Origin of the sequence: Pseudomonas sp. Leaf59, from assembly GCF_920984685.1 — a bacterium.
Lineage (GTDB): Bacteria > Pseudomonadota > Gammaproteobacteria > Pseudomonadales > Pseudomonadaceae > Aquipseudomonas.
Window position 1 is genome coordinate 339640 of record NZ_CAKLBR010000003.1, and the last position, 48181, is coordinate 387820.

Below are 48181 nucleotides of genomic sequence, written 5' to 3' on the forward strand. Positions count from 1 at the left end.
TGGCCAGTTCCACACTGTCGACCGTGAAAACCCGCGCGCCACCGCCGTCGCCATCCACCAGGGCCGCTTTGTCGCGGTGGGCACCGACGGCGAGGCCATGGCTCTGCGCGGCAGCGGCACCCAGGTCATCGACCTCAAGGGCCGCACGGTGATCCCGGGCCTCAACGACTCCCACCTGCACCTGATTCGCGGCGGGCTCAACTACAACCTCGAGCTGCGCTGGGAAGGCGTGCCGTCCCTGGCCGATGCCCTGCGCATGCTCAAGGACCAGGCCGACCGCACGCCCACCCCGCAGTGGGTGCGCGTGGTCGGTGGCTGGAACGAATTCCAGTTCGCCGAAAAACGCATGCCGACCCTGGACGAGTTGAACCAGGCCGCGCCGGACACGCCGGTGTTCGTGCTGCACCTGTACGACCGCGCCTTGCTCAACCGCGCGGCCCTGCGCGTGGCCGGCTACAGCAAAGACACGCCGAACCCGCCGGGCGGCGAGATCGTGCGCGACAGCCACGGCAACCCCACCGGCATGCTGGTGGCGCGGCCCAACGCGATGATTTTGTATGCGACCCTGGCCAAAGGCCCGAAGCTGCCCCTGGCGTACCAGGTCAACTCCACCCGCCAGTTCATGCGCGAACTCAATCGCCTGGGCCTCACCAGTGCCATCGACGCCGGCGGCGGTTTCCAGAACTACCCCGACGACTACGCGGTGATCGAGCAACTGGCCAGGGACGAGCAACTGACGGTGCGCATCGCCTACAACCTGTTCACCCAGAAGCCCAAGGAAGAGCTCAGCGACTTCAAACACTGGACCGGCAGCGTCACGCTGCACCAGGGCGATGACTACCTGCGCCACAACGGCGCCGGCGAAATGCTGGTGTTCTCGGCGGCTGACTTCGAAGACTTCCTCGAGGCACGCCCCGACCTGCCGCTGACCATGGAGCAGGAGTTGGAGCCGGTGGTGCGTCATCTGGTCGAGCAGCGCTGGCCGTTCCGCCTGCACGCCACCTATGACGAATCCATCTCGCGCATGCTCGACGTGTTCGAGAAGGTCAACCGCGATATCCCGTTCAACGGCTTGCCGTGGTTCTTCGACCACGCCGAAACCATCACCCCGCACAACATCGAGCGCGTGCGCGCCCTCGGCGGTGGCATCGCGATTCAGGACCGCGTGGCCTTTCAGGGCGAGTACTTCGTTGAACGCTACGGCGCCAAGGCCGCCGAAGCCACGCCGCCGATCCAGCGCATGCTCGCCGAAGGCGTGCCGGTGGGGGCGGGCACCGATGCCACGCGGGTGTCGAGCTACAACCCGTGGACCTCGCTGTACTGGATGGTCAGCGGCCGCACCGTGGGCGGCCTGGCGCTGCACGCCGAAGGCCTGCCGCGCCTCACCGCGCTTGAGCTGTTTACCCATGGCAGCGCCTGGTTTTCGTCGGAGCAGGGCAAGAAGGGCCAGATCAAGGTCGGCCAGTTGGCGGACGTCGCTGCGTTGTCGGCGGACTTTTTCAGTGTCGACGAAGAAGCCATCAAGTGGATCGAGTCGGTGCTCACCGTGGTTGGCGGCAAGGTGGTGTACGGCGCCGGCGACTTCGAGGATTTCGCGCCACCACGCGTGCCGGTGCTGCCGGACTGGTCGCCGGTGGTCAAGGTGCCCGGCCATTGGCGCCCCGGTGCACCGATGCAGGCTCAGGTTCACCAGTGCAGCGGCCCCTGTGGCGTGCATGCCCACCGCCATGAAACAGCGCGCCTTTCCAGCGTGCCGGTCAGCGACTTCCAGGGGTTCTGGGGTGCGTTTGGCTGCTCGTGCTTTGCCTTTTAACCCCCCCTGAAGGAGTTGACCCATGACCTACAAGCGCTTGAACAAAGATGATGCCGTGGTACTGCTGGTGGATCACCAGACTGGCCTGATCTCCCTGGTACAGGATTTTTCGCCCAACGAATTCAAGAACAACGTGCTGGCCCTGGCCGACGTCGCCAGGTTTTTCAACCTGCCGACCATCCTCACCACCAGCTTCGAAGGCGGTCCCAACGGCCCGCTGGTGCCGGAGCTCAAGGAACTGTTCCCGGACGCGCCGTACATCGCGCGTCCAGGCCAGATCAATGCGTGGGACAACGAGGATTTCGTCAAGGCCGTGAAGGCCACCGGGCGCAAGCAGATCATCATCGCGGGTGTGGTCACGGATGTGTGCGTAGCTTTCCCGACGCTGTGTGCCCTCGCTGAAGGCTTCGAAGTGTTTGTGGTCACCGACGCTTCCGGCACCTTCAACGAAACCGTGCAACAAGCGGCATGGGCCCGCATGACCGCCGCCGGTGCACAGCTGGTGAACTGGTTCTCCGTGGCCTGCGAACTGCAGGTTGACTGGCGCAACGACATGGAAGGCCTGGCCAACCTGTTGTCGCCGCGCATCCCCAACTACCGCAACCTGATGAACAGCTACTCGGCGTTTACTGCCAAGTAATCCGTTTAGAACAGGCCGATGCTGCCTGTGGGAGGGGGCCAGCCCCTTCCCACAATGTGTTTTGTGGTGTGCCTGGTTAACCGCTATAAACCTGCCAACTGTCTACCGAGAAGTGACAATGAACCCCTTCGAAGACATGCGCCTGTTCTGTCAGGTGATGGAGTCCGGCAGCTTCACCGCCGCTGCCGAGCAACTGGGCCTGTCCAAGCAATTTGTCAGCCGTCGGCTGATCCAGCTCGAAGACCGCCTCGGCGTGCGTCTGCTCAACCGCTCCACGCGGCGCCTGGACGTGACGCCACTGGGCCAGCGCTATTACGAATCCGCCCTGCGCCTGCTCAGCGATGTCGAGCAAATGGAGCAGGGCATCGCCGGCCAGAACAGCGAACCGCGCGGCACCCTGCGCCTGAGTGCGCCGTTGTCGTTTGCCATGGCGCACCTGGGCTGCCTGTTGCCGTTGTTTTTACAGCGCTACCCGCACGTCGCGGTGGAGGTCGACTTGAGCGATCGCCCCGTCGACCTGATCGGCGAAGGCTACGACCTGGTGCTGCGTATCGGCACCCTGGAAGATTCCACCCTGATCGCCCGCCGCATCGCCAGCATCTCCCGCGTGTATTGCGCCAGCCCCGACTACCTGGCCCTGCGCGGCACGCCGCAAAAACCTGACGACCTCGCCGAACACGACTGCCTGCCCTACGGCCACGGTCGCCAGGTGCAATGGCGGTTCAAAGGCAAGGTGCAGGCGCTGAATGTCAGCGGGCGCATGCGTGTGAACAACGGCGACCTGCTGCGTGATACGGCCATCGCAGGTCTGGGCATCACCTATTTGCCGACGTTCATCGTCGGCGAAGCGTTGAAGGACGGCCGTCTGGTGACGGTGCTGGACGATTTCGCACCCGAGGCCCTGACGTTGTCGGCGGTGTACCCGCAGCATCGGCAAAGCTCCAGGCCGGTGCAGACGCTGGTCGAGTTTTTGCGCGAGCGTTTGGCGGGTGGCTGCTGACAGGGGAGATGGACCCGTTATCCCTGTGGCAGCGGGCCTGTCGTGGCGAGCGGGCTTGTTGTGGCGAGCGGGCTTGCCCCGCGTTGGGGTGCGAAGCGCCCCCAATCAAGCAAAACGCGGGTGTACCTGATACGGCTCAGCGTCTGGTTTTGGGGCTGCTGCGCAGCCCAACGCAGGACAAGCCTGCTCGCCACAGAGGCTCCCGTTCGATCTTCGGTGCGCATGAGCGACCGGCCAATAAGCGTTAGTGGCTAATGGCCGTTACCCTGATAGACTCCAGGCATTCATCCAGGATCACACGCGACCATGGCTGCCCCAGGAGGAAACGGAGTTCCGCTCGCTACCCGTTTGTATAAATCCCGCGCGCTGGGGCTGACGCTCGGCTTTGTGTGCGTGTTGTTTGGCATGTACCCCCTCGATCCATCGCCGTGGGTGTGGGCGTGGATGCTGGTGAACGCGTTTGTCTGGCCCCATGTGGCGTTTCAATTGTCATTGCGGGCGGTGCACACCCTGCGCAGCGAGCGGCGCAATTTACTGTTCGATTCCTTCTGCGGCGGGTTCTGGGTCGGTGCCATGCACTTCAATCCGCTGCCCAGCGTCACCACACTGTCGATGATGACGATGAACAACGTCGCCATTGGTGGCCCGCGCTTCATGTGCGCAGGGTGGATCGCGCAGGGCTTGGGCGTTTGTGCAGCGCTGCTGGTGTTCGCCCCGGCGTTTGTCGCCGTGACCACCCAGGCCCAGCTGTATGGCTGCCTGCCAATCCTGATGCTGTACCCGCTGGCGCTGGGCTGGATCTGCTATCGACAGGCCCGGACCCTGGCCCGGCATAAGCGCGAACTGCTGGCCTTGAGCCGTACCGACAGCCTGTCCGGCTTGCTCAACCATGGCGCGTGGAAGGATCATCTGGAGATCGAGTTCCAACGCTGTCGCCGGGAGCAGCAGGGCGCGGTGATTGCGCTGATTGACATCGACCATTTCAAACTCATCAACGACACCTACGGCCACGTCACCGGTGATATCGTCCTGCGCCAGTTGGGCAAAGTGTTGCGCCAGAACTTGCGTATCACCGATCTGGCCGGGCGTTACGGGGGTGATGAGTTCTGCATCATCATGCCGGGCATGCCGCTCAATCGTGCCACCGACGTGATGGATACCCTGCGTGATCGCTTCAACGCGCTGGTCTATGACCAGGACCCGACCTTGCGCGCCAGCTTGAGCATCGGCCTGGCGCCGTATCAAGCGGAGCATGCCGATTGCACCCGGTGGCTCAACGATGCCGACCTCGCGCTGTACGAGGCCAAAAGCGGCGGGCGCAACCGCGTCAGTTGCGTACAAGGCAGTTGGTTGCGATCCGTCTAGTGGGGTAGGGTGTGACTTTTCCTACCAGCACTTAACAAGGATCGGTTTATGCTTTTCACCTTCCCGCGCACCCTTCTGGCCGTCACGCTGGCCTTGTCCTTCGCAGTCCCGGCCTACAGCGCCGAACCCCATAAACAGATTCAGGCGGGTGCCGAGCAATACAAAGGCCAGGCGCTGAAACTGCTGGAGCGCCTGGTGAACATCGATTCGGGCTCTGGCTATGGGCCAGGCCTGACACAAGTCAGCGACATCGCGGTCGATGAGCTCAAGCAACTCGGCTTCAGCATCGAACGCGTCCCGGATGCCGCCGCCAACAGCAGCCATGTGATCGCCACGCTCAAGGGCAGCGGCAAGGCCAACATCCTGCTGATGGCGCATATGGACACCGTATTCAAGGAAGGCTCGGCCGCCGAGCGCCCGTTTCACATCAAGGACGGACGCGCCTATGGCCCCGGCGTGATGGATGACAAGGGTGGCATCGTCGCTGGCATCTACGCGCTCAAAGTCCTCAAAGACCAGGGCTTCAAGGACTACGCAAAAATCACGTTTCTGCTCGACGCCAGCGAAGAAACCGGCTCCGATATCGCGTCCGACCTGATCCGCAAAACCGCCAAGGGCCACGACGTCACCCTCAACCTGGAACCCGGTCGCCCGGCCGACGGCCTGGTGGTGTGGCGCAAAGGCAGCGCCACCGCCGTGGTCGACGTCAAAGGCAAAGCCGCCCACGCCGGCGTCGCCCCGGAACTGGGACGCAACGCCGCCATGGAAGCTGCGCACCAGATCCTGCAACTGGGCAAGCTCGGCGACGAAGACAAGAAAACCACCATCAACTTCACCGTGATCAACGCCGGCGACCGCACCAACGTCATCCCCGACCACGCCACCGCCAAGGCTGACGTACGCGCAGCATTGCCGGAAGAGTTTGATCGGATCGAAAAGGACCTGGTGCGCGTATCCGCCAACAAGCTCATCCCGGAAACCGAAGTGACCACCACGCTCAAACGCGGCTTGCCGCCAATGCCGCAGACGGCAGAGTCCGACAAATTGGTGGCAATTGCCCAGGGCATTTATGGGGAGTTGGGCAAGCAGTTGACCATCGAAGGCAGCGGCGGTGCAGCGGATGCCAGTTTGTCGGCCGGAGTGGGCACGCCAACGCTGGATGGATTCGGGATTGTGGGGGGCAATATTCATACACCGGAGGAATATGCGGAGGTGGAGAGTGTGGTGCCGCGGGTGTATTTGTTGAGTCGGATGATTATGGAACTTTCGAAGCGGTGAGTGGGGGGGCTCACTCGGTGTTGAGTGAGCCTATTTTTGTTGCGGTAGCTTCTGCATCATAAGTGACTAGACAGTTGAGTAAAGTTAGCGTGAACTTCCTTTTGTTTAAGATTTCTTCTTCGAAGTATGTGTCAAATAGATAAAATACAGACTCAAAGTCATCTCCCTTTTCTAGGAAATGTTGAAGTGTATCGATATGCCAGCGCCTTTCATCTTGCTTGTATCTCATGAACTCTGGTTTTGTAAGGATTTCAAATAAGCTTATAAGTTCTTGTTCGTTGTTCACGTTTTTTGAAAAAATCAACTCTTCTCTTTCATAATCTCGTGAGTTTTCTATGCAGTAAGTGAATAGAAGACCTTTGATGATTTGTAAGTCTGGTTTAAATTTCATTCGAGGTCACCATAGGCAGTGATAGGCTGTCCATTTTCATTTAAGAAGACTCTTGCATTTCTTGTTTTTTCGTATTCGTAATTTTCTTTTTTATAACCTTCGCCAATAATTTTACCTATGTCCATTGGTCTTTTAGATACCGATAAATTTGTCTGCTTGAAGATGAGCTGTGCACGGTAGATAGCGTTTAACTGATCCCTGTGACTTAAAAAGTGAGTGGCTGCACTGGGCGGTCTAGGTTCTCCCGTATGGGGACCCCTTAGGTATCTTTCTATCTCACCAGTAGTTGGGTTTTTTGCTGTCATGACTCTCTCTAACTGAGACTCTAGCGACGTCTGAGCCCCATGTTTCTCTAAAAAATGTGCCCCCGGCGTTGCTTTTTCCAATTCATCTAACCGCCTGTAGGCGTTCGCCTCTGCGAGTTCGTCAATTCTTGCCTGCCGCTCAGCTCTTTTAGCTTGCGGTAGTGCAGGCTCTCCGTGATTTACGTTCTCTGCAGGATTTTGAGCTGTAGTGCTTGATTTACATCCATCTCCACCTGGGCATGTGCTTAGCCCCAGCGGATCCACCCAACCCGTAGGATTGGGCACATACCGGTACGCATTGATCCCACCCGCCAGCTTCATCGGGTCCGGCGTCAGATAGCGCCCAACATCCGGATTGTAGTAGCGATGACGGTTGTAGTGCAGGCCGCTTTCCTGATCGAAGTATTGGCCTTGAAAGCGCAGCGGGTTGTCGACTTTTCCGACGTCGAGGCGGCTGATGTGGCCGTAGGCGCGGTAGTGCGCGGACCAGACGATTTCGCCGTCTGCGGCGGTGAGTTCCTGTGGGGTGCCGAGGTGGTCGAGTTGGTAGTGGTAGGGCTGGGTGGCGTTGGGGCCGAAACCTTCCAGCAGGGCTAAAGGCCGGAAGCTGTCGGGTTCGTAGAGGTAGCTGCGGTGGCGGTCGGCGTGGTGTTCGGCGATCAGTTTGTCGCCTTGCCAGAAGAACTCCGTCGTTACGCCGTCAACGGTTTTGCTGATGCGGCGGCCAAAGGGGTCGTAGCGGTACTCGGCGGTTTGGCCGCTGGGTTGGGTGATGCTGGTTAAACGATGCTGGCAGTCGTAGCGGTATTCGGTGATCAGTGCGTGAGCTTTGCCACGGCGTTCGCGGATCAGGTTGCCGAAGGCGTCGTAGTCGTAATGCCGGTCGCCCTGGATCATCAGGCGATTGCCGGCGACGATGTCCGGGCCGGGCCGGTCGTGCATCAGCAGGTTGCCGGCTGGGTTGTGGCCGAAGCGTTCCTGTAAGTCCTGCGAGTGATCGGCGCGGATCAGGCGGTGGAGCGGGTCGTAGGCGTAGTGGTGTTCGCCTTTGCGGGTGTCGAGGATACGACTGAGGTTGCCGGATTTGTCGTAGTCGTATTGGCGGCGGTAGTGGCGGTTTTCCTGTTGCGTGATGGCGTGGGCGTGCAGGCGGTGTTGGTCGTCGTAGTGGTAATGGCTGATTAATTCGCCTTGCTGTCGTTGCTGCTCCTTGCCCGCTTTGAATAGATGCGAGGTGAGCACTTCACCGTTGAGCTGAACCGTCGCGAGGTGGCCACCTTTATCGTGGTTAAACGTGACGCGGTTGTTGTCCGGCAGGCGCAGGCGCTGCAGTTGACCGCAGGCGTCATAGCCATAACGCAAGGTGCCCCAGCCTTGATGCTCGGCGGTCAGGCGGTTTTGTCGATCGTATTCGTAGGCCAGCGCCCAGTGACCGTCTTCGACGCTGAGGAGATTGCCCTGGCGGTCGTAGGCATAGTCAACAAGGGCGCCATCGGGCAGGGTTTTTCTGACAAGGCGTCCGGCGTGGTCACGCGCGTAGCGGGTAACCAACTGACTGCCATCGTCGCCGTATTCAGTCTTTTCCTGCAGATTGCCGTTGAGGTCATAAACGTAGGCGGTACGCTGGCCGTCAAAGCCGATTTCCTGCTGGATCAGGCCGTTGGGGTGGTAGGTAATCAGGTAGGTCTCGCCCACCTCGTTTTCGATCTCGGTCAGCAGCAACCGAGTATTGTCGTAGCGGTACTGGACCTGCGAGCCATCGGCATTGAACCGTCGACTGATCAGGTGCAGCCCGTCGGCATACTCGTAGCGAGTGACGTGGCCCAGTTCATCGCGTTCGGCGGTGATTTTTCCGTAGGCGTTGTAGCTGTATTCGCGACACGCACCGCCCGGCAATACCAGACGAACCAACCGACCGACGCTGTCCCATTGGTATTGGGTCAGCGCCCCATGCTCATCCTCGCGGGCAACCTCCCGTCCCAGGTCGTCATAGCGGTAGCGCTTGATCCCGCCATTGGGCAACTGCTCCTCAAGCAGTTGCCCGCGCTCATTCCATACCAGCCGTTGGCAACTGTGATCGGGATACCAGACGCCAATCAGTTGCCCGTGTTTGTTGTAGCTGTAGTCGGTTACATGGCCGTCAGGATCGGTCTTACGCGTTACGTCGCCTTGTTCATTACGCTCGTACTTCCAAACCGCCTCGCCTCGACGCACCACCCGTACGAACCCGTTGTCATGCTCGTAGGACGTCGGCTCATCGTCCCCCGGAAACAGCGCCACCAAGCGCCCAGCGTCGTCGTACTGATACGCCGTCACCGCGCCGAGTGGGTCCTGCTCAACCGTCAGCCGGCCTTTTTCATCGTAGGATTTGAAGTGTTGAGCGCCGTCCGGATCAACCCGCTGCACCAGCCGCGCCCGCGGGTCATGCACATACACTTCCTGACTGCCATCGGCGTTATGCACGGTGACGCGTCCGTCATCACCCCACACATAGCGCGTGTCCATCTGCGCAAAACTGGCCCAGTGCCGTACACAGCGCGCCGCCTTGCCGGAACGTTCCCACGCCCAGAAGAAACTCGCCCCACCGGCCAGCCCACGTTCCAGAATCACGTGCTGCTCGTCGTACCGATAAACCTCGCATTCACCTACGGCATTGGTCGCCGACACCAGTCGGCCTGTGTCGTCGTAGGCGTAGGACACAACCGTCTGCTCAGTGACCCACTCGTAAGGCTCACGCCCCTTGGCGCGATGCACCTGATAGTCCACCGCGCCAATCCGGCCCTGCGCATAACGCAACCACAGCGAGCGCCCGGCGCCGTTGTCCAGCCGTTCAATGCGCCCCAGCACATCACGGGAAATGCGCAGCCGGTTGTCATACGCATCGCTGATCGACACCAGCACGCCATCACGAAAGTGGTAAAACCGCGACGCCTGGGCCAGCACCAGTTCATCCGGCAAATCGCCCAGGAAGATCGCCGCTTCGGCCAGGCTGTTGGTGATCGCCGGGCGCGAAGCGGTCGGCAAGGGCAGGGTGGTCGAGCGATTTTCATGGTCGGTCCACACCACCGAATCGCCGGACACGACCAGCCGCTGCGCCAGGGCGTGACTCCAGCCAAACCCCAGCCCAACGTCGATTTCCACCGCACTGGTGCGATACACCCGCGTCCACTCAAACGGTAAAATCCCGTCCAGCGTGCCGTCGGTGAGGGTGAGCAATTCCTCGCCGGTGACCATCGACACCGGGCAGCCGTTGGTCACGGTCTTGTCCGCAGACGCAGACGCATCCCCCGCCGGGTTTTTCGCCGAAACCGGCACGTCATCCACGGGCGATTCGTGCACGAGTGCGGTGCGCTGCTGCTTGCTGCGCACCGCCGGCACGGCGTTCGGCACCAGTTCCTCGCCCACCTTCAGCGGCGCCACCGTCTTGATCGGCGTGGCCGCGCTCCCCAGCAGCAACGGCTTGGCCGTCTCGACATGCTGCGCCAACCCCGGCGGCGCCAACTGCTCGGCGAGCATCTCCAGCCAGCGGCGTACCCGCCCGGACTTGATATGACCCACCACCTGCACGCCCAGGCGAATCTTCACGCCCATGCCCCGCGTGGCCCAGATCAGCAACAGATTGATCAGCACCTCGCCGGTGATTTCGCCCACCAGCTCAACCATCTGCGGTGGCGGCAGCAGGCGAATCCAGTTGGTCATCGCCGACAGGTAGATAAACAGCAGCGGCTCATCACTGAGCACCAGCAGGCCGTGGGCGATGGCGTCCTTGCCCAGTGTGAGCAGCTCATCCAGCTCGCTTTGGGAGACATAGCGCAATAACTGCTCGCTGTTGGCCTTGAGGTTGGCGATCAGGTCGTACAGCTGCGTGATGTTGTCCCACAGGTTGTAGAGGGCTTTGGCCAAACCGCCCGCGAAGGCGGCGCCCTGCAGGGCGCTGCGCTTTAAGGGTGGGACTTTGGCGAACTCAGTCCACTGCGCTTGGAAGGTGTCTTTCCATTGCTCGCGCAGGCGAATTTCCAGCCCGGCGGTCAGCGACTGATAAGACGCATACAGCGCCTTGATGTGGTCTTTGGAAACATTGGGGTAGAAGGTAATTTGATACGGCTGGCCGCGGGTGCATTCCGGGATTTCAAGCCTGCCGCTGGCATCTATCGTGCGATGGAGCGGGGCGCCCACAGCGCTGCCATCCGGGGCGATGGCCTGCACCATCACCGGCGTATCGCCGATGGGCACGAAGCGAGTGCTTTCGAACAGATGCACCAGGGTAAGCGAACCCTGGGCGGGGCAGGTCGCGACAACAGCGCTTGGCGTGCGCGAAGACAGCGGTGCACTCAGCGTGATGTCGTCGCCGACCTTGAAGATCTGTTCAAGCTCCAGCGCCGAGCCGCTCCAGAAGCTCTCGGCCCATGCGTCGAAGGTGTTCAGGCAATCGCGAAAATCACGAAAAACGCTTTCGACGTCCGGTGCCTTGGCATCCATTGGCGTCAGCACCAGCTTGGCAATGACCGGAATCATGAAGCAGCCCCGCAACCGGGGGCCTTAGCCAGCAACTCCATCTGCAATCCCTCGCACTGTGTGATCAGGCGAAGGACTTTGCAGAGGTCGGAGTAGGAGGGGAGTAGAGGTTATCCGGCGGCGCTGTGGGATGTTTCAGTAGAGCTTGTCTCCCATACGATGCTCCGCAACAGCGCGCACTGATGTATCGTTCCATACATGGAACGATCAACGCTGTTTTTACCGTCTAGCGCACAATTGCTATCGGTTTTAAGGTGTATGCACTTTGGAGGTACATCATGAAAAAGCTTATCGGTCTTTACACCAGCCCTCGTGGCCACTGGGTCGGCGACGGCTTCCCGGTGCGCACGCTGTTTTCCTACGACAACCTGGGCAAGCACATCAGCCCGTTCCTGCTGCTGGACCATGCCGGCCCGGCCGATTTCACGCCGACCGAGCAGCGGCGCGGCGTCGGCCAGCACCCTCATCGCGGCTTTGAAACCGTGACCATCGTGTACGACGGCGAAGTCGAACACCGCGACTCCACTGGCGCCGGTGGCAAAATCGGCCCCGGCGACGTTCAGTGGATGACGGCGGCCAAGGGCATTCTTCACGAGGAATTCCACTCCGATGCCTTCGCCCGCAGCGGCGGGGCGCTGGAGATGGTGCAACTGTGGGTCAACCTGCCGGCCAAGGACAAAATGGCCGACGCCGGTTACCAGACCATCGTCGACGGTGACATTCCCGTGCTGCCACTGGCCAACGACGCCGGCAAGCTGCGCCTGATCGCCGGAGAGTTCGCCGGCACCCAAGGCCCGGCGCGCACGTTCACGCCCATTGACGTGTGGGACCTGCGCCTGAATGCCGGCAAGGCCGTCACCCTGGACCTGCATGCCGGGCGCAATACCGCGCTGGTGATCCTGCGCGGGACGGTGCAGATCAATGGCGAAGAGGTGGCGCGCCAAGGGCAACTGGCGCTGTTCGAGCGTGACGGCCAGCAGCTTTCACTGGCGTCGGACGACGACGCCATGGTGCTGCTGCTCAGTGGCGAGCCGATCGACGAGCCTATCGTCGGGCACGGACCGTTCGTGATGAACACCGAGCAGGAGATTCATCAGGCGTTTGCCGATTTCCAGGCCGGCAAATTCGGCCAGATGGATGCCTGACCCTGTGGGCGGGGGGCCAGCCACATAGAAGGCAACCACCTCCCTCTGGTGAGCGGGCTTGTCGTGGCGAGCGGGCTTGCCCCGCGTTGGGCTGCGAAGCAGCCCCCTAATCAAGGAAAACGCAGTCTGCCTGGCACTGCGCAGAGCCTGGTTTTGGGGCTGCTGCGCAGCCCAACGCAGGACAAGCCTGCTCGCCACAGGGAATCTGCGCTTAACTGAACGGCATTAGGGCAAGCCCGCTCGCCACAGGTTTGGCGCAGCCTTCTACATTTTGTGCTGCGCTATACCCGCCATCTTGATTTCATGCGATCTTCCCGTCATTGCCACTGGAGTCGCCTGGATGCCCTCATTTATCGCCGATCACCCGATGCTCTGCGCACTGGTATTGATCCTGATCGACATCGCCGTGTGGCGGCTGATTTCCGCCAACCTGGCCAACTGGAAGCTGGCGGCGCGGTTGGTGATTTTTGCGGTGTTCAGCGCGGTGCTGTTCAACGATGGCATGAACCCGATGCTGGTGGCGCCCTATGCCGACGACACCGCGCTGCATATGGCCGCCACCGCTTTGCAGATCGGTTGGTGGCTGTTCGCGGCGCGCACGCTCACGGTGCTGCTCGGCGCGTTGATGATGCAGCGGGTCGGGCACACCGGGCGGTTGTTGCAGGACTTGATGGGCGCGGTGATTTTCCTGATCGCGATCATCGCCGCCATGGCCTATGTGCTCGACCTGCCGGTCAAGGGCGTGCTGGCCACCTCCGGCGCGGTGGCGATCATTGTCGGCCTGGCCTTGCAAAGCACCTTGAGCGATGTGTTTTCCGGGATCGTGCTCAACACCACCAAACCCTATCAACTGGATGACTGGATCTCCATCGACGGCACCGAAGGCCGTGTCACCGATATCGACTGGCGCGCCACACGGTTGCAGACTTCTCAGGGCAGCCTGGCAGTGATTCCCAACTCGCTGGCGGCCAAGGCCAAGATCATCAACTTCTCGCGCCCGGCGGACATGTTCGGCCTGACGGTCAGCCTGCAGGTCAGCCCCCATGCCCGTCCGCAAACCGTGATCGATGCGCTGGAGCGCGCCATGCAGGGCTGTCGACCGTTGCTGGCCAAACCCGCGCCGAGCGTGGCGTTCAAGGCGTCCGCCAGCGGCGGCGTGGAGTATGAAATCAGTGGTTTCGTGCCGGCCATGACCCTCAAGCGCGAAGTGCGCAACCAGCTTTACGACCTGGCGTTCCGGCATTTGCAGGCGGCGGGCGTGGGCCTGCTCTCGTCGACCGAGAGCAGCGCACCGGCCGAGATGTCCGGCGCGCGCGCGTTGCTGGAGCGCTCGTCGATTTTCTCTACGCTGCGCCAGGAAGAGAAAGAAACCTTCAGCCAGAACATGACCCTGCACACCTACCGTGCCGGCGAGATGATCCTGCCGGCAGGCGAGGTCAGCGATCATTTGTTTATCGTCGAGTCCGGCGTTGTGTCGGTGATGCTCACCAAGGCCGGGCACACCTTCGAAGCCGGACGCATGGGGCCGGGGGAGGTGATCGGCGAGGCGGGCATTCTGTCCGATCAGGCGGCGCTGGCGGACTTTACCGCGAAGACGTTTTGCACCCTGTACCGCATCGAAAACGAATACCTCAAACCGTGCCTGGATGCACGTCACGACATCGGCGAAGCCATGAAGGCGCTGCTGGATTTTCGTCTGCATGCCGCACAGGTGTTGACCGAGGACGCGCCGGTGGTGCCGGTGAAGAAGGGCTTTTTGCAGTGGTTGCGCACGCGCGGCCTGTAACGGCGCTGTCGCGATCCGACAGCGCCGCCGCGTTGCGTCAGAACGTCAAATAGACCGGGCTGGCAGTGGACAGCGAGGCTTTTACCCCCTGCGCCGTGTCACTGATCAGCGCTTCCTGGCGGTCTTCACTCAGGGCTTGCAGGGTGACCGCGACCACCTCGGCCGGCGTGCTTTTCGGCGCCTGCACATCGGCCACCATGTCGGTGTCGATGTAGGCCGGGTGCACGCCGATGACCAGCGTGTTCTGCCCACGCAGTTCGCCACGCAGGCCGTTGGTGAGGCCCCACTGGGCGGACTTGGAAGTGCTGTAGCCGCCGGAGCCGGGCGGGCTCAGCCAGCTCAGGACCGAGAGGATATTGATCAGGGCGCCGCCGCCTTGCCTGGCCAGGATCGGCGCAAACGCGCGGCTCATGCGCAGGGTGCCGAGGGTGTTTACTTCAAAGTGCTGTTGCAGGTTTTCGACGCTGTCTTCAGCGAGCAACGAACCGTACTTCAAGAAGCCCGCGTTATTGATCAGTACACTGACGTCGCCGCATTGCTCGGCGGCGCGCTGCACGCTGGCCGGGTCGGTAATGTCCAGAGTAATCGGCGTGCTGCCGGGAATCTCGACACTGCCCGGATCCCGCGCGCCGGCGTACACCTTGGCCGCGCCTGCGGCCAGCAGCGCAGTGACGAACGCCTTGCCCAGGCCACGATTGGCACCGGTCACCAGTACCACTTTTCCACGAATATCCATGAGATGCTCCACGCGCCAGTTGGGTTTAATGATGAAACCATTTTTATCCTGTGCGTTTGGGTCCTATAATGCAACCTTATTTTTCACGCAGGCGCAGGGATACGATGAAACGCAAATGCCTGGAAGGGAACGGCTGCCCGGTGGCGCGCGCGCTCGATGTGGTGGGCGACTGGTGGACGCTGCTGATCATTCGCGATGCATTCGCCGGCGTCACGCGCTTCGGTGATTTCCAGAAGCACCTGGGCGTGGCGAAAAATATCCTCGCCACGCGCCTTAAGGACATGGTCGAGCAAGGCCTGCTGGAAACCCGCGAAGTCGGCGCGCGCAGCGACTATCAACTCACGGACAAGGGCCGCGCGCTGATGCCGGTGCTGGTCACGTTGGCCCAGTGGGGAGAGGCGCATACCGAGCCCGAAGACGTCGGTACGCAGGTGCTGGATGCGCGTCTGCTCAAGCCGCTGCGCAAGGTCGAGATCGTGTCCGAAGACGGCCGGGTGCTGGGGCTTGGGGACATTGTCACCCAGGCCCCGTAGGCCTTGATAACGAGGGTTCAGCGCACCAGGCACGGGCGCTTGTTGTCGAAGCTCCAGCCGGGAATCAGGAACTGCATGGCGACGCTGTCATTGCGCGCGCCCAGGCCCATGCCTTGGTAGAGTTCGTGGGCATGCGCCACGGCGTCCATGTCGATCTCCACCCCCAGGCCCGGCTTGGCCGGTACTCGGATGTGGCCGTCGACAATCTGCAACGGCGCCTTGGTCAGGCGCTGGCCGTCCTGCCAGATCCAGTGGGTGTCGATTGCGGTAATGTCGCCCGGCGCCGCCGCCGCCACCTGGGTGAACATCGCCAGGGAAATATCAAAGTGGTTGTTGGAGTGCGAGCCCCAGGTGAGGCCCCACTCGTGGCACATCTGCGCCACGCGCACCGAGCCCTGCATGGTCCAGAAGTGCGGGTCGGCCAAGGGAATGTCCACCGATTGCAGCTGGATGGCATGGCCCATTTCGCGCCAGTCGGTGGCGATCATATTGGTGGCGGTCGGCAGGCCGGTGGCGCGACGGAATTCAGCCATGACTTCGCGACCTGAATAGCCGTTTTCCGCGCCGCACGGGTCTTCGGCGTAGGCCAGCACGTGGTGCTGATCGCGGCACAGGGCGATGGCTTCCTTGAGTGACCAGGCGCCATTCGGGTCCAGGGTGATGCGCGCGTCGGGGAAGCGTTCGGCCAGTGCGGTCACCGCTTCGATTTCCTCTGCGCCGCGCAGGACCCCGCCTTTGAGCTTGAAGTCGTTGAAACCGTATTTGGCCTTGGCGGCTTCGGCCAGACGCACGATGGCGTCCGGGGTCATGGCCTGCTCGTGACGCAGGCGGAACCAGTCGTCGGCGTCGGCTTCGCTGCGGTAGGCGAGGTCGGTGCGGCTGCGGTCGCCGATGTAGAACAGGTAGCCGAGCATCTTCACTGCGTCGCGCTGCTGGCCTTCACCGAGCAAGGCGGCCACCGGCACGTCGAGGAACTGGCCGAGCAGGTCGAGCAGCGCGGCTTCCATGGCGGTTACAGCGTGGATGGTGATGCGCAGGTCGAACGTCTGCAGGCCGCGTCCGCCGCTGTCGCGGGTGGCAAAGGTGCGGCGCATGGCATTGAGGATGCTCTGGTATTGGCCGATGGGTTTGCCGATCACAAGGCTGCGCGCGTCTTCCAGGGTCTCGCGGATACGCTCGCCGCCGGGCACTTCACCGACGCCGATATGCCCGGCGCTGTCCTGCAGGATCACGATATTGCGCGTAAAGAACGGCCCGTGGGCGCCGCTGAGGTTGAGCAGCATGCTGTCGTGGCCGGCCACCGGAATCACTTGCAGACTGGTGACCACCGGGGCGTTGCTGGCGTGGTGCTGATGTTCTGTGTTCATGAAGAAGCGTTCCTTATTTGCTCAGGGCGGGGGCAGGGTGCAGCACGCTGGCGGTGTGGGCGCCGGGGCGGGTCTTGGCGAAAAACACCAGGATGGCCGCGAGGATCGACGTCCCGGCCAGCCCGTACAGGCCGCCCTGGATCGACCCGGTGGTCTGCTCCAGAAAGCCGAAGGTGGTCGGCGCGACAAACCCGCCGAGGTTGCCGATGGAGTTGATCAGCGCAATCACCGCCGCTGCGATGCGCGCATCCAGGTAGCCCTGGGGAATCGGCCAGAACAGCGACGACGCCGACTTGAAACCGATGGCCGCAAAGCAGATGGCGATGAAGGCGAAGATCGGCCCGCCGGTGGTGGAAAAGAACATCCCCGCGGCGGCAATCAACAGCGCCGTGGCCACCCAGGCCTGCTGGTGCTTGTATTTGCCGGCCAACGCCGCGAACGAGTACATCGCGATGATCGAGATCAGCCACGGAATCGAGTTGTAGAAGCCCACCTGGATGTCGCTCAGGTCGCCCATCTTTTTGATGATGCTCGGCAGCCAGAAGGTGGCGGCGTAGATGGTCAGCTGGATGCAGAAATACAAGGCGCAGAACAGCATGATCTGACGGTCCTTGAGCAAGGTGCCCAGGGTTGGCTTGACCGTGTTGGCGGCATCGCGCTCGCGTTGCTCGCGGTCGATCTCGCCCACCAGCGCGTCCTGTTCCTCACGGCTGAGCCATTTGGCATCGTGGGGTTTGGAGTCGAGCCAGAACCACACGAAAAAGCACAGCAGCACCGACGCCATGCCCTCGATGATGTACATCCATTGCCAGCCGTGCAGGCCCAGGCCTGTAATCTGCAACAGCACGCCGGACAGCGGGCCGGAGATCAGCGAGGCCAGCGCCGAGCCGCTGAGAAAGATCGCAATCGCCTTGCCGCGCTCCACGCCGGGCAGCCAGCGCGTGAAGTAATAGATCACCCCCGGAAAGAACCCGGCCTCGGCCACCCCCAGCAGAAAGCGCAGGATGTAGAAGTGGGTTTCGTTCTGGATGAAGGCCATCAAGGTGGCGGTGATGCCCCAGGTGAACATGATGCGGGTCAGCCAGATACGCGCGCCGACCTTTTGCAGCAGCAGGTTGGAGGGCACTTCGAACAGCGCGTAGCCGATGAAGAACAGACCGGCACCCAGGCCGTAGGCCGCGGCGCCGATGCCCAGGTCATGTTCCATGTGGGTGCGCACGAAGCCGATATTGACGCGGTCGATGTAATTGACGATGAACATGATCACGAAAAGTGGCAGCACATGGCGCTTCACTTTCTTGATCGCGCGGGCCAGCACGGAGTCGTGGGCAGGCGCAGCTGTGGCGGGGCTGGAAGGGGTCACGAGGTAGAACTCCCACTGATTATTGTTGTGCGGGTTGGGTTCAGGGTCGTCGGACATGTCTGACAACTTGCCAGACATCATACAACTGAGATTTTTAAAGTGGCAACCCCTATCTCCAGACCTGTGATGACCCCGGCGGACGCTGGCTTGCCTGGGATAGCTTCACATTGCTGTACCTGACGCACCGCAGTGTCTGCATCGCAGGCAAGCCAGCTCCCACAAAAGACAGGTGCATTTCGGGGAAAATTTGTTTGTTGTCATACAAGTTGCTGCTCAAGCAGGGTGCTAGTATTGCGCGGTCTTTTCGATGGACCCGCCCATGCTCACCGACCTCCCACGCAAGCGCTCCCAGGGCCTGGCCCATGACATCGTCAGCGACCTGACCCAGCAAATTCTGCTGGGGCAGATGGCGCCTGGCGAGAAGCTGCCGTCCGAGTCCGCCATTGTTGGCGAGTACGGTGTCAGTCGCACGGTAGTGCGCGAGGCGCTGTCGAAATTGCAGGCGGCCGGGCTGGTGGAAACCCGGCATGGTGTCGGCACGTTTGTGCTGGCGCGCGACTCGCGCCAGGGCCTGCACCTGACACACGACACCGCCGTGAGTGTGCGCGGCATCCTCGAACTGCGCATGGGCCTGGAAACCCAGGCCGCCGCCCTGGCAGCGCTGCGCCGCACCGACGCGCAGTTGCAGCAGATGCGCCAGGCCCTGGATGACTATCAGGATTCGCTGGGCAGCCACGACAGCAGCGTCGAACCCGATGTGCGCTTTCATCAGTTGATCGCCCAGGCCACGGGCAATAGCTACTTCACCGACGTGATTCAGCACTTGGGCCATTCGGTGATTCCGCGTTCGCGCATCAACGCTCAGGAGCGGGGTGATGCGGACCTGGTGCAACTGGGGCAATTGGCCAATCTGGAACACGAGGCGATTCTCAAGGCTATCCGCCGCCAGGATCCGGATGCGGCGCGTGCGGCCATGTTGCTGCATTTGAGCAATAGCCTGGAGCGTATGACCGGGGAGTAAGAGCGCCCCAGATCAAAAGCAAAAGCGCGGTGGCCCCGGAGCCGACCGGGGTTGTCTGCCGAACGCTGTACAAACTGTGGGAGGGGGCTTGCTCCCGATGGCTGAGTGTCAGTCAGCTTATTGTTAGCTGACCCACTGCTATCGGGAGCAAGCCCCCTCCCACATGTGATCTCCATGCATCAGATACAACACCGTCTGCTTTTGATCTGCTTGGCTTTGGCTTTTGATCGTGATCTGAGGCGCCCCGTCAACCACGCTGGCCGCACGCAGGCTTGAATCCGTGGGTAACCCGGCAGGACGCCGGGTTAGCCGCACTGGGCCATGGATGGCCCATTGCGGCGGCCCACGGATTCAAGTCTGCGTGCGGGCACACCGAGCGTGAGCGAGGTGCCGAGTGGTGGGGCAAGAGCCCTTTTGGTTACTTTTGGGGCTCTTTTCCAAAAGTGACCCGCCGTAAGGGCGGAACCCATATCAGCCATCACCCAAACAACGGATAAGTACCCCCACCCCCACCCCCACCCCAAAACTCCAGGAATTCCCCGACAAGAACTTCATGACCGCGCGAAAGAGTATTCCCAAGCGCCACATGGGAATACTGCCCGAACGCAGCGCGCGCTATTCAGCCTTGCCCTGCATCGGCCAGATCCGCTCCCGCTGCGTCTGCCCCAGCCACACCATGCCGTGCATGAACGTCTCGCGCTCTTGCGGTGTGGTCAGCGGGAACTGCGCCAGATGGGTATGCGCCATTTCCCGCACTTGCTCGAACCACGCCCGTTTATCCTCCTCATTATCAAACGCCTGCCCCTCCAGGACATGGGCGGGCATCAGCTCGCTCGGCTCCAGCGGCAATGCATCGCGAGTGAAGAGGCGCGCGTTAATGTTTGCGCTGCAGATCTCCACGGTCAAACCGGTAATGCCCTTGGCCAGCAGCTTTTTAAGCGGCTTGATCTTCTTGTGGGTCTGGGCGGCAAAGTTGGTCGACTTGAGCAGCGTGTTGTACTGCGGCTTGAAGTGGTTGATCAGCGCCGCTTCCGCCAGGGTGACCACCTCGTCGCGATTGAGGCGCACCGCGCGCAGCCGTTCGAAGTGCGCGTGATCCTCTTGCTCGCAGGCCTGGGGATCAAGGTTGAGGTCGCCGCCATTGCTGATCACGGTGCGCCCGTGTTCGAAGCGATACAGCAGCAGCGAAATTTCCAGCTCCGGGGTGTGGGTCGAGGCTTCGGCCAGGATGCGTTGCAGGGTGGTGTGGTTGAGCAAACGGTCAACGGCGGTCAGTGCGTTGACCTTGCCCAGGCCCTGGCCGACATACAGCACGTTCATGTCCCGTTGCTCGGTGTGCAGCGCACTGCTGGCGTTGGCGACCACGATATGGGCGGCGGTGATGACCTGGCGTGTGGCGGTGGTGATCAGCAGATGGGTGCCGTTGGGGGCGACCTGCACCTGCTCGATGGCGTCGCGATCCCCCGGCGTGATCGGCGGTATCTCGTAGCTGAAGGGGATCGGCTGCTCGCCGGTCTCGTCCATCACCAGGAAAAAACTGCCGTGCACGGTGCGGCCCTGCAACTGCAGATCGTAAGGATTGATCAGCACCCGTCGGCGCGCAGTGATCAGGTAGATATTGCTGCCGGCGATCATCTCCCGATAAAGGGCGTCATCCTTGGCCCGGTAGAGGTCGGCGGGGGTCAATACCGAGGGCGGGCTGGAGTAGAGATGGGTGGCACCTTCGGCCGAAAACTGTCGAAGAATGGAGTCCATGCTGTTCATCGTCGTGTCCTTGTGTGGCTGCGCACAGTGGCAGGGTGGAGCGCCATTTTGCCAAACTCGCGACGCGTCGGGCACTGGCCGAACGGTCAGGTACTCCCACCTTCTCCCGTATCGCCTTCAGCCGATCCCACAGCCGTGCTTGCCGTGCATCACGGCGTGCACACCAACGCCTGGCGCTCATAATTCAATGCCTTGTTCTGCGCCGGCAGCGCATAGTCTGCCGTGCAGCGGTGTTCGCCCCACTTGATCACCAAGCTGCCCTGATCCTGCTCCACCAACGCCAGCGCGTTGCCATTGGGGTCGGCAATCGCCAATTGCTTGCCCGCCGCATCTTCCAGCGAGGCGCCGAATGACAGCGGCCGGTGCTGCGCATCAAACAACTCGAACAACACCCGCCGGCCGGTGGTGCCGCTGTAGCGCGCCACCACAATGGCGCCCCGGCGCGGCACCCGTTGCTGGGTGGCGTTGGTGACTTCGACATTGGCGCCCAGGTCGCGGGTGTCCAGGCTGATCCAGTTGACCCGGTAGGGTTGCACCGTGGGGATGACCGCATAACCGTTGTATCCGGTCTCCACGCCGCTGTAGCTGCTGATTTTCGCCCCTGAAATGCCCGGCACCTCGGCCAGGGCGAAGGTTTCGCTGAGGGTCTGCCCCAGGTTGATTCCACCCGCGTGAGCCACCACCGAGCCTGCCACGTTGAGGTTCTGCGAGGTGTAACCCTGGCCCTGGTTGAAGCCGAAGCCGACGTCGCCCATGGACGTGCGGCTGTTGAGCGTCACCGAGCCGGAGTCACCGCTGGTGTCGCTATGGCCCGCCTGCACCGAATAGGAGGTGTCGCTGGCGTCGGCGACATAGCCATTGATGCCCGCCTGGGTTGTGGTGTTGCCATGCTGTCGGCTGCTGGTCACGAATGCCCGTGGCGCGCGGGCCTGGCCGCCCAGCGGAAAGGAGATCGACAGGTTGAGTTGAGTGTCGCTGCCTGACTCGCCCCAGGTCACGATCTGCTCGGTACGCGTCACGTTGAGGTTGTAGTTCAGGTCGCCCCAGTTGTTGCTGTAGCCGGCGGTAAAGTTGCGCGAGCCGCCGCGGTTCCAGTAGCGTTGGTCGCTGGCCGTCACGTACAGGCTGCCCAGTTCGCGGTTGCGGCCGATGCTCTGGTTGATGGTCAGGTCGGTGCGGGTCTTCGAGTGGCCGCCACGCAAGCGCAGGTCATCGCTGTTGTCCTGCACGTGGTCGGTGAGGGTGCGGTAGCCCTCGGTGGAGTAGCGGTAGGCGGCCAGGGTGAAGTTGGTGTCAGTGCCGGTGAAGGTCTTGGCGTACAGCGCCCGCACGCTGCTGCCCTGGGTGGTTTGCCCGTGTGCCTTGCTCGAGGAGTGCGTGGCGTCCAGGGAGAAGGCGCCGAAGGCGGTATTGCGGCCGGCGCCGAGCGACAGCGCGCTGTAGTCCTCGCTGGCCTGTACGCCGAGGATGCCGCTCAGGTTGCTGGTCAGGCCGTACGCCAGGGTGCCGCTGAGAAAGCGCGGCGACGCCAGCCCGTCGGCATTGCTGCTGAAGGTGCCCGCCGAGACGCTGTACTTGAGCTGGCCCTCGCGCACCATGATCGGCAGGCTGGAAAACGCCTGGGTGGTCACGCGGCGGCTGCCGTCGGCTTCGATCACGGTGATCTGCAGGTCGCCGTTGGAACCACTGGGGTAGATGTCGTTGATCTCGAACGGCCCCGGCGCGACGTTGGCGGTATAGAGAATGTAGTCGTTCTGGCGGATTTCCACGGTGGCGTTGGTCTGCGCCACGCCGCGGATGACCGGCGCATAGCCGCGCTCGCTGTCGGCGCGCATGCCGTCGTCGGAGGCCAGCTTGACCCCGCGATAGCGCACGCTGTCGAACAGGTCGGTGTCGGAGAAGATTTCACCGGCGCTGAACTGGCCCTTGATCGCCGTGACGTCGTGCTGCGCGTAGGTGCGGTTGCTGGTGAAGGTGTTCGAGCGCCCCGTGCCGCTGCTCAGATTGGACTCGTTGCGCAGGCGCCAGCCCCCCAGGTTGATACCGTTGCGCAGGCCAAGGTTAGTGGTGGTGCGCGTGGCGTAGTCGCCGGCGGTGCGGCTGCTGTTGAGCTGATAATTGATAAAGGCGGCGGGCACGCCTGCATCCCATAGCTGCGGGTCGACATAGCCGCGCAAGCCGCGCTGCATCGCCACTTGCGGTATGCTCGCCAACAGGCGCAGGCGACTGCTGTCGTAGCGCACGCTGGCGGCGTCGATCAGGTCGGCCAGGGCATAGCAGTCCTGCGGGTGTTGCGGGTCGAGTTTGCCTTCGGCCTCAAGGCGGGCCAGGTCGACACCCAGTTGCTTGAGCAGCTCCAGGTTCAGGCAGGCTTCGACCCGCTCGGTGTGCCGGTTGCGCTTGAAGTCGATATCGCGCCGGCCTACCAGCACCTCGTTGCTGTACAGATCGACGCGGTAGTTGCCCGGCAACACGCTGTCGGCGGCGAGCAGTTGTTGCAGGTCCACCTGCGACTGCGCGCCTTGCAGGAAGGTCGTGTTGAAGCCTTGCGCAGCGTCATCGGCCAGCGCTGGGGCGGGCACGCAGGCGACCATCGCCAGCCACAGCGTCTTCAATTTCAGTGCGCCACGCGCGGGGCTGTTGCTGGAAAGAAAAGACATGCGAAGACCTGTGGCATCCCGGATTGGCAGACAGGCGCGCACGCACGCAGCTACGCACGTGAAGTGAGCCTGTGGGTGAGAGAAACGGCTTAGGGGTTGAGGCGTGATTCGGTCGCGGACACCGAGGTCGAAGCGTTACCCGACAGCGTTGCGCTGTAGTGATTCTGCGCGCCGTAGTCATTGATGCTGGAGAACGACAACAGCACCGGGCCAGGGTGGAGGGGCCCGCCGAGCGGGAAGGTGCGGACCTCGCCGGGCGCAATCATGGTGGAGTCGCTGGCCAGTTGCGTCTGCACTTTAAGATCGGCCATGGACACGTGGTACAGCGTCGGGTTCGTCACCTGCACACCCTGTTTGACCAGGCGCCACTCAAGTTGCGCCGGTGCCTGCAGCGCGCTGCCTGGCAGGCCCGCAGGCCGGTAGAAGATCTTGATGCGTTGGCGGATGGCCAACTGCAAGGTGTTTTCGGTTTCGCTGGCCCTGGGGATTTCCTGCACGTTGAGCCACACCACCGACTCACGGTCCGTGGGCATGCCGGCGCCTTCATAGAGAATGCGCAACAGTTGCTGCTCCTTGGCAAACACCCGCGCCAGCGGCGGGGTGACGGCGAAAGGCGCACGGCTGGCGCCGGCATCATTGTCGTCGACCCAGGACTGAATCAACACATCCTGATTGCCGTTGCGCACGGTGATATTGGCTTCCTTGTGGTCGCCATCGAACACGATGCGGGTGGCATTCAGGGAAATGCTGGCGGCGGCGTGGCTGGCCATAAGCATGCCCAGCAGCCCCAGGCATGCAGCGAAAGAACGAGGCAGCATGAGGGTTATCCTGTGGTATCAAAAAGGCTTGAACAATGGCGAGGCCGCAGGGCCTCGCACGTCGCGCGCGGGTTATTCGTATTGCAGGATGAACGGCAGGGTGGCATCACCGCGACCGGCGGTGGATGCACCGGCGGCGCCGGTGGTGACGTAGGCGGCTGCGAAGCTCAGGGTGGCATCGCCGCCGGTACCGCTGGCGCTGTGCATGCTGCTTTCGATGCGTGCGGTGGTTGGCGAGCTGAGGTTGATCAGGCTGCCTTTGCTGTCGAGCAGGGCAATACCGACGTTTTGTGCGGTGGCCGAGCCCGGGGTCAGGGCCAGCACGTTCTTGCCGGTGACCAGGCCCGAACCGCCGTTGTTGGCGTCAAAGATCATCGCGACCTTGGTGCCCTGGTTGCAGTTGACGTTCAGCTTGAAGTCCTTGGCAGTCACACGGCCTGCGGTCGGGTTTTCTGCAGTGCCCATGTCCTTGATCGAGACGTTGCCCATGTCCACCGAAATGGTACGGTCGGAGTTGGCACCGTCGACCGAACACGCATCATTGTTGATCACGCCGGTGAAGGTGATTTTGCCGCTGCCGCCCAGGATTGGCTTTGGTGTTTCGCCTTCGGCGAAGGCTGCGCCGCTGGTGCACAGCATGGCCGAGGCAAGAACAGCCAGGGAGAACTTCTTCATGATGATGTCCGTCAGTGTTAGTTGGAGAAAATGCGGTTGTTGAACTGCCGGGAAAGAATAGAAAGTTCGAGGCCTGGAGAAAATAAGACGATTCTTATAAGCCGCGAAAGTTGCTTTGCGGACCGCTGAAAACGCAGCGGGAGAGGGGCCAAGCCATTGGCGAGAATGGCTTGCCAGTGCGGGCTTAGTTGAAAATATTGCGCGCCAGGCAATAAGCGAGAAGGTCCTGATCGCTGCTTACTTCAAGTTTGCGCATGGCCGATATTTTTTGCGCGCTGATGGTTTTGGAACTTCGATTCTGATGACGGGCAATATCGCTCACGCTCAGGCCGGATATAAACAGGCGCAGAATTTCGAACTCTTTGGGCGACAGGCTGGTGAAGCGTTCGTCGATGGCCGTGATTGTCTCGATCACCGAGGTCCTGGGCGGTTCCAGGCTGCGGTACGGGCTGCGCTGCGCAATTGCCTGGAGTGCCAGTTCAATCTCGGTGTGCAACTGGCTTTTCTGGATGATGCCGACCACGCCCAGCTCCTGCAGGCGGGTGAGGATCAAGTGGTTGGAAATCATCGTCAGGATCAGCACCTGCACCTGTGGAAAGTGCCGTTTCAGGTATTCCACCAGCTTGAGGCCGTCGCCGTAGGGCGAGTCACCCGGCATGTTGTAGTCGGTAATCACGATGTCCGCGCCCTGGCGCTGCAACAGCTCGATCAAACCGGCCGAGCACACCGCCTCGCCGACCACTTGAAAGCGCGTGTCGCGCTCCACCAATTCGCGTACGCCCAGCAGCACGATCGGGTGATCGTCCGCGATAACCACGTTGAATGTTTTCATAAGGACCGTCCGTCATGCCGGTTCAGAGGGGGGAGCGTGCCCGGGCTGGAGTGTTTCCAGCACGGCCGACAGTCGTTGCATTACAGCGTTTATCTGGTCTTCCAGTACGGGGTCGAGCAGTCCATGGTCCAGTGCGGTTTCCAGTTCGATGCAGGCCTGGGCGAGGTCGAGCGCCTGCACGGCACCGAGGGCGCCGGCGGCCGCATGCAGTAATTGACCCAGGCTGCGCACATCGCGCTGCGCCAGTGCCGCGCCGATGCGTTGCAGGTCCTGGCGCATGCTGCTGATGAACAGCGCACGCATTGCGTCCGACAGCTGCACGCGGTCGACGAAGGCGGCGATGGGCACTTCCGGCGGCGGCTTGACCTGGCACAGCTTGATCAACTGGGCGCGCAGGGTTTGCAGGCTCAGCGGTTTGACGATCCAGGCGTTCATGCCCACCGCCAGGCAGCGCACGCCTTCCTCGCGCATCGCGTTGGCGGTGACGCCGATGATCGGCAGGTGCGGGTCGTGCTCGCGCAGGGTTCTGGCCAAGTCATAGCCATTCATCAGCGGCATGTTCACGTCGGTCAGCACCAGGTCAAAGGCCTGCGGTTGCCACAGTTGCAGCGCCTGCTCGCCGTTGTCGGCCAGGGTCGCCGAGCAACCGAGCGCCGCCAGTTGTTCCTTGATGATCGCCTGGTTGACCGGATTGTCCTCGGCCACCAGGATGCGCAGCCCCAATTGCCCGGCGCTTTGCCGGCGGGCGGCTGGCGGTTGCTCGTGCTTGCCGTGCTGTGCCAGCGACACCGTGGTGGCGAGGGCGCGCAGGTCGTGCAGGTCGACCACCCAGCCCTGGGCGGTATGCAATGGCGGGCTATGGGCGCCCGGCACGCATTGCACGCGCTGGCCGGGCCAGGGCTGCGCGGGCGTGTCCGGCAGCAGGTCGACCAGCACCCCCCCATGGCGCGGGTCAGGTTCCTGACCGGGGGCGGCAAGGTGGGCGGCGATGCCCAGGCGATTGAGCCAGTCGGTCACCGATTGGGCCAGCTCGCGCACCGGCGCCTGCACATACACCGCTGTGGTGCTGGGCTCGATCAGCGGCGGCTGGGTCAGCGCGCCGCCGCACAGCGGCAGGCGTATTTTTAAGGTAAAGCTGCTGCCCAGCCCCGGCTCGCTGACCACCCGGATCTCGCCGTCCATCATCTGCGCCAGCCACCGGCAAATCGGCAGGCCCAGGCCCGCGCCGCCTTCGCTGGCGGTGGCCGGCGCCTGGTAGAACAGGTCGAACAACTTGGCCTGCTGAGCCTCTGCAATGCCGGCGCCGGAGTCGGTGACCTGCCATTCCAGCTCGACATGGTCGCTGTCGCGCGCCGTGACCCTGGCGCGAATCACCACGCGCCCGATGTCGGTGAACTTGATCGCGTTGCTCACCAGGTTATTCAGAATCTGGCGGATGCGCATGGGGTCGCCCAGTACGGCGTCCGGCAACTGTGCGTCAATGCAGCTGTAGAGCTGCAAACCCTTGCGGCGGGCGAAGGCCGCGTAGGTGTGCAAGGTGTCTTCGAGCATGTCCAGCGGGCAGAACTCCACGGCTTCGATCGCCATTTGCCCGGACTCGATCTTCGACACGTCAAGCACGTCGCTGATCAACTGGAACAGGGTGGCCGATGAGCGCTGGATGGTCTGCAGGTAGGTTTGCTGGTGCGCGTCAAGATCGGTCAGGCCGAGCAGCTCCAGGGTGCCGAGCACGCCGTACAGCGGCGTGCGGATCTCATGGCTCATGGTCGCCAGGAACAGCGTCTTCGCCTCGTTGGCGGCATCGGCGGCGCGGCGTGCATCTTCCAGCGCCTGGGCATCGTCGATGTGCCGGGTGATGTCGTTGAACGCATACAGGCGCACGTCCTCGGCCTGATAGCGGGTCGACACGAAGCCGATCTGCAGGTGCCGGCCTTCGATCTCCAGGTGGATTTCGCCGCTGTCGGCACCGTCATGGGTGCCGGCCATGGCGGCCACCAGGCGTGCAGTGCCTGGCCATTGTTGGGCGCGCTGGTTTTCGATGAGTACCTTTCCATCGCTGCGCCGTACCACGCACAGACCGGTGGGCGCGGTGTCGATGATCACGCGGCTGAACGCCACGCTCTCGGCAATGCGCTCATGTGCCAGGCGCGCCGGGTTGATCACCTGGCGCCGATACCAGCGGCTGCCGCCCCAGCCCAGTGTGACCAGGCCGACGAGGAACAGCGCCAGGGTGCTCAACGGCCACAGCGCCGAGTGGAAGAAGTGCGAGTAGTTCAGGCCATACACCGCGCTCCAGGGTTGCTCGCCGGGCTGGGTGATCTTGAATTCAAAACCGTCGGCGGTGAAATGCACGCCATCGCCGAGCGGCGCCTGGGTCGCTGGCCCGACCAGCCGGCTGCCGTCCGGCGCAAACAGGGTAAGACGGTCAAACGCGGAGTGTTCGAGCACCCGTTGTACGTCGTCGACCCGGGACAGGTCGAGCAAGGTGCCGACCACCGACTGCTCCGGGCTGTCGAGCGGCAGGCCGATGTAGGCCAGCAGATCATCGGGCGCCGGGCCCGCTTGCCAGTACACGCGGTTGGGTTCCAGCGGCTGCGGCGTCTGCTCCAGGGCTTGCTGGACTGCGTTGACCTGTGCGACCAGATTGCCGGTGTCTTCGTTGTTTTCGCGACGCTGGTAGCCCACCGATGGAACCGTGATGGTGTAGCGGGTATGCCGATCGAGGAGGAAGGTTTGCGGCGCCTCGTACGGCGACGACGACCAGAAGGCGCTGTAGTAGCTGGTCAGGTGCGCGCCGAGGGCGAAGATCTGCGGTCTGGCGGCGGCGCCGACTTCCTGTTCGTCGAACTTGACGCCGAACGGCACTGAAAACGAATACTTCTGCCCTTCGTACAAGGTGCGCCGGGTGTCGACCATGCGGCTTTTGAGGCTGACCTGCACATGGGTGGCGCGCAGCAGCTCGGCCTGGATGCCGGGATGGGTGAGGCTGCGCAGGTAGGACTCCTGCTCCTGCAGGTTTTCCATCAGCCGCGCAAAGTGAAAGCGCGTGGCGCCGTAGCGGGTTTCGATGGCCCGTTGCAGCGACCAGTAATTGGTGAGCACCAGCAGCAACGCAATGCCGATCAGTACCATCAGGCCCTTGTTCAGGCGCAGGGAGCTACGGGTGAAGGCTTCGAGGACCGCGTTGTTGTGCTTCATCAAGGGTTTCCGCAGGCGCAGGAGAAATCGGCACTGGATGGAGCTTACTCCTTATAAAAGGGCAAATAATCCGGGGCCGTCTGCTAGTGAGATGTCGCAGGGCCATCATTGTTCAGTAGTTGCTGAAATTGCTCTGAAGACACGGCGTGGGAGATCAGGAAACCCTGCACCTGGTTGCAGTCGATCTTGCGCAGCAAGGCCAGTTGCTGGGGCGTTTCCACGCCTTCGGCGACCACCGTCAGGCCGAGCTTGCGGCCCAGGGCAATGATGCTTGCCAGGGCCTGGGCGATGCCTTCGTTGTCGTGGCTGCCCTGGACCAGCGCCTGGTCGATCTTCAATTCTGTAAAGGGCGTGGACACCAAGTTGAGGTACGAGCTGTAACCCTTGCCGAAATCATCCTGCGACAGGCCAAAGCCCTTGATGCGCAGGCGACAGGCACCGGCGTAGAAATTACTGATGTCCTGGGGCACCGAGCATTCCATCAATTCGAAGCAGATCAGCCCTGGGATGCCGTCGTGGTGCAGCACGAATTCCAGCAGGCGGTCGGCCAGGTCGTGGCTGTTGAGCAGGTGCGTGGGCAGGTTGATCGACACCGGAATTTCGTAGCCGCGCTGGCGCCAGCGCTCCTGGGCCTGGATCGCCTGCTTGAGCATCAGCCACAGCAGGCGTTCTTCCAGTTCGAACGCTTTGATCGCCGGCAGAAACGCGGCCGGCAGCATCACGCCTTGCTCGGGGTGCATCCAGCGCACCAGCGCTTCGGCGGCGACGATGCGCCCGTTGGCCAGGGATTTTTTCGGCTGGAACCACGCCTGCAACTGGCCGCTGCTCATGGCCTGCAGCAGCGCGTGACGGTCGATGTCCAGGTGCTCGGCCAGCGCCGGGCAGGGCTTGCGCACCTGGTTGTGCAATTGGTCCACCAGGCTGCGCAGGGCGTCGATGGCGACCGGTTTGGAGATCAGTCCGATCACCTCCACATCGAGGTTCTTCGCCACCAGGCTTGCGGCCATCAGCATGCGCCGCGACGCCGCGCTCATGATCGCCAGCGCCGGTTTGCAGCGCAGGCCGGCCAGGCACTGGATAAATTGCACGCCGTCCATGCCGGGCATCAGCAGGTCGGTCAGCACCAGGTCGAAATCCCTCTGGCGCAGGCGCTCCAGCGCTTGCTTGCCGTCCAGGGCCGCTTCGAGCCTGAAATCCCCCAACTCACCGAGCAGGTGCTGCAGGTAGATGTGCTGCAGGGGGTGATCCTCGACAATCAGAATACTAATGGGCTTCATGGGTGATCCGTGCATAAGGCGCCAGGGAGTTGAAGAGAGCCCGCAACGCAAAGGGTTTGACCAGGCAATGGTTCATGCCTGCGGCCAGGCACAGGTCGGCCTCGCCGCGCATGGCGTTGGCGGTGGCCCCGATGATCGGCAGCGGGCAGCCCTGGCGGCGCAGTTCGCGTGCCAGTGCGTAGCCGTTGAGGTGGGGCATGTTCACGTCGGTCAGCACCACATCGAAGTGGCCGGCGGCGTACAACTGCAAGGCTTCGCGGCCGTCGGCGGCCAGCTCCACGGTACAGCCGAGCTCCTCGAGTTGGTCGCGCAAGATCAGTTGATTGATGACGTTGTCTTCGGCCACCAGCAGGTGCAGGTTGAGTTGGCTCAGGTCGCGCGGGCGCGTCTGTGCATCGGTGCGGGCCACCCACAGGCCCTGTGCCTGGCTGACGGCCTGGTGAATTGCGCTGAGGTGATTGAGGTTGACGTGCCAGCCGCCGGCGTCGACCTCCAGCGCCGTGCACGCGCTGGCGCTCACGTGGATCACCGGGCCCGGCCAGTCGGGCACCAGCGAGGGATCGACACTGCCGGGGTGCACTTGCAGCAGCAGGTGATTGTCCGCCAGTGTCGGCAGGCCGGCCTGGGCCCGTGCGCCCCAGCGGCGCAACCAGCCGCTGATGGCGTGCGCCAGTTCCGGGATCGGCGAGACCACGTAGACGGTTTCGGCCAGCAGGGGGGGCATGGGGTCGGTGGGCGCTTCTTCCAGCGGCAGGATCAGGCTGAAACTGCTGCCCAGGCCCAGCTCGCTGACCATGCGGAGGTTGCCGTTCATCAACTCGGTGAGGCGCTGGCAGATCGGCAGGCCCAGGCCGGTGCCGGCAACCACGTTGGTGTTGCCTTCACTCTGGTAGAACGGCTCGAAGATCCGCGCCTGGTCTTCCTGGGCGATGCCTTTGCCGGTGTCCGACACCTGCCACAACAGGCTGGAGCGTTCGCCGTCGCGGCCCAGCACCTTGACCCGCAGCACCACGCGGCCGTAGTCGGTGAACTTCACCGCGTTGCTGAGCAGGTTGTTGAGAATCTGGCGCAGGCGCGTCACGTCGCCGATCAGCCGCTCGGGCAGTTGGGGGTCCAGGCACGCATACAGTTGCAGGCCTTTGCCCTGAGCCGCTGCGGCATAGCCCTGGATGATGTCGTGGACCACCTCCAGCGGCGAGAACTCGCTCAACTCCAGGGCCAGTTGCCCGGCTTCGATTTTCGAAACATCCAGCACGTCGCAGATCAGCTGCAACAGGGTCGAGGACGAGCCTTCGATGGCTTGCAGGTAGTCTCTCTGCTGTGCGTCCAGGTGCGTGCGCGCCAGCAGTTCGAGGGTGCCGAGCACGCCGTACAGCGGCGTGCGGATTTCATGGCTCATGGTTGCCAGGAACAGGGTCTTGGCTGCATTCGCCGCATCTGCCGACTGCCGCGCGTCTTCGAGCGCCGCCTCGACCTGCTTGCGCGTGCTGATGTCGCTGAAGGCGCAAAACAGCACATCTTCGCCGCGATAGCGGGTGGGGGCACTGCTCAGGTACAGGTGGCGACCGTCGACGGTTTCAAAGTAATCGCAGTGCTCGCTTGCCTGCGCGTCGAATGCCTGCTCGATCCAGCCGGCGCGCAGGGCCTCGCGCTCGGGGCCGTCGCCCAGCCATTGCTGGGCCAGGGTGTTTTCCAGCACCACCTGGCCATCGGTGCGGCGCAGCACACAGAGGGCGACGGGGGCGGTCTGGATCACGTCGCGGCCGAACGCTTCGCTTTCGATCAACGCCTGGATGCGATGGATCGAGGGAATGATGAAGCGCTGGTCGACGCGGCGCATCACCAGCCAGATCAGCGCCAGGCTGCACAGGCAGAACACCAGCGAGCCGAGCAATTGTTTCCACAGCCCGGTGACTACTGCGCGCAGGTCGATGGAGTACATCAGTTGCCAGTCCGAGGACTTCAGGTGTTTGCGAATCACCAGGTGATCGGGCAGCCAGCCGTTGCCGACGAAACCGAAGAAGCTGTCTTCCCGCGGTTTGAGAGGTTGCTGGCGCAGCTGCGCATCGGCGCGGTTGCTGAACACCAGCATGCCTTGGGAGTTGAGCATCATGAACTCACCGGCGCTGTGATCGCCCAGGGCCTGGGACACTCCGCGGCTTTCCATTTCCAGGCCCAGCCAGCCGGAGGCGGGGTCGCGGTCGTCGAGGCGAATGAAGATGTAGAGGTGCGAGTGTTGCTCGGTCTTGTCGCTGAGCCACAGTTCCTTGAGCGTGGCCGGGTCGCTGTGTTGCAGCGCTTTGAGGCGATTGTGCATGCACCTGGAAATCGGCAGCACCTGTGCGGTGGCGTCATACAGCCGTGTGACCTGCGGCACGGGGCTGGCGCTCACGTAGAGCAGGTTGACCTGTCTGGCCTTGAGGTAATCGCGCATGCGCGTGGTCAGCCAGAGGCTCCACTGGCTGCCCGGCGTGTCACCCAGTTGCAGGTGTTGTTCTTCTGCGGAGGCGGGGTAGATCGGCGAGCGCTTGCGTACCGCCGACAGGCTGAGGCTTTCGAGCAGGGCCTGGCGGTTGGTGAAAAAGGTGTGGGCTTGGGCGATGGCGCTGCTCATGTAGCCGCGCCGTTGCGAAATATCGTTGTTGAAGGTGGACAGCAGGAAGGTGTAGACCCCGCTGAGGATGCCGATCAGCAGCACGGCCGCGAAGATTCGCAACAGCCGCCTGGCGGCTTCGGGTCGGGAAAGGACGGGGTTGATCTGCAGCAGGTAACTTTTCAATCGCATCGGCGCACTGTAAGCAGGCGTGTGCGCCGGGGGCATAAGACGATCCTTAAAAGCCGGCTACTTGTAGTACATATCCACCACCACGGCGCCCTCGAACGGGCCGGGAATCGGCAGGGAGCGCCATTTCAGATCGGCGCGAAATTCATCGTGGCTCTGGCCCAGGCCCATCAACTGCTGCAGGGTGAACCAGGTATTGAACGCCAGCGGCTGCTGGCTCTCGGCGCGTGACAGCGAGATGCCCAACGAACGGTTGTTGTCCGGCACCAGCAGGCCGTTGATCACGCTGCCGCCGCCCGCCGTGCTGGCGAAGCGCGCGCTGACGGTGTAGGGGGTGTCGCAACCCTTGCGCAGGTTCAGGCTGAAGTTGGCGCTGCTGGCGACTTCGCCGATGGCCGCCTGGCGCGAGGGCGTGGGGAAGGTGACCACGCTGGGGGTGATGGTCAGGTCGGGGGTGCAGGGCACGAAGCGGATGTCGTTCATGCCGGTGACCACGTAGTTGAAGTTGCTGTTGGGCCGAGAGTTGAGCCCCTGCACGCCGTCCAGTTGAAACACGCGATAGGACGTGAGGGTGCTCGCCTGGCCGCTGGGGGGCGTGGGGTCGTATTTTTCGATGAACACGCTGAAGTTGAGGGTGAAGCGCGCCTTGTCCCAGCCGATGCAATTGGACGTGCAGCCACGGTCGGAATAGAACCCGGTGCTGACCTTGCCGCTGCTTTGGGTGATCGGCTGGTTGTTATAACGGATGCCCACGCGAATCCCCTTGCCGATGCTGACGTTTGCCGGGTTGACGTAGAAATACACCAGCTCGCGGCCAACGCGGTAATCGTCCTTGCAGATCACGTTGGTGGAACGTGGCCCGGACTCCCAGATAATGGTGCCGTTGGGCGCGTCGGCGGCCACCGCCAGCGCGGTGCCCAGCGCTTCCTGGGTGATGATCGAGTCGGTGCCGTCCTCGCGGCACGCCAGCGCATGGCTGGTGGCAGGCAATACGGCGCAGGCCCACAGCAGCAGCGGCAGGCAGCGTTTGATAAGTGACATGGGGGCCTCGTGTTGGTTACTTGAGCGCCGCGCTGTGGCGGGTCTGCAAGCCGATATCGTTGATGTTGGTGAAGTGCAGGGTGGCGCCTGCGGACAAGGGGCGCGGTGCGGCCAGGGTTTTGCTCTCGCGGGGTTTGAGCAGCAGGTAGTCGCTGAGCACCTGGGTGTCGGTGTGCACGTCCACCAGCGACAGGTGAAACGCGCTGGGGTTGCTCACCGTAACGCTTTGCCCGCCGTCACTGCGCCATATCAACTGTGGCAGCGCCTCGGCTGAACCGCCCTTGAGCGTGGGCGGCCGATAGAGCAGCTTGAGCCGCTGGCGAATCGCGAACTGCACGGCGTTGGGGCTTTCCGGTTTCCGAGGGATTTCCATGATGTTGAGCCACAGCAGCGATTCACGGTCGCTGGGCAGACCTTCGCCGGCGTACAGAATGCGCAGCTTGTGATGCTCGCCGGCGCCCAGCTTTACCAAAGGTTCGGTCGCGGCGAACAGCACCGTGCGGTCGTCGGGAGCGTCGCCGGTGATCCAGGTTTGCACCACCATTTCACGGTTGGCCTGGTTGACCACACTGATGCTGGCGTCCCTGTCCTGGCCGAAATAGATCAGGCGCGTGCCTTCGATTTTCAGCGCCGCATGCGCGGGCGGTGGCGCGAGGGCCAGCAGCGCACCGGCCAGAAGCAGCATTCTGAGTAGGAACATGAGCACGGGAACATCCATGGAAGCGTAGGGGAACGCAGGCCATGGTAAGGAGAGGGCGGCGCGATGGCTTTGAGGCGATTCTTAAAAGCACTTGCCTTGGGCGCGCCCGCGCTGTGCCGTTTCAGAATCGCCTTAAAGTCAGGTCTGACCCGTGACGGTTAACGTGGTCGACGTTGAATGATCGACGTTGATGCCCAACTGTCAGGTTTACCCTATGCCCAATAAAGCCTTACGCCTTGTGATTGCCGATGCCGAGCTGCTGCCTCGGATCAAGATCGAGAAAATGCTCAACCAGCTGGGCTATCACCGTATCGCCCCGCTGAGTTCGTTCGATGAGCTGCAGGCGTTGACGCGCGCGGGCGGTGTGGCGTTCGACCTGTTGATCATCAATACGGCGCTGGTGCATTCGCGGCAGATCAACCTGTTGAAGTACTGCCACGACAACCCCTTGATCCGCCACACGCTGATCTACGACGGGCAATGCGCACAGCCCTCGATGATGTCGGTGTCGGTGAGCCAGACCCTTCACCTCGCCCTGTCGCAATCGCCGGACTTCAACTCGCTGCGCTGTTGCATGGAGATTGTCGACCCGACGCACAGCCTGCCGCTTGTCGAGCGGCCAACCTTGCGCGCGGTTGACACACGGCCGAGCCCACCTGCTGCCTTGCCGCGCACACCGTTCAAGGGCGATGCGGCGGTGGTGGCGTGCGCGGTGGGGTTATCGCCCAAAGGCTGAGGGCAGCTATTTCAGGTAACCGCACTGTTGGGGGCCGCTATCCAGACCGTCACACGGTTGTGGCAAGCCCGCTCGCCACGACAGGTGTGGCGGCGCCTGGCGGGATTGATAGGCTTCGAAAGCGCTACTTGTCCTTGCGCGCGTCCATGGTCTTGCGATGCTCCGCCAGGAACGGCTGCTCGGCCGGGTCAAAGCGATCGATCCCGGCGGTGAAGCGGTGCCAGTACGGATACAACGGCTGGCGCCGCGTGACGGCCTCGATGCGCGATGACTGTTCCTCGGTGAGTTTCAGCTCGGTGGCGGCCAGGTTGTCGCGCAGGTGCTCCTCGGTGCGGGCGCCGATGATCAGCGAGGTGATCCCCGGACGGTCCTTGAGCCAGGCCAGGCAGGTGCGTGCCACCGATACGCCGTGCTCGTCACCGACGGCGGCGAGGGTCTCGATGATGTCCAGCGCGCGTTCCTGGTCATGCACGTAGGGTTCCGGCCAGTCGCTGCCCTGGCGCGTGTTGGCCGGCGGCTTTTGCCCGCGTCGGGTGGAACCGGTCAGCAGGCCTTCGCCCATCGGGCCCCACACCAGGGTGCCGATGTTCTGGTCCAGCGCGAGCGGCAGCAGTTCGTACTCGGCCTCGCGGGATTCCGGGGTGTAGTAGATCTGCTGGGTGATGGGCTTGAGCATGCCATGCAACTCGGCCTTGCCCAGGGCTTTCATCATTTGCCAGGCGGTGAAGTTGCTGGTGCCGAAGTAGCGGATCTTGCCCGAACCCACCAGCAGGCGCAGGGCTTCGAGGGTTTCCTCGATCGGCGTCAGGCCGTCCCAGTTGTGCAGTTGATACAGGTCGATGTGGTCGGTGCCCAGGCGCTTGAGGCTGGCTTCGCAGGCGCGAATCAGGTGGTAGCGCGAGGAGCCGGAGTTGTTCGGGTTGTCGTCCACGGGGCTGCGGCCCTTGGTGGCCAGCAGGATGTCGTGGCGCTTGTCGCCCAGGGCCTTGCCGACCACTTCCTCGGCCAGACCGTGGGAATACAGGTCGGCGGTGTCGACCATGTTCACGCCCGCTTCGAACGCGATATCAAACATGCGCCTGGCCTGGGGCACATCCACCGCGCCGCATTTTTCGAACTCGGCGCGCCCGCCGAAGGGCACGGTGCCCAGGACGATTTCGGATACCAACAAGCCCGAATGGCCCAGTTGTCGATACTGCATGTCGCCTCCTGTTTCACATTGAACGTAGGGTTGTGAACGACACAGGGCGCGATAGTTTGAATTTTTTTACCTGAAAAAACGCCGAGCTGTTGCTGGCTAGAACACCGCCTTGACCTGCAGCCCCAGCAGCAGGGCGTTGTCGATGTGTTCGCCGGTAAACGCGCCTGGCTCGATGATGTATTGCACATCCGGGCGCAGGCTCAGCCACGGCGTGGCCTGGTAGCCGTAGCTGAGTTCGATCAGTTGTTCGGCGCTGTCCAGTCCGTCAAAGCCGGCGCCGACCCGACTGCGCGGGTTTGGCACGGCGCGCCCGTAACCGAGGGCGAGGGTATCGCGCGGCCTGCCGGTGAACGGCTGGTACAGCACCACACCGGTGCCGTACCACTTGCTGAACGGCGAGGCCGCTTCGCTGGCCGCCGAGTACTGACCGAACACATGCAGGCTGCGGCCCTTGCTCACGTCGCTGGCCCACACCGCCTGATCCATCAACAGGTAGTGACCGCTGCGGCCGCTGACCTGCCGGTCGCTGCCGATGCGTTTCACCTCGGAGCTGTCGTGGTAGTAACCGAGCTTGTATTCGCCGGGCAGGGCGCCTGCGTGTTTGTACACCAGCTCGACCGGCACGACGGTGCCGGTGGTGCGTTTGGGCCCCAGGTGCCAGGCGCGGCTGGCGTTGCCGTTGCTGTCCGGGTCGACGTTGAACGCCGCCACCCGCAGTTGCCAGGCCGGGGAAAAGTCGTATTTGAGCCGCACGCCCAGACGCGCATTCGGGTAGTTGGTCCAGCCACTGCCGCCGGACATGTTCAGCGGGTGGCCGCAGAGTCCGGCGTTCATGAAGTTGCACAGGATGCCGCTGTCCAGGCCGCCGAGGTCGTTGCCCATGGCCATGTAGCCGAGCTTGACGTTCAGCGCCTGGGTGAACAGCGTGCGTTCGTAACTCAATTCGGTGAGCCGGGTGTAGAGGCCGCCGTAGTTTTCCTGGATCGGCAGGCGGTTGCCCACCAGGTCCTCGGAGGCGCTGTTGCCACGGCGGTCATTGACGGTCAGTTGAATACGGTCGTTGTTGCTCAGACCGTAGAGCTTGCCGAGATCGAACTGCACGCCGAGCTTGAGGTTTTGCGAGTAGCGCGCCGAACGGTGCGTGCCGCCCTTGGCGTTGTAGGCGGTCTCGCCGCTGTAGTCGCCGGTGAAGCGGATACCTTGCGCTTCCAGTTCACGGCGCAGGCCGCCCCAGTCGCCGGTGAGGGTGGTGTTGTCGGCGTATGCGGGCAGTGCGGTGGCAAATGTCAGGCCCAGCAGCAGGCCGCCGAGTCGGGGGTCGGAAAAAAATGCAGTCATGGGGGGACTTCCAGACAGAAGGCGCGGTGCCGCGAGGGACACCGCGCGCGCAGGGTTATGGCAGGGCGTAGGCGATCACGTAGTCGCCACGGTCGGTGGACTGGCGAGCGCCGCCAGCGGTGACCACGATGTACTGCTTGCCGGTTTTGGGCGAGACGTAGGTCATCGGGCCGCCCTGGCTGCCCACGGGCAGGCGGGCTTTCCACACTTCGTCACCGTTGCCGCTGTTGAAGGCGCGCAGGTAGAAGTCCTGGGTGCCGGCGATGAAGATCAGGCCGCCCTGGGTCGACAGGGTGCCGCCCAGGGTGGGCAGGCCGATCTTGATCGGCAGGTGCATGCGGATGCCCAGAGGGCCGGTGTCTTCCACCGTGCCGACCGGCACTTGCCAGGCGATTTTTTGCGTCTTCATGTCAATCGCGGTGAGGGTGCCGAACGGCGGCGCCTGGCACGGAATGCCGGCCACCGACAGGAAGCGGTTCTTGTTCACCGCATACGGCGTGCCCTTGAGCGGCACGGCGCCCATGCCGGTGTTCAGTGCTTCACCACCGGAGGCGGCCAGCGCCTTGTTCTGCGACGGCACCATCTGGATCCACAGGCCCAGGCGCATGTCGTTGACGAAGATAAAGCCGTGCACCGGGTCGGTGGAGAGACTGCCCCAGTTCATGCCGCCGAGCGAACCCGGGAAGCTCAGGGATTTGTCGGTGCCCGGTGCGGTGTAGAGGCCGTCGTAGCGCATGCCCTTGAAGTCGATGCGGCACAGCAACTGGTCGTACGGCGTGGCGCCCCACATGTCCGATTCGCTGAGGGTTTGCGCGCCGATCTGCGGCATGCCGACGGATTTAGGCTGGGTTTTCGCGTAGGGCTCGTTGGGAATGTTGGCGGCCTTGACCGGCACTTCCTGCACATCGGTGAGCGGTTTGCCGGTGGCGCGGTCAAGCACGTAGATCTGCCCGGCCTTGGTGCCGATCACGACTGCCGGCACGGCTTTGTCGCTGCCCGGTGGGGTGAAGTCGATCAGGCTCGGCTGCATTGGCAGGTCGAAGTCCCACAGGTCGTTATGGACGGTCTGGTACACCCATTTTTCCGCGCCGGTGGAGGCGTCCAGCGCCAGCACCGAGGCGCCGTACTTGTGATTGAGCGCAGTGCGCTCCACGCCGTAGATGTCGGTGGACGAGCTGCCCATGGGCAGGAAGACCGTGTTCATCAGCGGGTCGTAGGACATCGGCGCCCAGCTGTTGGGCGTGCTGCGCACGTAGGTGCTGCCAGCAGCCGGCGCCTGCTTGTCTTCGGGGTTGCCCGGGTCGAAGGCCCAGCGCATCTGGCCGCTGATCACATCAAAACCACGGATCACGCCGCCCGGCATGTCGGTCTGCACGTTGTCCGCCACGCGGCCGCCCACCACCACGGTGGTGCCAGCGATCAACGGCGCCGAGGACAGTTGGTAGTAGCTGTCCGGCACATTGCCCAGGCCCGCCTTGAGGTCGACCTGGCCATGGGTGCCGAAGTCTTCGCAGAACTGGCCGGTGTCGGCGTCCACGGCAATCAGGCGTGCGTCGATGGTGTTGGTCAGCAGACGGCGCTGGCACTGCGCACCGGCGGGTACGCTGGCGGCGATGACCGGCGAGCTGCCCGGTTGGGTGGGCTGCTTGAGCGGCGCGGTGGCGTCGAAATACGCCATGCCACGGCAACGCTGCCACACCGCCGACTGGGCGTTGACCTCGTTCTTCCACAATTCCTTGCCGGTGTCGGCATCCAGTGCGATCAGGTTGTTGTGCGGCGTGCAGATGAACACCTTGTTGCCGATCTGCAGCGGCGTGAGCTGGTCTTCGGCGCCGTTACCGTCGCTGATGGCCACGTCACCGGTGCGGTAGGTCCAGGCCACTTTGAGCTTGTCGACGCTGTCACGGTTGATCTGGTCCAGCGCGGCGAAGCGGCTGCCGCCTTCGGTGTTGCCGTAGTGGGCCCAGTCTTTCTGCGCATCGGCTGCAGTCACCGGCGTGACGCCAGGACCGGCGCCGGTAGGGGCAACGCTCGGATGGGCGACAAACATATTGCCCGCCGCCACAGCCACGCCCACCGCCAGCACAGCCGCCACGCCATACGCGCCACGCGCAGGCCGGCCGACCAGCAGCGGGTATACCAGCGCCACCACCAGGCCAATGGCTGCGAACATGAACAGCCGCGAGAACAGTGGCCAGAACACCAGGCCCACGTCCGCCACCGCCCAGATCGCCGTGCCGACGAGGAACGCGCCGAACAGCCACGCGCCCGCCGCTTTGCGTTTGGCGATCAACAGCCCGGCAATCGCCATGGCCACGCCGCCGATCAGGAAGTACCAGGAGCCACCCAGGCTGACCAGTTTGGCGCCGCCGACGGCAAGCGCAAGGCCGAGCAGGGCGATGATCACGCCCAGGCCCAGCAGGAAGAATCTAGAGACGCCAGCGGCGCGCGGTGCTCGTTTCATGTCGAAAGGACTCGATTGAGAGAGGGCAAAGACCGGATTTTAGCAACATAAGTAACCGGTTAGTACATTACAGTCTCGCAATAGACTGTTACCGAGACTGCCACAGTCAATTGAGAGGGGGGGGTGAGGCCATCACTGTGGCAAGCCCCAATGCCAGTCAGTTAAGCGCAGCTCCCCTGTGGGAGCGGCGGTGCGACGATTTTCCTGGCCTTTGCCGGCAGCGCCTCGCGGCTGAGCCGCATCATTGTGCTGGGCACCGTGGTGTGTGCGGTGTCGCTGTGCGCGATGGCGGCCAACCCGCCGCTGGGGTTCACCCTGGCGGCACTCGCCGGGCTGGGGTTCGGCATCACGGTGAGCAATGTCAGCAGCAATATGACCCTGCAAGGCGCCGCGCCGGAAGCGCTGCGGGGCAGGGTCATTGCGTTTTATATCGCCATGCGTTTCGGCTTTGAAGCGATTGGCGGTTTGCTGGCCGGCCTGCTGGCGGCAGCCCTGAACGTGCAATGGACCCTGTTGGTGGCGGGGGTGTTGCTCGGGGCCTACCAGATATGCAGTGGGTTGCTGCACAAAAGGGCCGAGAAAGGGCGGCGCTAAAACGCTTGCCGCCGCCCTGGCTGGCTAGAACTTGAAGCGCCCCACCAGCCCCTTGAGCTGCGCGGAAATATCCGTCAAGCGCCCCGAACCGGTCTGCGCCGAATGCGCGAAGCCTTCGACCAACTGCGCATCGGCATGGATCTGCGCGATATGGCGGTTGATCTCCTCGGCCACCTGGTGCTGTTCCTCGGCGGCGGTGGCGATCTGGGTGTTCTGGTCGCGGATCGAATCCACCGAGCCACGGATCTTGTCGAAGCTGTCGCGGGCCTGCTGGATGCGCTCCACGCTGGTGTGTGACACCTGCAGGCTGCCCTGCATCTGCTGGGTCACTTCCTGGGTGCGGCGGGCGAGGTTGCCGAGCAGGCTGTCGATTTCGCCGGTGGAGTCGGCCGTGCGGCGCGCGAGGGCGCGGACTTCGTCGGCGACCACCGCAAAGCCACGGCCCTGGTCACCGGCGCGCGCGGCTTCGATGGCGGCGTTGAGCGCCAGCAGGTTGGTCTGTTCGGCAATCGAGCGGATGGTGTCGAGGATGGTGTTGATGTTGTGGCTGTCCTGCTCCAGCAACTGCATGGTATGGGTCGACTTCTGCAGGTCTTCGCTGAGCTTGAGCACGCTGCCGGTGGCTTCGCCGATATGCTGCTCGCCGGTGTGCACGTCGCGGTAGCCCTGGTCGGCGCTCGCGGCGGCGGCGCTGCAGGAGCGTGCGACTTCGTTGGCGGTGGCCACCATTTCGTTGAACGCGGTGCTCACCAGTTCCACCGCTTCACGCTGGCGACCGGCGGCCTGGTTCAGGTTGTTGGCCACATCGCTGGTGTCGGCGGCGGCGGTTTGCAGGTCGGCGGACGCATTGCCGATGCGCTGCACCAACTGCGCGATCATGCCCAGGAACTGGTTGAACCAGCCGGCGAGAATGGCGGTTTCGTCCTTGCCCTGCACCTTGAGCTGGCGCGTGAGGTCGCCTTCACCTTCGGCAATTTCCTGCAGGCCATCGGCCACGCCGCGAATCGGGCGCACGATCACCCGGGCGAAACTGGCGCCGACGATGGCGAAGACAATCGCGAGGGCGGCAGCAATGGCGGCGATCAACCAGGTGAGACGGGTGGCGTCGGCCATCACCTCGTCACGTTTGATCAGGCCGATAAAGCGCCAGCCCAGGTCTTTGGAGCTGACCACGTTGGCCATGTAGGGCACGCCGTCGATCTCGACCTGAGTCACGCCGTCGCCGCGCTTGGACAGCTGCGCGTAGTTGGGGCCCAGTTCGGCCAGGGGCTTGAAGTTGTGCTTGGCATCGCTGGGGTCGACCAGCACGTTGCCATTGGCTTCCACCAGCATCAGGTAGCCGCTGTCGCCCAGCTTGATGTTGCGCACCAGTTCGGTGAGCTGCTTGAGCGACACATCCAGGCCAACCACGCCGACGATCTTGCCGGCGGCATCGGCGACGGTGTGCACGGTGCCGATCAGCGTCACATCGTCGGCCGCCCAGTAATAGGCGCCCGTGCGCACGGTGGTGCCTGGCGCGGCGACGGCGGCCTGGTACCAGGGGCGCAGGCGCGGGTCGTAGTTGCTGATCTTGGGGTCATCCGGCCAACTGGCGTAGCCGCCGTCGCTCAAGCCCAGAGACAGGTAGGCGGTGCTGGCATGGCTTTTGGCGAACTGGTCGAAAATCGCCAGCAGTTCCTGATTGGTCGGGGTCAGCGGGATTTTCGCCGCGTCGGCGCCCACGTAGCTCTTGAGATCCTTGGCCGCGACCATGCGTGGGTCCTTGGCCAGGTAGTCGACGTTCTGACTGATGCCGTCGAAAAACTGCTTCATGCCATTGTCGATCTGACGGATTTCGCGGCCACTGCTGTCGAGGAAATTGGCCTTGGCCCCCTCGCGCACATTGAGCACGACCAACACCGCGACGAGGATCACCGGCACGCACGCGATAGCCGCGAACGCCCAGGTCAGCTTCTGCTTGATATTCATGACTTCACCCGCGGATATTTATAGTTTTGGCAAGGGGAAACGCTAGCGCTGAATGTCGCATGGTTTGTTTTGAGGGGAGATTGCCATGCGTACCCCCGGTTTATCGACCGAGGGAGCATTCACTTGAGAGGAGTGGTGGATCAGCCGGGGGTGGAGTCGGCGAGGGTGTCACGGCGCATCGATTGCAGGTTTTTCTCGATGGTTTCGCAGATGGCTTCCATCTGGATCTGGTGTTCGCTGGAGCGGAACGGGCTTTGCAGGTCGGTGCCGATGCGCTCGATGGCCAGCAGCATGAAGCCCACCACGGTGGACGCCAGCGGTGTGAACCAACCCAGGGATTCCACCAGGCCCACCGGCACGATCAGGCAGAACAGCGAGATGAACAACCGTGGAAAGTACACATAGGGGTAGGGCAGTGGCGTATTGGCGATGCGCTCCATGCCGCCCTGGGCGTTGGACAGATCGACCATCGTCGATTCGATCCGCGCCAGGCGAATGCTGTCCAGGTGCCCGGCCTTGTATTCGCGCGACAGTATCGCTGCGGAGCCGGTGAGAATGTCATTGGCAAAGTTGTTGGTGGCGCCATTGCGCGCGAATTCTTCGGCGGGAATAAACGCACGGACCTCATCCGGGCATGGCTTGCCCCGCAGGTGAGCGGCCAGGCAGTTCACATAGGCCACATGCCGGCGCAGCAAGGTGGACTTGATCGGGTTCACGTCACTGCCGGGGTCGTCAAGCAGGGTCAGCACCTGGCGCGCGAAACTGCGCGAATTGTTGACCATCGCCCCCCACAGCGTGCGCGCTTCCCACCAGCGGTTGTAGGCGCTGCTGTTGCGAAAGCTGATCAGCACGATCAACGCCGAACCCAGCAGCGTGAGCGGCATCAGCGGCAGGTTGACCTTGGCGTTGAGGAACAGCATGAAGTCCACCGTCACGGCGATATCCCACAACAGCAGCCAGAACAGGGACCAGCCCACGTAGCCCATGGTCTTGATGATCAGGCGGTATTTTTTGAGGATGGCGGCTTTCAAATGAGGACCTCGCGGCGGGGCGGTGAGCGACTATGCTCTAGCTCGGACGCCAGCGTGCGGGGAAGGTTCGGCGCGGGACTGAATCGGTTAAGCCACTTAGGCAGTTTCGGAACAATTTTGGTAACGACGCGGTCCGCTTGTTTAATCACTATAGATTGCGCTCAAGGCAAAACGCCATTATCGGTACTGCAATTGAGATCAGTGCATCCAAGTTGTTTGATCAGGGCTTTTTCTCATGTGTGGCAGTTCGTTGAAGTTGGCGATGGAAGAATCGGTGCAAGCGTTTGAGCAGCATGTTGAGTTTGACGCTTGCATGCGTATTCATTACAAGATGTTACTGGAGACCTATGCAAAAAGAGCATTTTTTTATAAGACGGCTTTGAAGTTCAACCGTTTGATGGTGTCGTTTACGTTGCTCGGCACCTATTTTTCCAAACCGGTGCCGTTACTGTCCGAGGTCAAAGAGTTTTGTGTGGCGCGCGGTTTTTCTTCCCGGAACAGTCTTGAGTCGATATTCCTGCTGTTTCGCGCATTGGGGTTCATGAAGGTGGCGGGGCACCCGGATGACAGCCGCCTGCGGGTATTCGGCCCGTCGCCCCAGGCCTGTCAGGAGGTCAGGTTACTGCTCAGGTCGGTGGTGGAACCGACGCAGCTGATGTGCGCCGGACAGGACATTTTTGCGGGTGTGGAGCAGTTGGATGATCACGCTTACCTGTCCCGTTATTTCAAGGGTTATGCGACCCTGCTCGGCAATGACCTGTCGATTGATCTGTTGTTGCCTGACTGTTATTGGCTGGTCAAGCGCGATGCCGGGCATATGTTGATGCTGGCGATTTATAACGATGCCTGTGCACCGGATAATTCGGGGGCAAGTTTCCGCGTGTCCTCCTATTTGTCTATCGCCGAACAACTGTCCGTGTCCAAGACCCATGTTATTCGCCTCGTGCAGGAAGGCGCTGATCGGGGGTATTTCAAGGTGCATTCGAAAACCCAATTGGAAGTACTGCCGTCCTTTATAAACCTGGTCCGAAGATTCATGGCGTATTCATTTGCCACTTGCTTGCACAGTCTTAAACTGAGTCATGTCAGCCGCACATAGACCGCCAGCGCACGGAGAGTCAAGGGATGCCGAATAACGTGAAACTCAGGCCGCGCATGCAACGTCTGTTGTCTCCGGCGGTGACTCAAGCCGAACTGATCGGCATCATCGCCTGGCTGGGCGTGTTGCTGGCCGGGCCGCTGAAGACAGCCGGCATGGCGGAAGGGCTGGTCACGCTGGGGCTGCTGCTGGTGTGCGGCTACCACCGTGTGGCCACCAACTTTTTCGTCTGGCGTGTGCTGGGTGTGGTGTACATGGTGTTGCTGTGCGTCGGTTTCTTCCATGTGATCGGCGCCAACCTGGAGCTGCGCGTGTTTGCCTTGCCGCTGGCGGTGACCCTGGTGGTCAGCAGCGCGCTGCTGTTTATCTCGGTACAGGACTTTTTGCTCTGCGCGGCGCTGGTGTGGGCGGTGATGTGGCCGATCCTCTCCGAGTCGTTCTACGAGGGCGCGCAGGTTTATCTGTTCATCTTCTGCGCGGCGTCGGTGTCGATCGGGTTCATCCTGAGTTTTTCCTACCTGAAGAACCTGCGTTCCGTGCTGCTGGTGGAAAGCGAGTTTCGTGTGTTGGCGCAGACGGACTACCTCACCTCCATTCTCAACCGGCGCGCACTCATGGAGAGTTTCGCCAAGTTGATCGCTGCGGGGCAGAGCGGCTATTTCCTGATGCTGGACATTGACAGTTTCAAGCTCAAGAACGACCAGTTCGGCCACGATGTCGGCGACCGGATTTTGTGCGCCATGGCCGATTGCCTCAAGGCCACGCCCGGCAGCCACAGTTTCGGCCGCATCGGCGGTGAGGAATTCGGCGTATTGCTGGTGGGGGACGACCCTTCAGTGGCCAGTGCGTTTGCGTTGCGCCTGCTGCACAACATTCGCTGCAGTGTTGCGCCGCCCCATCATTACACCTGCAGCGCGGGCATGACCGGCTTCGCGGCGGGAGCGGACATGTCGACGGTGCTCAAGAATGCCGACCGCAACCTGTATATGGCCAAGCGCAACGGCAAGGACTGTGTCTATCTGGACGGCGCGCCGGTGCGGGAGCAGTGCGGTGACGCGGACACTCGCGTCACCACCAGGGTCTGAATCAGCCCTGGGCCAGGATGCTCGCCAGCAGCCCGGGAAAGCGCGTCTCCAGTTCCTCGCGGCGCAGCGAGTTCATGTGAGTGGTGCCGACGCTGCGGGTGTGCACCAGCCCGGCGTCACGCAGCACGCGGAAATGGTGGGACATGCTCGACTTGGGGCGCCCACCGTCCAGTTCGCCGCAGGAGGCCTCCGGCACGCCGGCCAGGCAGCGCACGATATCCAGGCGCACGGGATCACTCAGGGCATACAGCAGGCGCTCGAGTGTGAGGTCTTGCAGGGCTGGGTGTTTGAAGGCTCGCATGGCGGCGGATGATAACAGGGGGGTAGCGCCGAATACCATAGTTCGATTACCATCGAACTATCGAATTACCCACTTCACTTCTGGAGTTTCCCGATGACTGCACTGTTCGAACCGTTCACGCTCAAGGATGTGACACTGCGCAACCGCATTGCGATCCCTCCAATGTGCCAATACAGCGCCGATGACGGCATGGTTAATGATTGGCACCTCGTGCACCTGGCCAGCATGGCCCGTGGCGGCGCCGGGTTGCTGGTGGTCGAGGCCACCGCAGTGTCACCGGAAGGGCGCATCACGCCAGGCTGCGCCGGTATCTGGAGCGATGCCCACGCCCAGGCTTTCGTGCCGATGGTCAAGGCGATTAAGGCCGCCGGTGCCGTGCCGGGCATCCAGATCGCCCACGCCGGCCGCAAGGCCAGTGCCAACCGCCCGTGGGAAGGCGATGACCACATGCCACCCTCCGACCCGCGTAGCTGGGAAACCATCGCGCCTTCGGCGATTGCCTTCGGTGCCAACCTGCCCAACGTTCCGCGCGCCATGACCCTGGACGACATTGCCCGCGTCAAGCAGGACTTCGTCGACGCCGCGCGCCGCGCCCGTGACGCCGGCTTTGAGTGGATCGAGCTGCACTTCGCCCATGGCTATCTGGGCCAGAGCTTCTTCTCCGAGCATTCCAACCAGCGTACCGACGCCTACGGCGGCAGCTTCGACAACCGCAGCCGTTTCCTCCTTGAAACCCTGGCCGCCGTGCGTGAAGTCTGGCCGGAAAACCTGCCGCTGACCGCGCGTTTCGGCGTGATCGAATACGACGGCCGCGACGAGCAGACCCTCACCGAATCCATCGAGCTGGCCCGCCGCTTCAAGGCCGGTGGCCTGGATTTGCTCAGCGTCAGCGTGAGTTTCACCATTCCTGACACCAACATCCCATGGGGCCCGGCGTTCCTTGGGCCGGTGGCCGAGCGCGTACGCCGCGAAGCCGGTATTCCAGTGACCTCGGCCTGGGGCTTCGGCACGCCGGACCTGGCTGAAGCTGCGTTGCAAAATGGCCAGCTGGACCTCGTCTCGGTAGGCCGCGCGCACCTGGCCGACCCGCACTGGGCGTATTTTGCCGCCAAGGAACTGGGTGTGGAAAAAGCCTCGTGGACCTTGCCCGCGCCTTACGCGCATTGGCTGGAGCGCTATCGCTAAGGCGAGCTGTACCGCTGCATGAGCCACTCGATCGAGTGGCTTTTTTTTGGTGCGCCAGGCATGGCGCGTTGCGCGAAGCGCAACCAGTTTGGCTGTGGTGGCCACGCTGGTGACTTGGAGGTGAAAGTCCTCTACACACCCGGCAAGGGGAAGTGTTAGCCAGAGGCAAGGGTG

General features: G+C 62.7%; 35 protein-coding genes and 1 pseudogene (1 of these 36 cut by a window edge). 14 read left to right on the top strand and 22 right to left on the bottom strand.

Features of this window, described 5'->3' with window-relative positions; genetic code table 11:
* From LUB09_RS05035 to LUB09_RS05055, 5 genes are all read left to right on the top strand, one after another.
* Positions 1–1813, top strand: the 3' portion of a protein-coding gene (locus LUB09_RS05035; protein WP_231421827.1) for an amidohydrolase. Its footprint begins 26 nt before the window's first position; the window shows 1813 of its 1839 coding nt (coding positions 27–1839); the start codon falls outside the window, past its left edge; its stop codon occupies positions 1811–1813.
* A 22-nt stretch (positions 1814–1835) separates the two neighbouring features.
* Entirely contained in the window at positions 1836–2453 is a 618-nt protein-coding gene (gene ycaC / locus LUB09_RS05040) for an isochorismate family cysteine hydrolase YcaC (protein ID WP_209981292.1), read from the top strand.
* A 118-nt stretch (positions 2454–2571) separates the two neighbouring features.
* Complete coding sequence (locus tag LUB09_RS05045; RefSeq protein WP_231421828.1) at positions 2572–3453, top strand: LysR family transcriptional regulator; 882 nt, start codon at positions 2572–2574, stop codon at positions 3451–3453.
* A 306-nt stretch (positions 3454–3759) separates the two neighbouring features.
* On the top strand, positions 3760–4818 hold the full coding sequence (locus tag LUB09_RS05050) for a diguanylate cyclase (protein WP_231421829.1): 1059 nt from the start codon (positions 3760–3762) through the stop codon (positions 4816–4818).
* 48 nt (positions 4819–4866) lie between these two features.
* The gene (locus LUB09_RS05055) at positions 4867–6096 is read left to right on the top strand and encodes a M20/M25/M40 family metallo-hydrolase (RefSeq protein ID WP_231421830.1); all 1230 of its coding nucleotides are present in this window, start codon (positions 4867–4869) and stop codon (positions 6094–6096) included.
* 10 nt (positions 6097–6106) lie between these two features.
* Here LUB09_RS05055 and LUB09_RS05060 read toward each other — a convergent pair whose 3' ends face one another.
* Together LUB09_RS05060 and LUB09_RS05065 are read right to left on the bottom strand one after the other, a co-directional pair.
* Positions 6107–6487 carry a hypothetical protein gene (locus LUB09_RS05060; protein WP_231421831.1) on the bottom strand — a complete coding sequence of 127 codons (381 nt, stop codon included), beginning with the start codon at positions 6485–6487 and terminating at the stop codon, positions 6107–6109.
* Positions 6484–11307 carry an RHS repeat-associated core domain-containing protein gene (locus LUB09_RS05065; RefSeq protein WP_231421832.1) on the bottom strand — a complete coding sequence of 1608 codons (4824 nt, stop codon included), beginning with the start codon at positions 11305–11307 and terminating at the stop codon, positions 6484–6486. Before LUB09_RS05065 ends, LUB09_RS05060 begins: the two co-directional genes overlap by 4 nt.
* Positions 11308–11585: 278 nt before the next feature.
* Here LUB09_RS05065 and LUB09_RS05070 point away from each other — a divergent pair, with 278 nt between their 5' ends.
* Positions 11586–12452 carry a pirin family protein gene (locus LUB09_RS05070; RefSeq protein ID WP_231421833.1) on the top strand — a complete coding sequence of 289 codons (867 nt, stop codon included), beginning with the start codon at positions 11586–11588 and terminating at the stop codon, positions 12450–12452.
* A 340-nt stretch (positions 12453–12792) separates the two neighbouring features.
* Complete coding sequence (locus tag LUB09_RS05075; protein WP_209981306.1) at positions 12793–14238, top strand: mechanosensitive ion channel domain-containing protein; 1446 nt, start codon at positions 12793–12795, stop codon at positions 14236–14238.
* 37 nt (positions 14239–14275) lie between these two features.
* Here the strand turns inward: LUB09_RS05075 and LUB09_RS05080 are convergent, their stop codons facing one another.
* Positions 14276–14974 (bottom strand): SDR family oxidoreductase, encoded by a 699-nt coding sequence (locus LUB09_RS05080; protein WP_231421834.1) that lies wholly within the window; start codon positions 14972–14974, stop codon positions 14276–14278.
* Positions 14975–15078: 104 nt separating this feature from the next.
* Between LUB09_RS05080 and LUB09_RS05085 the strand changes: the two genes are divergently transcribed.
* The gene (locus tag LUB09_RS05085) at positions 15079–15507 is read left to right on the top strand and encodes a winged helix-turn-helix transcriptional regulator (RefSeq protein WP_209981311.1); all 429 of its coding nucleotides are present in this window, start codon (positions 15079–15081) and stop codon (positions 15505–15507) included.
* 17 nt (positions 15508–15524) lie between these two features.
* Here LUB09_RS05085 and gudD read toward each other — a convergent pair whose 3' ends face one another.
* Entirely contained in the window at positions 15525–16874 is a 1350-nt protein-coding gene (gudD, locus tag LUB09_RS05090) for a glucarate dehydratase (protein WP_231421835.1), read from the bottom strand.
* Between the two features lie 13 nt (positions 16875–16887).
* Entirely contained in the window at positions 16888–18237 is a 1350-nt protein-coding gene (locus tag LUB09_RS05095; protein ID WP_231421856.1) for an MFS transporter, read from the bottom strand.
* 319 nt (positions 18238–18556) lie between these two features.
* Between LUB09_RS05095 and LUB09_RS05100 the strand changes: the two genes are divergently transcribed.
* Positions 18557–19258: a FadR/GntR family transcriptional regulator gene (locus LUB09_RS05100; protein ID WP_209981316.1), complete on the top strand. Its 702-nt coding sequence runs from the start codon at positions 18557–18559 to the stop codon at positions 19256–19258.
* Positions 19259–19873: 615 nt separating this feature from the next.
* On the opposite strand, the gene LUB09_RS05105 is transcribed toward LUB09_RS05100, so the two are convergent.
* From LUB09_RS05105 to LUB09_RS05150, 10 genes are all read right to left on the bottom strand, one after another.
* The gene (locus LUB09_RS05105) at positions 19874–21022 is read right to left on the bottom strand and encodes a hypothetical protein (RefSeq protein ID WP_209981318.1); all 1149 of its coding nucleotides are present in this window, start codon (positions 21020–21022) and stop codon (positions 19874–19876) included.
* 149 nt (positions 21023–21171) lie between these two features.
* Positions 21172–23682, bottom strand: coding sequence for a fimbria/pilus outer membrane usher protein (locus LUB09_RS05110; RefSeq protein WP_231421836.1), 2511 nt, complete (start codon positions 23680–23682; stop codon positions 21172–21174).
* A gap of 89 nt (positions 23683–23771) precedes the next feature.
* The gene (locus LUB09_RS05115; protein ID WP_231421837.1) at positions 23772–24500 is read right to left on the bottom strand and encodes a fimbrial biogenesis chaperone; all 729 of its coding nucleotides are present in this window, start codon (positions 24498–24500) and stop codon (positions 23772–23774) included.
* 72 nt (positions 24501–24572) lie between these two features.
* Entirely contained in the window at positions 24573–25175 is a 603-nt protein-coding gene (locus LUB09_RS05120; protein WP_209981324.1) for a fimbrial protein, read from the bottom strand.
* Positions 25176–25359: 184 nt separating this feature from the next.
* Entirely contained in the window at positions 25360–26007 is a 648-nt protein-coding gene (locus tag LUB09_RS05125; protein WP_231421838.1) for a response regulator, read from the bottom strand.
* Between the two features lie 12 nt (positions 26008–26019).
* Positions 26020–29205, bottom strand: coding sequence for a hybrid sensor histidine kinase/response regulator (locus LUB09_RS05130; protein WP_231421839.1), 3186 nt, complete (start codon positions 29203–29205; stop codon positions 26020–26022).
* 83 nt (positions 29206–29288) lie between these two features.
* Positions 29289–30482, bottom strand: coding sequence for an EAL domain-containing response regulator (locus tag LUB09_RS05135; protein WP_209981330.1), 1194 nt, complete (start codon positions 30480–30482; stop codon positions 29289–29291).
* On the bottom strand, positions 30469–33267 hold the full coding sequence (locus LUB09_RS05140) for an ATP-binding protein (protein WP_231421857.1): 2799 nt from the start codon (positions 33265–33267) through the stop codon (positions 30469–30471). Before LUB09_RS05140 ends, LUB09_RS05135 begins: the two co-directional genes overlap by 14 nt.
* A 57-nt stretch (positions 33268–33324) precedes the next feature.
* Positions 33325–34305: a fimbrial protein gene (locus tag LUB09_RS05145; RefSeq protein WP_231421840.1), complete on the bottom strand. Its 981-nt coding sequence runs from the start codon at positions 34303–34305 to the stop codon at positions 33325–33327.
* Between the two features lie 16 nt (positions 34306–34321).
* The gene (locus LUB09_RS05150; RefSeq protein ID WP_231421841.1) at positions 34322–35005 is read right to left on the bottom strand and encodes a fimbrial biogenesis chaperone; all 684 of its coding nucleotides are present in this window, start codon (positions 35003–35005) and stop codon (positions 34322–34324) included.
* A gap of 214 nt (positions 35006–35219) precedes the next feature.
* Here LUB09_RS05150 and LUB09_RS05155 point away from each other — a divergent pair, with 214 nt between their 5' ends.
* Positions 35220–35741: a chemotaxis protein CheY gene (locus LUB09_RS05155; RefSeq protein ID WP_209981336.1), complete on the top strand. Its 522-nt coding sequence runs from the start codon at positions 35220–35222 to the stop codon at positions 35739–35741.
* 124 nt (positions 35742–35865) lie between these two features.
* Here LUB09_RS05155 and LUB09_RS05160 read toward each other — a convergent pair whose 3' ends face one another.
* The 3 genes from LUB09_RS05160 to LUB09_RS05170 all read right to left on the bottom strand — a co-directional run bounded on the left by LUB09_RS05160 (position 35866) and on the right by LUB09_RS05170 (position 40744).
* Complete coding sequence (locus LUB09_RS05160) at positions 35866–36942, bottom strand: aldo/keto reductase (RefSeq protein ID WP_209981338.1); 1077 nt, start codon at positions 36940–36942, stop codon at positions 35866–35868.
* A 96-nt stretch (positions 36943–37038) separates the two neighbouring features.
* Positions 37039–38280, bottom strand: a complete 1242-nt coding sequence (locus tag LUB09_RS05165) for a carbohydrate porin (RefSeq protein ID WP_231421842.1) — start codon at positions 38278–38280, stop codon at positions 37039–37041.
* A 55-nt stretch (positions 38281–38335) separates the two neighbouring features.
* Positions 38336–40744 carry a glucose/quinate/shikimate family membrane-bound PQQ-dependent dehydrogenase gene (locus LUB09_RS05170; RefSeq protein WP_209981342.1) on the bottom strand — a complete coding sequence of 803 codons (2409 nt, stop codon included), beginning with the start codon at positions 40742–40744 and terminating at the stop codon, positions 38336–38338.
* 204 nt (positions 40745–40948) lie between these two features.
* On the opposite strand from LUB09_RS05170, the gene LUB09_RS05175 reads away from it, so the two are divergent.
* The gene (locus LUB09_RS05175) at positions 40949–41338 is read left to right on the top strand and encodes an MFS transporter (RefSeq protein ID WP_331282153.1); all 390 of its coding nucleotides are present in this window, start codon (positions 40949–40951) and stop codon (positions 41336–41338) included.
* A gap of 24 nt (positions 41339–41362) precedes the next feature.
* On the opposite strand, the gene LUB09_RS24005 is transcribed toward LUB09_RS05175, so the two are convergent.
* From LUB09_RS24005 to LUB09_RS05185, 3 genes and pseudogenes are all read right to left on the bottom strand, one after another.
* Positions 41363–42217, bottom strand: a complete 855-nt coding sequence (locus LUB09_RS24005) for a methyl-accepting chemotaxis protein (RefSeq protein WP_373460615.1) — start codon at positions 42215–42217, stop codon at positions 41363–41365.
* Positions 42218–42223: 6 nt separating this feature from the next.
* Positions 42224–43306, bottom strand: a pseudogene (locus LUB09_RS24010) (HAMP domain-containing protein); the annotation flags it as partial.
* Between the two features lie 140 nt (positions 43307–43446).
* Positions 43447–44337: a bestrophin family protein gene (locus LUB09_RS05185; RefSeq protein WP_209981346.1), complete on the bottom strand. Its 891-nt coding sequence runs from the start codon at positions 44335–44337 to the stop codon at positions 43447–43449.
* Positions 44338–44599: 262 nt separating this feature from the next.
* On the opposite strand from LUB09_RS05185, the gene LUB09_RS05190 reads away from it, so the two are divergent.
* The gene (locus LUB09_RS05190; protein ID WP_231421845.1) at positions 44600–45436 is read left to right on the top strand and encodes a hypothetical protein; all 837 of its coding nucleotides are present in this window, start codon (positions 44600–44602) and stop codon (positions 45434–45436) included.
* A 26-nt stretch (positions 45437–45462) separates the two neighbouring features.
* Entirely contained in the window at positions 45463–46521 is a 1059-nt protein-coding gene (locus tag LUB09_RS05195) for a GGDEF domain-containing protein (RefSeq protein WP_231421846.1), read from the top strand.
* A gap of 1 nt (position 46522) precedes the next feature.
* Here LUB09_RS05195 and LUB09_RS05200 read toward each other — a convergent pair whose 3' ends face one another.
* Positions 46523–46822 carry an ArsR/SmtB family transcription factor gene (locus LUB09_RS05200; RefSeq protein WP_209981353.1) on the bottom strand — a complete coding sequence of 100 codons (300 nt, stop codon included), beginning with the start codon at positions 46820–46822 and terminating at the stop codon, positions 46523–46525.
* A 93-nt stretch (positions 46823–46915) separates the two neighbouring features.
* On the opposite strand from LUB09_RS05200, the gene LUB09_RS05205 reads away from it, so the two are divergent.
* A complete protein-coding gene (locus LUB09_RS05205) occupies positions 46916–48007 on the top strand; it encodes an NADH:flavin oxidoreductase/NADH oxidase (protein ID WP_231421847.1) in 1092 nt (363 codons plus the stop codon).
* The last annotated feature ends 174 nt before the right edge of the window (positions 48008–48181 follow it).

What these genes read in the sequence shown, in the direction of transcription:
- LUB09_RS05190 (WP_231421845.1), top strand. Translation starts at nt 44,600, where the DNA reads ATGGAAGAATCGGTGCAAGCGTTTGAGCAGCATGTTGAGTTTGACGCT.
- LUB09_RS05060 (WP_231421831.1), bottom strand. Translation starts at nt 6,487, where the DNA reads ATGAAATTTAAACCAGACTTACAAATCATCAAAGGTCTTCTATTCACT.
- LUB09_RS05145 (WP_231421840.1), bottom strand. Translation starts at nt 34,305, where the DNA reads ATGTCACTTATCAAACGCTGCCTGCCGCTGCTGCTGTGGGCCTGCGCC.
- LUB09_RS05170 (WP_209981342.1), bottom strand. Translation starts at nt 40,744, where the DNA reads ATGAAACGAGCACCGCGCGCCGCTGGCGTCTCTAGATTCTTCCTGCTG.
- LUB09_RS05165 (WP_231421842.1), bottom strand. Translation starts at nt 38,280, where the DNA reads ATGACTGCATTTTTTTCCGACCCCCGACTCGGCGGCCTGCTGCTGGGC.
- LUB09_RS05100 (WP_209981316.1), top strand. Translation starts at nt 18,557, where the DNA reads ATGCTCACCGACCTCCCACGCAAGCGCTCCCAGGGCCTGGCCCATGAC.
- ycaC (WP_209981292.1), top strand. Translation starts at nt 1,836, where the DNA reads ATGACCTACAAGCGCTTGAACAAAGATGATGCCGTGGTACTGCTGGTG.
- LUB09_RS05205 (WP_231421847.1), top strand. Translation starts at nt 46,916, where the DNA reads ATGACTGCACTGTTCGAACCGTTCACGCTCAAGGATGTGACACTGCGC.
- LUB09_RS05120 (WP_209981324.1), bottom strand. Translation starts at nt 25,175, where the DNA reads ATGAAGAAGTTCTCCCTGGCTGTTCTTGCCTCGGCCATGCTGTGCACC.
- LUB09_RS05115 (WP_231421837.1), bottom strand. Translation starts at nt 24,500, where the DNA reads ATGCTGCCTCGTTCTTTCGCTGCATGCCTGGGGCTGCTGGGCATGCTT.
- LUB09_RS05195 (WP_231421846.1), top strand. Translation starts at nt 45,463, where the DNA reads ATGCCGAATAACGTGAAACTCAGGCCGCGCATGCAACGTCTGTTGTCT.
- LUB09_RS05130 (WP_231421839.1), bottom strand. Translation starts at nt 29,205, where the DNA reads ATGAAGCACAACAACGCGGTCCTCGAAGCCTTCACCCGTAGCTCCCTG.
- LUB09_RS05150 (WP_231421841.1), bottom strand. Translation starts at nt 35,005, where the DNA reads ATGTTCCTACTCAGAATGCTGCTTCTGGCCGGTGCGCTGCTGGCCCTC.
- LUB09_RS05050 (WP_231421829.1), top strand. Translation starts at nt 3,760, where the DNA reads ATGGCTGCCCCAGGAGGAAACGGAGTTCCGCTCGCTACCCGTTTGTAT.
- LUB09_RS05065 (WP_231421832.1), bottom strand. Translation starts at nt 11,307, where the DNA reads ATGATTCCGGTCATTGCCAAGCTGGTGCTGACGCCAATGGATGCCAAG.
- LUB09_RS05140 (WP_231421857.1), bottom strand. Translation starts at nt 33,267, where the DNA reads ATGCGATTGAAAAGTTACCTGCTGCAGATCAACCCCGTCCTTTCCCGA.
- LUB09_RS05055 (WP_231421830.1), top strand. Translation starts at nt 4,867, where the DNA reads ATGCTTTTCACCTTCCCGCGCACCCTTCTGGCCGTCACGCTGGCCTTG.
- LUB09_RS24005 (WP_373460615.1), bottom strand. Translation starts at nt 42,217, where the DNA reads ATGATCGCGCAGTTGGTGCAGCGCATCGGCAATGCGTCCGCCGACCTG.
- LUB09_RS05085 (WP_209981311.1), top strand. Translation starts at nt 15,079, where the DNA reads ATGAAACGCAAATGCCTGGAAGGGAACGGCTGCCCGGTGGCGCGCGCG.
- LUB09_RS05135 (WP_209981330.1), bottom strand. Translation starts at nt 30,482, where the DNA reads ATGAAGCCCATTAGTATTCTGATTGTCGAGGATCACCCCCTGCAGCAC.
- LUB09_RS05080 (WP_231421834.1), bottom strand. Translation starts at nt 14,974, where the DNA reads ATGGATATTCGTGGAAAAGTGGTACTGGTGACCGGTGCCAATCGTGGC.
- LUB09_RS05125 (WP_231421838.1), bottom strand. Translation starts at nt 26,007, where the DNA reads ATGAAAACATTCAACGTGGTTATCGCGGACGATCACCCGATCGTGCTG.
- LUB09_RS05160 (WP_209981338.1), bottom strand. Translation starts at nt 36,942, where the DNA reads ATGCAGTATCGACAACTGGGCCATTCGGGCTTGTTGGTATCCGAAATC.
- LUB09_RS05045 (WP_231421828.1), top strand. Translation starts at nt 2,572, where the DNA reads ATGAACCCCTTCGAAGACATGCGCCTGTTCTGTCAGGTGATGGAGTCC.
- gudD (WP_231421835.1), bottom strand. Translation starts at nt 16,874, where the DNA reads ATGAACACAGAACATCAGCACCACGCCAGCAACGCCCCGGTGGTCACC.
- LUB09_RS05155 (WP_209981336.1), top strand. Translation starts at nt 35,220, where the DNA reads ATGCCCAATAAAGCCTTACGCCTTGTGATTGCCGATGCCGAGCTGCTG.
- LUB09_RS05105 (WP_209981318.1), bottom strand. Translation starts at nt 21,022, where the DNA reads ATGAACAGCATGGACTCCATTCTTCGACAGTTTTCGGCCGAAGGTGCC.
- LUB09_RS05110 (WP_231421836.1), bottom strand. Translation starts at nt 23,682, where the DNA reads ATGTCTTTTCTTTCCAGCAACAGCCCCGCGCGTGGCGCACTGAAATTG.
- LUB09_RS05070 (WP_231421833.1), top strand. Translation starts at nt 11,586, where the DNA reads ATGAAAAAGCTTATCGGTCTTTACACCAGCCCTCGTGGCCACTGGGTC.
- LUB09_RS05200 (WP_209981353.1), bottom strand. Translation starts at nt 46,822, where the DNA reads ATGCGAGCCTTCAAACACCCAGCCCTGCAAGACCTCACACTCGAGCGC.
- LUB09_RS05075 (WP_209981306.1), top strand. Translation starts at nt 12,793, where the DNA reads ATGCCCTCATTTATCGCCGATCACCCGATGCTCTGCGCACTGGTATTG.